54 protein-coding genes and 2 rRNA genes (2 of these 56 only partly in view) are annotated in these 57671 nt (G+C 69.4%); 50 read left to right on the top strand and 6 right to left on the bottom strand.

Going from position 1 to position 57671, the window contains the following annotated elements:
* The 4 genes from rpsO to MKD51_RS11880 form a co-directional block, all read left to right on the top strand.
* Positions 1-164: the 3' portion of a 30S ribosomal protein S15 gene (rpsO, locus tag MKD51_RS11895; RefSeq protein WP_240240513.1), read on the top strand. It extends 106 nt beyond the left edge of the window; 164 of the gene's 270 nt are visible here — the last part of the coding sequence; its start codon lies off the left edge, out of view; it ends in the stop codon at positions 162-164.
* Positions 165-422: 258 nt separating this feature from the next.
* Positions 423-2693, top strand: coding sequence for a polyribonucleotide nucleotidyltransferase (locus MKD51_RS11890; RefSeq protein WP_240240512.1), 2271 nt, complete (start codon positions 423-425; stop codon positions 2691-2693).
* 136 nt (positions 2694-2829) lie between these two features.
* Positions 2830-4206 carry a pitrilysin family protein gene (locus tag MKD51_RS11885; protein ID WP_240240511.1) on the top strand — a complete coding sequence of 459 codons (1377 nt, stop codon included), beginning with the start codon at positions 2830-2832 and terminating at the stop codon, positions 4204-4206.
* 67 nt (positions 4207-4273) lie between these two features.
* A complete protein-coding gene (locus tag MKD51_RS11880) occupies positions 4274-4876 on the top strand; it encodes a histidine phosphatase family protein (RefSeq protein ID WP_240240510.1) in 603 nt (200 codons plus the stop codon).
* A gap of 56 nt (positions 4877-4932) precedes the next feature.
* On the opposite strand, the gene MKD51_RS11875 is transcribed toward MKD51_RS11880, so the two are convergent.
* On the bottom strand, positions 4933-5388 hold the full coding sequence (locus MKD51_RS11875) for a GNAT family N-acetyltransferase (protein WP_240240509.1): 456 nt from the start codon (positions 5386-5388) through the stop codon (positions 4933-4935).
* Between the two features lie 67 nt (positions 5389-5455).
* Between MKD51_RS11875 and dapB the strand changes: the two genes are divergently transcribed.
* Genes dapB through MKD51_RS11855 form a run of 4 tightly spaced genes read left to right on the top strand, consistent with a single transcriptional unit; the run spans position 5456 to position 8074 of the window.
* Positions 5456-6160, top strand: coding sequence for a 4-hydroxy-tetrahydrodipicolinate reductase (gene dapB, locus MKD51_RS11870; protein WP_240240508.1), 705 nt, complete (start codon positions 5456-5458; stop codon positions 6158-6160).
* Positions 6157-6642 (top strand): hypothetical protein, encoded by a 486-nt coding sequence (locus tag MKD51_RS11865; RefSeq protein ID WP_240240507.1) that lies wholly within the window; start codon positions 6157-6159, stop codon positions 6640-6642. The genes dapB and MKD51_RS11865 overlap by 4 nt, the downstream gene beginning before the upstream one ends.
* Positions 6642-7460 carry a thymidylate synthase gene (locus MKD51_RS11860; protein WP_240240506.1) on the top strand — a complete coding sequence of 273 codons (819 nt, stop codon included), beginning with the start codon at positions 6642-6644 and terminating at the stop codon, positions 7458-7460. Before MKD51_RS11865 ends, MKD51_RS11860 begins: the two co-directional genes overlap by 1 nt.
* A gap of 29 nt (positions 7461-7489) precedes the next feature.
* The gene (locus MKD51_RS11855; RefSeq protein ID WP_346986712.1) at positions 7490-8074 is read left to right on the top strand and encodes a dihydrofolate reductase; all 585 of its coding nucleotides are present in this window, start codon (positions 7490-7492) and stop codon (positions 8072-8074) included.
* Here MKD51_RS11855 and MKD51_RS11850 read toward each other — a convergent pair.
* A complete protein-coding gene (locus MKD51_RS11850; protein WP_240240504.1) occupies positions 8053-8586 on the bottom strand; it encodes a GNAT family N-acetyltransferase in 534 nt (177 codons plus the stop codon). The genes MKD51_RS11855 and MKD51_RS11850 overlap by 22 nt on opposite strands.
* A gap of 69 nt (positions 8587-8655) precedes the next feature.
* On the opposite strand from MKD51_RS11850, the gene dapA reads away from it, so the two are divergent.
* The 5 genes from dapA (at position 8656) to MKD51_RS11825 (ending at position 14683) form a co-directional block, all read left to right on the top strand.
* Entirely contained in the window at positions 8656-9627 is a 972-nt protein-coding gene (dapA, locus tag MKD51_RS11845; protein WP_240240503.1) for a 4-hydroxy-tetrahydrodipicolinate synthase, read from the top strand.
* Positions 9628-9718: 91 nt separating this feature from the next.
* Positions 9719-11392, top strand: coding sequence for a ribonuclease J (locus MKD51_RS11840; protein WP_277603941.1), 1674 nt, complete (start codon positions 9719-9721; stop codon positions 11390-11392).
* Positions 11393-11571: 179 nt separating this feature from the next.
* The gene (locus tag MKD51_RS11835; RefSeq protein ID WP_240240502.1) at positions 11572-12759 is read left to right on the top strand and encodes an efflux RND transporter periplasmic adaptor subunit; all 1188 of its coding nucleotides are present in this window, start codon (positions 11572-11574) and stop codon (positions 12757-12759) included.
* Entirely contained in the window at positions 12756-13451 is a 696-nt protein-coding gene (locus MKD51_RS11830) for an ABC transporter ATP-binding protein (RefSeq protein WP_240240501.1), read from the top strand. The genes MKD51_RS11835 and MKD51_RS11830 overlap by 4 nt, the downstream gene beginning before the upstream one ends.
* A complete protein-coding gene (locus MKD51_RS11825; protein ID WP_240240500.1) occupies positions 13448-14683 on the top strand; it encodes an ABC transporter permease in 1236 nt (411 codons plus the stop codon). The genes MKD51_RS11830 and MKD51_RS11825 overlap by 4 nt, the downstream gene beginning before the upstream one ends.
* A gap of 48 nt (positions 14684-14731) precedes the next feature.
* Here the strand turns inward: MKD51_RS11825 and MKD51_RS11820 are convergent, their stop codons facing one another.
* Complete coding sequence (locus tag MKD51_RS11820) at positions 14732-16396, bottom strand: hypothetical protein (protein WP_240240499.1); 1665 nt, start codon at positions 16394-16396, stop codon at positions 14732-14734.
* A 165-nt stretch (positions 16397-16561) separates the two neighbouring features.
* Between MKD51_RS11820 and MKD51_RS11815 the strand changes: the two genes are divergently transcribed.
* The 11 genes from MKD51_RS11815 (at position 16562) to dapF (ending at position 27209) form a co-directional block, all read left to right on the top strand.
* Positions 16562-19492 carry a DNA translocase FtsK gene (locus MKD51_RS11815; RefSeq protein ID WP_240240498.1) on the top strand — a complete coding sequence of 977 codons (2931 nt, stop codon included), beginning with the start codon at positions 16562-16564 and terminating at the stop codon, positions 19490-19492.
* A gap of 71 nt (positions 19493-19563) precedes the next feature.
* A complete protein-coding gene (gene pgsA, locus MKD51_RS11810) occupies positions 19564-20163 on the top strand; it encodes a CDP-diacylglycerol--glycerol-3-phosphate 3-phosphatidyltransferase (protein WP_240240497.1) in 600 nt (199 codons plus the stop codon).
* The gene (locus MKD51_RS11805) at positions 20160-20762 is read left to right on the top strand and encodes a nicotinamide-nucleotide amidohydrolase family protein (RefSeq protein WP_240240496.1); all 603 of its coding nucleotides are present in this window, start codon (positions 20160-20162) and stop codon (positions 20760-20762) included. The genes pgsA and MKD51_RS11805 overlap by 4 nt, the downstream gene beginning before the upstream one ends.
* Positions 20763-20883: 121 nt before the next feature.
* Positions 20884-21213, top strand: a complete 330-nt coding sequence (locus MKD51_RS11800) for a helix-turn-helix transcriptional regulator (protein ID WP_240240943.1) — start codon at positions 20884-20886, stop codon at positions 21211-21213.
* A 9-nt stretch (positions 21214-21222) separates the two neighbouring features.
* Positions 21223-21444 (top strand): DUF3046 domain-containing protein, encoded by a 222-nt coding sequence (locus MKD51_RS11795; RefSeq protein WP_240240495.1) that lies wholly within the window; start codon positions 21223-21225, stop codon positions 21442-21444.
* A gap of 165 nt (positions 21445-21609) precedes the next feature.
* Positions 21610-22683, top strand: coding sequence for a recombinase RecA (gene recA / locus MKD51_RS11790; protein WP_240240494.1), 1074 nt, complete (start codon positions 21610-21612; stop codon positions 22681-22683).
* Entirely contained in the window at positions 22680-23294 is a 615-nt protein-coding gene (locus MKD51_RS11785; RefSeq protein WP_240240493.1) for a regulatory protein RecX, read from the top strand. Before recA ends, MKD51_RS11785 begins: the two co-directional genes overlap by 4 nt.
* Positions 23295-23355: 61 nt before the next feature.
* Complete coding sequence (locus MKD51_RS11780) at positions 23356-23844, top strand: hypothetical protein (protein ID WP_240240492.1); 489 nt, start codon at positions 23356-23358, stop codon at positions 23842-23844.
* A 73-nt stretch (positions 23845-23917) separates the two neighbouring features.
* Entirely contained in the window at positions 23918-25429 is a 1512-nt protein-coding gene (miaB, locus tag MKD51_RS11775; RefSeq protein ID WP_240240491.1) for a tRNA (N6-isopentenyl adenosine(37)-C2)-methylthiotransferase MiaB, read from the top strand.
* Positions 25426-26334 carry a tRNA (adenosine(37)-N6)-dimethylallyltransferase MiaA gene (gene miaA, locus MKD51_RS11770; RefSeq protein WP_240240490.1) on the top strand — a complete coding sequence of 303 codons (909 nt, stop codon included), beginning with the start codon at positions 25426-25428 and terminating at the stop codon, positions 26332-26334. Before miaB ends, miaA begins: the two co-directional genes overlap by 4 nt.
* A 5-nt stretch (positions 26335-26339) precedes the next feature.
* Complete coding sequence (gene dapF / locus MKD51_RS11765) at positions 26340-27209, top strand: diaminopimelate epimerase (protein ID WP_240240941.1); 870 nt, start codon at positions 26340-26342, stop codon at positions 27207-27209.
* Here dapF and MKD51_RS11760 read toward each other — a convergent pair.
* Entirely contained in the window at positions 27193-27798 is a 606-nt protein-coding gene (locus MKD51_RS11760; RefSeq protein ID WP_240240489.1) for a methyltransferase, read from the bottom strand. The genes dapF and MKD51_RS11760 overlap by 17 nt on opposite strands.
* 27 nt (positions 27799-27825) lie before the next feature.
* Here MKD51_RS11760 and hflX point away from each other — a divergent pair, with 27 nt between their 5' ends.
* Positions 27826-29355: a GTPase HflX gene (gene hflX, locus MKD51_RS11755; protein WP_240240488.1), complete on the top strand. Its 1530-nt coding sequence runs from the start codon at positions 27826-27828 to the stop codon at positions 29353-29355.
* Positions 29356-29450: 95 nt separating this feature from the next.
* On the opposite strand, the gene lexA is transcribed toward hflX, so the two are convergent.
* Positions 29451-30074, bottom strand: a complete 624-nt coding sequence (gene lexA, locus MKD51_RS11750; protein ID WP_240240487.1) for a transcriptional repressor LexA — start codon at positions 30072-30074, stop codon at positions 29451-29453.
* 257 nt (positions 30075-30331) lie between these two features.
* Here lexA and MKD51_RS11745 point away from each other — a divergent pair, with 257 nt between their 5' ends.
* The 6 genes from MKD51_RS11745 (at position 30332) to MKD51_RS11720 (ending at position 34764) form a co-directional block, all read left to right on the top strand.
* A complete protein-coding gene (locus MKD51_RS11745; protein WP_240240486.1) occupies positions 30332-30682 on the top strand; it encodes a hypothetical protein in 351 nt (116 codons plus the stop codon).
* Positions 30683-30743: 61 nt separating this feature from the next.
* Positions 30744-31823, top strand: a complete 1080-nt coding sequence (locus tag MKD51_RS11740; protein ID WP_240240485.1) for a histidinol-phosphate transaminase — start codon at positions 30744-30746, stop codon at positions 31821-31823.
* Between the two features lie 9 nt (positions 31824-31832).
* Positions 31833-32432, top strand: a complete 600-nt coding sequence (hisB, locus tag MKD51_RS11735; RefSeq protein WP_240240484.1) for an imidazoleglycerol-phosphate dehydratase HisB — start codon at positions 31833-31835, stop codon at positions 32430-32432.
* Positions 32429-33067, top strand: coding sequence for an imidazole glycerol phosphate synthase subunit HisH (gene hisH, locus MKD51_RS11730; protein WP_240240483.1), 639 nt, complete (start codon positions 32429-32431; stop codon positions 33065-33067). The genes hisB and hisH overlap by 4 nt, the downstream gene beginning before the upstream one ends.
* Before the next feature lie 85 nt (positions 33068-33152).
* Positions 33153-33902 (top strand): bifunctional 1-(5-phosphoribosyl)-5-((5-phosphoribosylamino)methylideneamino)imidazole-4-carboxamide isomerase/phosphoribosylanthranilate isomerase PriA, encoded by a 750-nt coding sequence (priA, locus tag MKD51_RS11725; protein WP_240240482.1) that lies wholly within the window; start codon positions 33153-33155, stop codon positions 33900-33902.
* 10 nt (positions 33903-33912) lie between these two features.
* Positions 33913-34764, top strand: a complete 852-nt coding sequence (locus MKD51_RS11720) for an SseB family protein (protein WP_240240481.1) — start codon at positions 33913-33915, stop codon at positions 34762-34764.
* Positions 34765-34782: 18 nt separating this feature from the next.
* Here MKD51_RS11720 and MKD51_RS11715 read toward each other — a convergent pair whose 3' ends face one another.
* On the bottom strand, positions 34783-35142 hold the full coding sequence (locus MKD51_RS11715) for a DUF1844 domain-containing protein (RefSeq protein ID WP_240240480.1): 360 nt from the start codon (positions 35140-35142) through the stop codon (positions 34783-34785).
* A 139-nt stretch (positions 35143-35281) separates the two neighbouring features.
* On the opposite strand from MKD51_RS11715, the gene infC reads away from it, so the two are divergent.
* The 19 genes from infC to MKD51_RS11620 form a co-directional block, all read left to right on the top strand.
* Positions 35282-36469, top strand: a complete 1188-nt coding sequence (gene infC / locus MKD51_RS11710; protein WP_240240479.1) for a translation initiation factor IF-3 — start codon at positions 35282-35284, stop codon at positions 36467-36469.
* 9 nt (positions 36470-36478) lie between these two features.
* Entirely contained in the window at positions 36479-36673 is a 195-nt protein-coding gene (gene rpmI, locus MKD51_RS11705) for a 50S ribosomal protein L35 (protein ID WP_240240478.1), read from the top strand.
* 33 nt (positions 36674-36706) lie between these two features.
* Positions 36707-37093 (top strand): 50S ribosomal protein L20, encoded by a 387-nt coding sequence (gene rplT, locus MKD51_RS11700; RefSeq protein ID WP_240240477.1) that lies wholly within the window; start codon positions 36707-36709, stop codon positions 37091-37093.
* Position 37094: 1 nt separating this feature from the next.
* The gene (locus MKD51_RS11695; RefSeq protein WP_240240476.1) at positions 37095-37907 is read left to right on the top strand and encodes an RNA methyltransferase; all 813 of its coding nucleotides are present in this window, start codon (positions 37095-37097) and stop codon (positions 37905-37907) included.
* A 64-nt stretch (positions 37908-37971) separates the two neighbouring features.
* Positions 37972-38709 (top strand): amino acid ABC transporter ATP-binding protein, encoded by a 738-nt coding sequence (locus tag MKD51_RS11690; protein ID WP_240240475.1) that lies wholly within the window; start codon positions 37972-37974, stop codon positions 38707-38709.
* 33 nt (positions 38710-38742) lie between these two features.
* A complete protein-coding gene (locus MKD51_RS11685; RefSeq protein WP_240240474.1) occupies positions 38743-39627 on the top strand; it encodes a glutamate ABC transporter substrate-binding protein in 885 nt (294 codons plus the stop codon).
* A 71-nt stretch (positions 39628-39698) separates the two neighbouring features.
* Positions 39699-40349, top strand: coding sequence for an amino acid ABC transporter permease (locus MKD51_RS11680; RefSeq protein ID WP_240240473.1), 651 nt, complete (start codon positions 39699-39701; stop codon positions 40347-40349).
* A complete protein-coding gene (locus tag MKD51_RS11675) occupies positions 40346-41266 on the top strand; it encodes an amino acid ABC transporter permease (RefSeq protein WP_240240472.1) in 921 nt (306 codons plus the stop codon). The genes MKD51_RS11680 and MKD51_RS11675 overlap by 4 nt, the downstream gene beginning before the upstream one ends.
* Before the next feature lie 29 nt (positions 41267-41295).
* On the top strand, positions 41296-42342 hold the full coding sequence (gene pheS / locus MKD51_RS11670; RefSeq protein ID WP_240240471.1) for a phenylalanine--tRNA ligase subunit alpha: 1047 nt from the start codon (positions 41296-41298) through the stop codon (positions 42340-42342).
* Complete coding sequence (gene pheT, locus MKD51_RS11665) at positions 42342-44831, top strand: phenylalanine--tRNA ligase subunit beta (RefSeq protein WP_240240470.1); 2490 nt, start codon at positions 42342-42344, stop codon at positions 44829-44831. Before pheS ends, pheT begins: the two co-directional genes overlap by 1 nt.
* 38 nt (positions 44832-44869) lie before the next feature.
* Positions 44870-45538, top strand: coding sequence for an SIMPL domain-containing protein (locus MKD51_RS11660; RefSeq protein WP_240240469.1), 669 nt, complete (start codon positions 44870-44872; stop codon positions 45536-45538).
* A 41-nt stretch (positions 45539-45579) separates the two neighbouring features.
* Complete coding sequence (argC, locus tag MKD51_RS11655) at positions 45580-46626, top strand: N-acetyl-gamma-glutamyl-phosphate reductase (RefSeq protein ID WP_240240468.1); 1047 nt, start codon at positions 45580-45582, stop codon at positions 46624-46626.
* On the top strand, positions 46623-47798 hold the full coding sequence (gene argJ, locus MKD51_RS11650) for a bifunctional glutamate N-acetyltransferase/amino-acid acetyltransferase ArgJ (protein ID WP_240240467.1): 1176 nt from the start codon (positions 46623-46625) through the stop codon (positions 47796-47798). Before argC ends, argJ begins: the two co-directional genes overlap by 4 nt.
* The gene (gene argB / locus MKD51_RS11645) at positions 47788-48711 is read left to right on the top strand and encodes an acetylglutamate kinase (protein WP_240240466.1); all 924 of its coding nucleotides are present in this window, start codon (positions 47788-47790) and stop codon (positions 48709-48711) included. The genes argJ and argB overlap by 11 nt, the downstream gene beginning before the upstream one ends.
* Positions 48708-49637 (top strand): ornithine carbamoyltransferase, encoded by a 930-nt coding sequence (gene argF, locus MKD51_RS11640; RefSeq protein WP_240240465.1) that lies wholly within the window; start codon positions 48708-48710, stop codon positions 49635-49637. The genes argB and argF overlap by 4 nt, the downstream gene beginning before the upstream one ends.
* Positions 49634-51076: an argininosuccinate lyase gene (gene argH, locus MKD51_RS11635; protein ID WP_240240464.1), complete on the top strand. Its 1443-nt coding sequence runs from the start codon at positions 49634-49636 to the stop codon at positions 51074-51076. Before argF ends, argH begins: the two co-directional genes overlap by 4 nt.
* A gap of 10 nt (positions 51077-51086) precedes the next feature.
* Positions 51087-52400, top strand: a complete 1314-nt coding sequence (gene tyrS, locus MKD51_RS11630) for a tyrosine--tRNA ligase (protein WP_240240463.1) — start codon at positions 51087-51089, stop codon at positions 52398-52400.
* A gap of 620 nt (positions 52401-53020) precedes the next feature.
* A 16S ribosomal RNA gene (locus MKD51_RS11625) occupies positions 53021-54543 on the top strand.
* 401 nt (positions 54544-54944) lie between these two features.
* Positions 54945-57671: ribosomal RNA gene (locus MKD51_RS11620) — 23S ribosomal RNA — on the top strand (it continues 385 nt past the right edge of the window).
* Together the 16S and 23S rRNA genes form the textbook arrangement of a ribosomal RNA operon.

Below are 57671 nucleotides of genomic sequence, written 5' to 3'. Positions count from 1 at the left end.
TCAAGGACCTCACGGAGCACCTGAAGGAGCACAAGCACGACCACCACTCGCGTCGTGGTCTGCTGCTGCTCGTCGGTCAGCGTCGCCGTCTGCTCGGCTACCTGTCGGACGTCGACATCGAGCGCTACCGCTCGCTGATCGAGCGCGTCGGCCTCCGCCGCTGACGCCTTCCCACGCGTTCCGGAAGGCCCGCCCCTGCAGGGGGCGGGCCTTCCTGCGTTTTCGGGGCGGCTGCTGGTAGCCTTTCCGAGGCCGCGTCTGCGGCCGTCGTGCGCCCCATTCGCGTTCCGCTCAGAGCTGGTCGTTGGTGGAGGGTGCCGAAGTCGCCTTCGACGCTCCCCACTGATGACCACTCCGCGCCGCGACTGGCGCACGACTGCACTGTCGTGCCCCCCGCTGGGCACAGGAGAGGAGTGACCTTCATGGAAGGTCCAGAGATCACATTCGCCGAAGCCGTCATCGACAACGGCCGCTTCGGCACCCGCACCGTCCGCTTCGAGACCGGCCGCCTCGCGCAGCAGGCTCAGGGCGCAGCGGTCGCCTACATCGACGAAGAGACCATGCTGCTGAGCGCCACGAGCGTCTCGAAGCACCCGAAGGACCACTTCGACTTCTTCCCGCTGACGGTCGACGTCGAGGAGCGCATGTACGCCGCGGGTCGCATCCCCGGCTCGTTCTTCCGCCGCGAGGGCCGCCCCTCGACCGACGCCATCCTCACCTGCCGCCTGATCGACCGGCCGCTGCGCCCGTCGTTCGTCGAGGGCATCCGCAACGAGGTCCAGGTCGTCATCACGGTGCTCGCCATCGAGCCCGACGAGATCTACGACGCGCTCGCGATCAACGCCGCGTCCATGTCGACGCAGCTCTCGGGCCTGCCGTTCGACGGCCCGATCGGCGGCGTGCGCGTCGCGCTCATCGACGGCCAGTGGGTCGCGTTCCCGAAGCACTCGCAGCTCGAGCAGGCCGTGTTCAACATGGTCGTCGCGGGCCGTGTCGTCACCGACGCCGCTGGCGTCGAGGATGTCGCGATCATGATGGTCGAGGCCGAGGCCACCGACAACTCGTGGCTGCTCATCGAGGCCGGCGCAGTGAAGCCGACCGAGGAGGTCGTCGCGCAGGGCCTCGAGGCATCGAAGCCGTTCATCAAGCAGCTCGTCGCCGCCCAGGCAGAGGTCGCCAAGACCGCCGCCAAGGAGACGCAGGAGTACCCGCTCTTCCCGCCGTACTCGGATGAGGCGCTGGATGCCGTCCGCGGCATCGCCAAGGACCGCCTGGCCGAGGTCTACAAGATCGCCGGCAAGATCGAGCGCCAGGATGCCGACGACACGCTCAAGGAGCAGGTCAAGCAGGAGATCAACGAGCGCGTCGAGCGCGGCGAGCTCTCCGCGAGCATCGCGGGCGACGTGTCGGGCGCCTACAAGGCGGTGACGAAGGAGGTCGTTCGCGGCCGCATCCTCTCGGACGGCGTGCGCATGGACGGCCGCGGCCTCGCCGACATCCGTCCGCTCGACGCCGAGGTCGCAGTCGTGCCGCGCGTGCACGGCTCCGCGATCTTCCAGCGCGGCGAGACGCAGATCATGGGCATCACGACGCTCAACATGCTCAAGCTCGAGCAGCAGATCGACTCGCTGAGCCCTGTCACGACGAAGCGCTACATGCACAACTACAACTTCCCGCCGTACTCGACTGGTGAGACGGGCCGCGTCGGCAGCCCGAAGCGCCGCGAGATCGGTCACGGCGCCCTGGCTGAGCGTGCGCTCATGCCGGTGCTGCCCAGCCGGGAGGACTTCCCCTACGCGATCCGTCAGGTCTCGGAGGCGCTCGGCTCGAACGGCTCGACGTCGATGGGCTCGGTCTGCGCCTCGACGCTCGCGCTGCTGAACGCTGGCGTGCCGCTCAAGGCTCCGGTCGCGGGCATCGCGATGGGTCTCGTCAGCGACACGGTCAACGGTGAGACCCGCTACGCGGCGCTCACCGACATCCTGGGCGCCGAGGACGCGCTCGGCGACATGGACTTCAAGGTCGCGGGCACGCCGGAGTACATCACGGCGATCCAGCTCGACACGAAGCTCTCTGGCCTGCCGGCCTCGGTGCTGACGGGTGCGCTGACGCAGGCGAAGGAGGCGCGCACGAAGATCCTCGAGGTCCTCAACGCCGCCATCGACGCCCCCGACGAGATGGCGCCCACCGCGCCTCGCGTCATCAGCGTGCAGATCCCGGTCGACAAGATCGGCGAGCTGATCGGCCCGAAGGGCAAGACGATCAACCAGATCCAGGACGACACGGGCGCCCAGATCTCGATCGAGGACTCGGGCGTCGTCTACATCGGTGCCGTCGACGGTCCTTCGGCGGAGGCCGCGCGCGCCGCGGTCAACGCGATCGCCAACCCCTCGAACCCGGAGCCTGGCGAGCGCTTCCTCGGCACGGTCGTGAAGATCGCGTCGTTCGGCGCGTTCATCTCGCTGATGCCGGGCCGCGATGGCCTGCTGCACGTGACGGCCATGCGCGCCCTCAACGGCGGCAAGCGCATCGAGGCCGTCGAGGATGTCGTCTCGGTCGGCCAGAAGATCCAGGTCGAGATCACCAAGATCGATGACCGTGGCAAGCTCTCGCTCGACGTCGTCGACGACAGCCAGCCGGCTCCAGCCGCCGCCGCTGCCGACGACGCGGAGTCGGCCGACTCGGCCGAGTAGCGCTTCGACGACGGATGCCCTCACCCTTCTGGGTGGGGGCATCCGTCGTCTGTGCCGGCTCGTCGGTCGAGGAGCGCTCGGCCGCGGGCCGAACGCGTCTCGAGACCACCGCCGCTGAGCGGCGTAGGATCGACGGATGCCCTCCGTCGCCCTGCCGCTCGAGACCCCTGAGATCGTCATCAACGCCGCCGGTGGCTCGGTGGTCCGCCGGAGCGTGCTGCCCAGCGGCGTGCGCGTGCTCACCGAGCGCGTGCCCGGTGCCGCGAGCGCCTCCGTCGGCTTCTGGGTGCCGGTCGGCTCGCGCGACGAGCGCGACGACGCCCGGGGGGCGACCCACTTCCTCGAGCACCTGCTCTTCAAGGGCACGCGCACACGCACGGCCTTCGACATCGCGGTTGCCTTCGACGAGGTCGGGGGCGAGCACAACGCGCTCACCGCGAAGGAGCACACCTGCTACTACGCGAAGGTTCGCGACCGCGATCTCGGCATGGCCGTCGACGTGCTCGCCGACATGGTGACCTCCTCATTGCTCGATGCGGCCGAGTTCGACCACGAGCGCGAGGTCATCCTCGAAGAGCTGGCGATGGCCGACGACGATCCCGGCGACGTCGCGGGGGAGCGCCTGAGCGAGCTGCTGCACGGGCTCGAGACGCCGCTCGGCAGGCCGATCGGCGGCACCAACGAGTCGATCCGCGCCGTGACGCGCGACCGTGTCGCCGAGCACTATCGCGAGCACTACGACGCGAGCGAGCTCGTCGTGACGGTCGCTGGTGCTGTCGACCACGACACGGTCGTCGAGCAGCTGCAGGAGGCGCTCAGCCGCTACGGCTGGGCGCTCGGCGACGCCGGCCCCAAGGATCGTCGCGAGCGCACGCTCCAGCCCTACACCGATGGCGGTCTGACGCTCGTGCGCCGCCCGCTCGAGCAGGTGAGCCTGATGATCGGCACGCCGGGGCTGACGGCCAACGACCCGCGCCGCAGCACGATGGCGGTGCTCAACGCGGTGCTGGGCGCCGGCATGTCCTCGCGGTTGTTCCAAGAGATCCGCGAGCGGCGCGGCCTGGCCTACTCGGTCTACTCCTTCGCCTCCGGGTACGCGGATGCCGGGCTGATGGGCATGGCGGCTGCATGCCAGCCGCACAAGACCCTCGAGGTCGCCGGCCTCATGCTCTCCGAGCTCGAGCGGCTCGCCGACGGCGCCTCCGAGGAGGAGCTCGCCCGCGCGAAGGGCCAGCTCGCCGGCGGCTCGGCCCTCGCGCTCGAGGAGAGCGACACGCGCATGTCGCGGCTCGGTCGGGCAGAGCTGACGCTCGGCGAGTTCCTCGACATCGACGCCACGCTCGAGCGCATCGACCGCGTCACCGACGCCGATGTGCGCGAGCTCGCGGCCCAGCTCGCCGGCGGTCCGCGCTCGATCTCGGCGGTCGGCCAGGTGCCCGACGGGCTCGAGCAGCTGGTGTCCACAGGTGAGCGGGCTACGGTGGAGGCCGCGGCCCCAGCCGCTTCCCAGTGAGAAGGGCGCCGATGCGCGCCCACAGGAATCGAGACCGGGCGCATCGTCGCGTCCACGCGGAGGAATGATGGCGCACCTGCTCTACCTGGTCCGACATGGAGAGCAGCTCGATGCAGAGCACGGCGTCGACGACGGCAAGCTCTCCGCTCGCGGCGTGCGTCAGGCCCAGGCGATCGCCCAGCGGCTCTCCGGCGTGCAGTTCGACCACGCCTGGACCTCTCCGCTGCTGCGCGCCACCGAGACGTCAGCGATCATGCAGGAGCAGCTCACGGCCGTCGAGTTCGAGAAGTCGTCGCTGCTGCTCGACTGCATCCCCTCCGGCAAGACCGAGAGCACCCCGGTCGGCTTCCATCGCTTCCTCGCCAGCGTGCGTCCGGAGGAGGCCGAGGCTGGCGCCGCCCAGATGCAGGATGCCGGCGACCAGTGGCTGCGACCCTCGCGCGGTGACGTCAATGAGCTGCTCGTGACCCACAACTTCGTCATCGGCTGGTTCGTGCGCGAGGTCATGCAGTCGCCTGACTGGCAGTGGATGAGCCTGAACCAGGCCAACTGCGGCCTCACGATCATCCGCCGTCGCACCGGCAAGCCCGCACAGCTCGTCGTGCACAACGATCTCGGCCACCTGCCGGTCGAGGACCGCACGGGCCTGCCCATGCCGCAGCCCTACTGAGCCTTCATCCGCTCGCTGCGCCGGTGCCCGCCGCAGGCGCACACCGGGTCGAAGGGTCACACCCGCTTCAAGAACCAGCTCGTCGCGTTCGGGTTGTCGTTGTAGGGCTCGACGGATGCGTAGCCGCGGCTCGTGTAGAGACCGTTGGCCGCTGCGAGCGCGCTGTTCGTGTCGAGCACGATCTCCGTCGCGCCCAGCTCGACCGCGCGTTGCTCGAGCGCGGCCAGCAGCGCGGCTCCCGTGCCCTGCCCGCGCCCAGCCGGCGCGACGTAGAGGTGCTTCACCTCGAAGCGGTGCTGCTCGAGCCTGCGCAGGGCGCCGCAGCCGACCGGCTCGTCGCCGCCCCACGCGACGAGGAACGCGCCCTGGGGCGCGCGCAGCGTCGCGGGATCGGCGGGCTTCGGCGTGTAGACACCGCCGATGAAGGTGATGGCGCGGTCGGAGAAGTAGGCGTGCAGCAGTGACTGCGCGACGTCGGTCGCCGGGTCCTCTGGAGCGATCGTGATGGTCACCCGTTCACTCTAGGACCGCATCCGGCACCACCCGATGCGCGCTGCTGCAGGCCGTAGGCTGGAGGGCATGGCAGGCACCAGGCGCGTCGGGATCGCAGGCTCCACCGGACGGCTCGGCTCGCTGGCGCTGCGGCTGGTGCAGGAGGCTGACGACCTCGAGCCCGTCGAGCTCGACGTGCGCGAGGGCCTCGACCTCGACGGCCTCGACGTCATCTTCGACGCGACGGTGCTGGGCGCGAGCGCGAGGCTCGTGGAGGCCGCCTCCGAGGCGGGCGTGCCGCTCGTCGTCGGCACCAGCGGCTGGACCGACGAGCGCATCGGTGCGCTGCGCGACCGAGGCGCCGAGCGCATCCGCATCGTGCCCAACTTCTCGCTCGGCAGCGTGCTCGAGACGCACCTCGCGACGATCGCCGCTCGGCACTTCGACGCCGTCGAGGTCGTCGAGGCGCACCACGACCGCAAGCGCGACGCCCCCAGCGGCACCGCCACCCGCACGGCGGAGGCGATCGGCGCCGTCCGCGGCTTCCAGCCCGCGACGCCCGACGAGCCCGGCCGCGGCACGATCATCTCCGGCGTGCCCGTGCACGCCATCCGCCTGCCCGGCGTCGTCGCTCGGCAGGAGATCGTCTTCGGCGGCATCGGCGAGACGCTCACGATCCGCCACGACACGACCTCCGACGAGTCCTACGCGGCCGGGCTGCTGCTCTCGCTGCGCGCCGAGCCTCTGCCCGGCGTCACCGTCGGCATCGGCGACCTGCTGGGCCTCGCGTGAGCGAGCGCCGGGCCGCGCCCGCCGGCATCGGCATGGCGCTCGCGCTCGTGATGGCGGGCGCGCTCGCGCTCTACCTCGTGCTGGCGGGCGACCGGGCGGTGCGGCTCATCGCCTCCGGCGAGGTCGTCGGCATCATCGCGGGGCTCGCGCTCATCGTCTTCTTCCTCGTCGGCGTCTGGGCGCTCGCGCGCGAGCTCGTCTTCGGCGTGCAGCTGAACAGGGCGATCCGCGCGCTCGACGCGCAGGGCGGCATGCCGGAGCCGCTGCCGGCGACACCGTCCGGTCGCGCCGACAAGGAATCGGCCGAGGGCGCCTTCCCGGTCGCGAAGGCCGACGTCGAGGCGAACCCCGAGTCGTGGCAGTCCTGGCTGCGGCTCTCGATGGCCTATGACGCGGCCCGCGACCGCAAGCGCGCGCGAATGGCCGCGCGCAAGGCGCTCAGCCTGCGTCGTCTGCGAGACACTGGAGAGCAGGAGGCATGATGACCGAGAACACGCCCGGGTCCGCGCACCCCTACGAGGAGCTCCTCGCCGACGTCTTCGCCCACGGCGAGCACAAGGGCGACCGCACCGGCACCGGCACGCGGTCGGTCTTCGGCCGCCAGCTGCGCTACGACCTCTCGCAGGGCTTCCCGCTCATCACCACCAAGCGCGTGCACTTCAAGTCGATCGCGCTCGAGCTGCTCTGGTTCCTGCGCGGCGAGTCGAATGTGCGCTGGCTGCAGGAGCAGGGCGTCACCATCTGGGACGAGTGGGCGGATGCCGACGGCGAGCTCGGCCCCGTCTACGGCGTGCAGTGGCGATCCTGGCCCGACCCCGACGGCGGCTCGATCGACCAGATCGCGCAGGTCGTCGAGTCGATCAAGACCAACCCGTCCTCGCGCCGCCACATCGTCTCTGCGTGGAACCCGGCAGACATCCCCGACATGGCGCTCGCGCCCTGCCACGCGTTCTTCCAGTTCGACGTCACCGACGGCCGGCTGTCCTGCCAGCTCTACCAGCGCTCGGCCGACATGTTCCTCGGCGTGCCCTTCAACATCGCCAGCTACGCCCTGCTGACCCACATGGTGGCGCAGCAGACGGGCCTCGAGGTGGGTGACTTCGTCTGGACGGGCGGCGACTGCCACATCTACGACAACCACGTCGAGCAGGTCGAGCGGCAGCTCGCGCGCGAGCCCTTCGCGCTCCCGACGCTGCGCATCGCCCGCACGCCCGACAGCATCCTCGACTACAGCCTCGACGACTTCGAGGTCGTCGGCTACGAGCACCACCCCGGCATCAAGGCGCCGGTCGCGGTCTGACGGACGACGGCGGCAGACGGATGCTCGGCATGATCTGGGCGCAGGCGCGCGGCGGCGTCATCGGCGAGGCCGGCGACATGCCGTGGCGGCTGCCCGAGGACATGGCGCGCTTCAAGGCGGTCACCATGGGACACCCCGTCGTGATGGGTCGCCGCACGTGGGAGTCATTCCCGCAGCGATTCCGGCCGCTGCCCGGCCGCGACAACATCGTCATCACCTCCGATCCTGACTACGTCGCGGCGGGCGCCCGCACGGTCGGCAGCCTGCAAGAGGCGCTCGCCGCAGCCCGCGCGCAGCTCGCAGACCCTGCGGACGAGATCTGGGTGATCGGCGGCGGCCGGGTCTACCGCGACGCGATGCCGTTCGCCGACCGGCTCGAGATCACCGACATCGACCTCGACGCATCCGGCGACACGACCGCCCCCGACACCGGCGCGCACGACGCAAGCCCGGCGGATGCGCCGTGGCGCGAGATCGCGCGCGACCCGGCAACGGGGTGGCATGTCAGCGCCGCGGGCTTGCGATATGCCTATCGCACCCTCGCCCGGGTGGGCGGCGACGGCGGCGCCAGCGACGGCGTGGCCGACGCCGCTCAGCCCAGCGCGATCCAGTAGCGCTCGTAGCGGCCGTGCTCGGCGCTCTCGCGCACATCCTCGAGCACGCCGCCCGCGGCCACGATCGTCGCTCGCGAGGCGGGGTTGTCGCTCTCGCAGCACAGCAGCACGCGCTCGATGCCCATCGCGCGCGCCCGCTCCAGCACCAGCAGCAGCGCCGCAGTGGCGACGCCCCGTCCGCGGGCGGAGGGCCGCACGCCATAGCCGATGTGCCCGCCCTCGGCCAGCAGCCACTCGTTGAGCTCGTGCCGCAGGTGGATCGAGCCGAGCACGGTGCCGGGCGCGGCGTCGTCCACGATCCACCAGGCCGTCGCGGGCACGAAGCCGTCGATGCCACGCTCGTTCTGCAGCCGTTCGCGCTCCAGCCAGCGCTCGAAGCCTGCCGCCACGGCGAGCTCTTCGACCTCGAACCGGAAGGTCGAGTAGCCGTGCAGCACCGCGCCGCCGAACTCCTGCATCGACGCCAGCCACGAGGCATGCAGCGCGGGGGAGGGCTCGACCAGTCGGATCATCCATCGAGGCTAGCGGGAGCGAGGCGACGCCCCGGTGGCGGGACACGCACGGCGCGATAGCCTGGTGGCGTGACAGACAACCCCTTCGGCCAGGTCCTCGTCGCGCTCGTGACCCCGTTCCGCGCGGACGGCGAGGTCGACTGGGATGACGTCGAGCGGCTCATCGACGACGTCGTGACGAACGGTGCAGACGGCATCGTGGTCTCCGGCACCACCGGCGAGACCTCCACGCTCACCGACCCGGAGAAGATCCGGCTGGTCGAGGTGGCCAAGGCCGTCGCGGGCGACCGCGCCAAGGTGATCCAGGGCGGTGGCTCCAACGAGACCGCGCACGCGATGGACCTCTACAAGCACGCGGAGGATGCGGGCGCCGACGGCGTCATGATCGTCACGCCGTACTACAACAAGCCGACGCAGTCGGGCATCCTGACGCACTTCCGCATGATCGCCGACGCGACCGACCTGCCCGTGATCCTCTACGACATCCCGGGACGCTCGGGAATCCCGATCCAGTTCGAGACCATCCTGCGCGCTGCGAAGCACCCCAACATCCTCGCCGTGAAGGATGCCAAGGGCGACTTCGCCGAGGTCAGCCGGGTGCTCAACCAGACCGACCTGCTCTACTTCTCGGGCGACGACGCGAACGTGCTGCCGCACCTGGCGATCGGCGCCTCCGGCCTCATCGGCGTGACCGCCAACGTGGCCCCCAGGCCCTACCGCACCATCATCGACGCGGTGAACGCCGGCGACCTCCACACGGCGCAGGAGCAGCACAAGGCGCTCGAGCCGCTGGTTCGCGCTACGATGACTCATGTACCCGGCACCGTCGCCACCAAGTACATCCTCCACGGCCTCGGCCGCATCGGCAGCCCGCGTGTGCGTCTGCCGCTCGTCGGCCCGGAGGACACCGAGGCCGCACTGATCGAAGACGAGCTCGCGCTCGTCACCGGCGTCGACGGTCTCGACCTCAGCCGCTTCCGCCCCGACCGCAACGCGGCCGCCGGCGGTGCGCTGCCCAAGGTGCACGGCACCACCAGGTAGACGGCACCACCCCACAGACATCCATGCGCGCGAGGCGCGCACCACCCACATCCGCTCGCCAGACGGCGAGCCGCATATGTAAGGAGGGCCCTTGACGGCCATCACCAAGCCTGCCCAGCTCGAGGCAGGCACACTCCGCATCTTCCCGCTCGGCGGCCTCGGCGAGGTCGGCCGCAACATGACGGTCTACGAGCTCGACGGCAAGCTGCTCATCGTCGACTGCGGCGTGCTCTTCCCCGAGGAGCACCAGCCGGGCGTCGACCTGATCCTGCCCGACTTCGGGCCGATCCGCGACCGCCTCGACGACGTCGTCGGCGTCGTGCTCACGCACGGCCACGAAGACCACATCGGCGCCGTGCCCTACCTGTTGCGCCTCAAGGCCGACATCCCTCTGCTCGGCTCGAAGCTGACGCTCGCGCTCATCGAGGCGAAGCTCAAGGAGCACCGCATCAAGCCCTACACGCACACCGTGCGCGAGGGCGAGAAGGAGCAGCTCGGCCCGTTCGAGACCGAGTTCATCGCCGTGAACCACTCCATCCCCGACGCGCTCGCCGTCGCGATCCGCACCAAGGCAGGCCTCGTGCTGCACACGGGCGACTTCAAGATGGATCAGCTGCCTCTCGACAACCGCATCACCGACCTGCGCGCCTTCGCGCGCCTCGGTGAGGAGGGTGTGGATGCGTTCCTGGTCGACTCGACGAACGCCGAAGTTCCGGGGTTCACGGCCCCCGAGCGCGAGATCGGCCCCGTGCTCTCGCAGGTGATCGCGAAGTCCACCGGCCTCGTCGTCGTCGCATCGTTCTCGAGCCACGTGCACCGTGTGCAGCAGGTGCTCGACGCCGCGGTCGAGAACGGCCGCAAGGTCGCATTCGTGGGCCGCTCGATGGTGCGCAACATGGGCATCGCGGCAGAGCTCGGCTACCTGAAGGTGCCGGATGGCGTCGTCATCGAGCAGAAGAAGGCCGAGAACCTGCCGCGCGAGCAGGTCGTCTTCATGTCGACGGGGTCGCAGGGCGAGCCGATGGCCGTGCTGAGCCGCATCGTCAACCGCGAGCACCGCATCGAGGTGGGGGAGGACGACACCGTCATCCTCGCCTCCAGCCTCATCCCCGGCAACGAGAACGCGGTCTTCCGCATCATCAACGGCCTCATGCAGCTGGGCGCGAAGGTCGTCCACAAGGGTTCGGCCAAGGTGCACGTCTCCGGTCACGCCTCTGCCGGTGAGCTGATCTATTGCTACAACATCCTCGGCCCGGCCAACGTCATCCCCGTGCACGGCGAGTACCGCCACCTGCACGCTGCCGCGCAGCTCGCCATCGACACGGGTGTGCCGCGCAGCAACGCCTTCGTGGGCGAGAACGGCACGGTCTGGGATCTCAAGGATCACAAGATCACCGTCGCCGGGCAGCTCGAGATCGGCTTCGTGTACGTCGACGGCTCGTCGGTCGGCCGCATCGACGAGGCCGATCTGAAGGATCGCCGCATCCTCGCCGAGGAGGGCTTCATCTCGATCTTCATCGCGCTCGAGTCCCAGACCGGCAAGGTCATCGTCGGACCGGAGATCCACGCGCGCGGCTTCGCCGAGGACGACTCGATCTTCGACGACATCCGCCCCAAGATCATCAAGGCGCTCGCCGAGGCAGGCGAGCAGGGCGTGCGCGACCAGCACCAGTACCAGCAGGTCGTGCGGCGCACGGTCGGCCGCTGGATGGGCACGCGCATCCGTCGCCGCCCGATGATCGTGCCGGTCGTCATCGAGGCGTAGAACCGCTGATCGGCGCACGCTCACTCCGCTGGTCGAGGAGCGCGCGCCGCAGGCGCTCGCGTCGCGAGACCCCGCATCTCATCCGACAGGATGAGGCTGGCACGCATCGTCGCCGCATAGGTTGGAGCCCTGGGCGCCGACGCACGACGCACGGCCCCTCAGCCTGAGAGGACGCCGCCGTGCCGCCGATGGATGAGAACGCTCCCGAACGGGATGTCGACGCCCTGTTCAGCACACCCGCCGAGGGACCTTCGCCTGCCTCGCACGCCGCGCGCTCGTCGCGCGAGGAGCGTCGGCAGGAGCAGCAGCAGCGCAAGCTCGAGGCACTCGAGCGCCGCCAGCTGCACAAGGCCGAGAAGGCCGCGCGCGGGCCGGGCGCCTGGCGCACCTGGGTGCTGCCCGTGCTGAAGCTTGCCGTCATCGCCGCGATCGCGATCGCGCTCGTCAAGCTGGCATTCTTCCCCGACACGACCGAGGCGGTCGCCGAGGATCCCATGGCGGGCGCCATGTTCGAGGAGCCGATGGTCGCCGTCGAGCGCGGCTCGATCGAGAACGCGGTCGAGATCGACGGCACCATCGTGCCCGTCGAGGCCGTGCCCATCCGGTCGACGCAGACGGGCACGGTCTCGCGCGTCTACTACGACGACGGGCTGGAGGTCGCCGAGGGCGACGTGCTCTTCACGGTGCGGGTGGAGTCTGAGCCGGAGCCCGCCGAGGACGGCACCATCGGCGAGCCGAGCGCCGCCATCTGGAACATGCGCGCGCCCGCTGCAGGCACGCTGACCGGCTTCGACCTGCTCGCAGGCCAGATGATCGAGCTGGGCGGCGAGGCGGGCGCCGTGCAGCCGCCGCAGCACCTCGTGCGCGCTGCCGTCGGCGCCGCGGACCAGTATCGCCTGACGTCGCAGCCGACGGCGGCGACCGTCACCATCGACTCCGGGCCCGCGCCCTTCTCATGCACCGACGTCACGATCACGCAGCCGGTGGGCGAGGAGATCGCGAGCGGCTCCGGCGCCACGCTCACCTGCGCCGTGCCCGACGACGTGCGCGTCTTCGTCGGCCTGTCCGCGAAGGTCGAGCTGGCCGCGGGTTCCGCCGCCGACGTGCTGGTCGTGCCGACGACCGCGGTGCTCGGCAGCGCCGACGTGGGCATCGCCTACCGCCCCACCACCGGTGCCGACGGCGCGCCCGGCGAGCCCGAGGAGGTGCGCGTCGAGCTCGGCATCAGCGACGGCTCGATGGTCGAGGTGCGCTCCGGCCTCGCCGAGGGAGACCAGGTGCTGCAGTTCGTGCCCGGCGCCGTCGACCCGTGCTCCGACCCGATGTCCGCCGACCCCGCGCTCTGTGGCGGCGAGGTCTTCCCGTGACGCTCCTGCACCTGCGCGGCGTGACGCGGCAGTTCGCGACCATCGATGGGCCTGCGCTGCAGATCCTCAAGGGCATCGACCTCGACGTCGGCGCGGGTGATCGGGTCTCGATCGTCGGCAGGAGCGGCTCCGGCAAGTCGACGCTGCTCAACATCCTGGGCCTCATCGATCAGCCCACCACCGGCGTCGTCGAGCTCGACGGCGAGCCGGTGGCGCTGATGAGCGCCAAGCGGCGCGATCGGCTGCGCGGCGCGAGCGTCGGCTTCGTCTTCCAGCAGTTCAATCTCATCGAGGGGCTCACGGCTGCTGAGAACGTCGCCGTGCCGCTGCACTACGGTGCGGGCAGGCGCTACTGGCAGCGCCACCGGCTGGCGCGCGAGATGCTCGACCGTGTCGGCCTCGGCCACCGTGTCGACACCAGGGCGACCCACCTCTCGGGCGGCGAGCAGCAGCGCGTCGCGATCGCCCGTGCGCTCGTGCGCGGCCCTCGGCTGATCCTCGCCGACGAGCCCACCGGCGCGCTCGACATCGAGACGGGCGGGCGCATCATGGATCTGCTCGACGAGGTCGCCGCCGACGTCGATGCGGCGCTGGTCACCATCACGCACGACGTCGCGGTGGCGGCGAGGGCGCGCCGCATGCTGCGGATCGTCGACGGTCGCCTCGGGGCGACCGAGGCGGTGGCGGCGTGACCGACGTCGTCGCCGCCATCCAGGACGCCTGGACCGAGCTTCGCATCCACCGCGGCCGCGTGCTGATGAGCCTCATCGGCGTCATGCTCGCCATCGCCGCGCTCACCGCATCCGTCGCCATCGGCGAGCTCGCTCGCTCGACGCTGCTCGTGTCGTTCGAGTCGGGCAGCGGTCGCGCCGCGACGCTCACGGCGAGCATGTGGCAGGACCAGAGCGGCACGGACCCCGTCGCGAGCGCGCCCTCGAGCGCCGACGCGCTCGCGATCCTCGATGCCATGGACGACGCGGTCGATCGCTACGAGATCGACTACTCGAGCACGATCACCGATGCACAGGTCTCGTTCCAGGGCATCGCCGGCACGCAGTCCGTCTCGGTGCAGGGGGTTGAGCCCGACTACGCGCTCATGCGTCACCTCAGCGCCGCCGATGGCCGCTTCCTGGTCGAGAGCGACCGCGCGCGACTCGCACCCGCCGTCGTCGTCAGCCGCGGCATGCTCGGTGCGCTCGGCGACAGCCTGCAGACCACCCGCACCGTCGAGATCGGCGGCACGACGGCGGTCATCGTCGGAGTGATCGACCGCGGCATGCAGGACGAGTGGCCGAACGCGTGGATGCTGCCGCGCGACCTGCTGCGCATGCCAGAGGCCGGCGCGCCGATGTCGTACATGAACCCGCCGCGCCTCGAGGCCTGGGTGCCGGCCGAGCTGTCCGACGTCGGCACCCGGATGCTGACGCAGGACCTGACCGGGGCGCTGCCGGGGTGGACCGTCGACACGCAGCGCACCGACTGGCAGGCGTGGGGCGACGACTACGACCCGCTCATGCCGCTGCAGCTCACGCTCGTCGGCACCGCGGGGGTGATCCTGCTGCTCGGTGCGCTCGGGCTGATCACCGTCGCGGTCGTGTCGATTCGACAGCGCGTGCGCGAGTTCGGCATCCGCCGTGCCTTCGGCGCCTCGCGGGGGCGCATCTTCGTCGCCGTCATGCTCGAGTCGGTCGTCGGCACGGTCGTCGCCGGTGCCATCGGCATCGCGATCTGCATCTTCGTGTACCGGTTGCCAGCCGTGCAGGATCTGCTCACACAGGGGCTCGCAGGCGTCGCGCTGCCGGGATTCCCGATGGGGGCCGCGATCACGGGGCTGCTGGTCTCTGCTGCGGTCGGCGCCATCGCCGGCAGCATCCCGGCCACGATCGCCGTCCGCTCGAAGGTGATCGAGGCCATCCGCTTCTGAGCTGATCGCGCGCAGTGCGTCAGCAAGCGCTGCCGGAGCGGCTGCGCATCACGGCGCCTGGAGCCGCAGCAGCGTCGTCGAGCCCGGCTCGCTCGTGATCGTGAGCGGTCGATCTGCCGCAAGCACCGCACCCGAGAACTCGCCCTCGACGGCGGCGGGTGCGCCGAGCGCGCTCTGCGTCGCGTCGAAGGACGGCGCCGTCAGCCGCGACCCGTCTGCGAGCGTCCACGCATCCGGCGCACCGTCGGGCAGCCCTGTCGGCGCTGAGACCTGCACCGGGACGGCGCCGGCTCCTTGGGCCTCGGGGTCCCGCTGATCGACGACCATGAGCGCGAGGGAGCCGTCGTCGCCGGCGACGGCGTGCACGAAGACCCGCCCGTCACCGCTGACGGCGGGCGTCAGCACCTGACCGTCGGGCAGCCAGCCGAGCTGCATGAGCGCGAGGAAGCTCGAGCGCCCGCTGAAGAGCGCTCCCGGATCGTGATGCAGGCCGCTCGCGCAGACCGCGCTCATGGGCGCGCCCCCATCGCATGCCTGCAGCGTCGAATGGAAGGCGATGCGGGATGCGCCGACCTCCTGCAGCGTGAGCGCGAAGTCGACGGTCCAGAGCGCCTGCGCGTGGGTGCGCGAGGTCTCGTTCCCGCCCGAGCACGACGTGGGCCCGGTCTCCTCCACCCACAGCGGCAGCCCGAGCTCGGCAGCGGTCTCCGCGCCCCGTCCGGCGAAGCTCTGGGCCCGCTCCCGCATCTCGGGTGAGGTGAGGTTCTCGATGGTCGGGTTCGCGTGCGGATTGGCCTCCCCGCAGCTGTAGAGCGGGTACCAGTGCATCGACAGCGCGTGCGCATTCTGCAGCTCGGCCCCGGCGAACGCGCGCCACCACACGGCGTCGAAGGCGCCCGGGCCGGCGATGGGGACGCCGGGCACCGCCGCCTCGATCGCGGCGGCATAGGTGCGCAGCGACGCCTGATAGGCGGCGGGCGTCCAGTCCGCGCCGCGGATCGATCGCTCGGGCTGGTCCGGAAGGTGGTAGCCGTTGGGCTCGTTGCCGATCGAGATCGCGAGCAGCCGCTCGCCGAACGCGTCGGCGGCATGCGACGCCATGTCTGCGGCGCGCTCCGGATCCTCGTGGCCGAGGTCGAGCGCGAGCGTCACCCGGGCGTCGACCGCTTCGGCGGTCGCGGCGACCCGCTCGAGATCGGCGGGCGTGACGGTGGCCCTGGCCCAGTCGGGAGCAGGTTCGGCGGCAGAGGACCACCAGGTGCGCCGGTCGACGGCGAGGCCGCCGAAGCGCAGCACCGGCCGGTCGAGCGCTCCGAGCATCGCCTCGATGTTGGAGTCGGGGGATCCCCAGGCGGGGGAGGCGAGCTCGGTCGCCTCGAAGCTGAAGCCGACCACGCCGTCCGTGCGGGTGGCCGCCGGATCGAGCGTGAGCGCTGCGGTGATCGCCTCGCCGTCGGCCTCGGCCAGCGGCGTGAGCGCGAACGGACCCGGGTGCGGATCGTAGCCAGGCGCATCGATCTGCGCGGCGGGCGCAGGACTCGGGGCCGGGTCGGCAGGCGGTCCGGACTCCGCCGGCGCCGCGCTGGGCTCCGGCTCCTCACCACCCCTGAGCTGAGCGATCCCGACCACGAGAGCGATCACCAGCACCAGCGCGGCAGCGAGCAGCGCGATGCGCGGGCGGAGGGACGTGCGCTCTGGGGGCGTGACGCTCATGCGACTGCGGGCCTCTCGGCGGTGCTGGGTGGGGCGGCTGGCGGCGGCGGCACGCCGCTTCCATCCTTCCACGGCCGCGGCCGGCCGCGCCGCTCCGAACGCGCAATCGAGCGCCTCCCGGAGTGCCTCCGCTGGCGTGTCGTCGCCTCGATCTAGGGTGTTCGCATGTCCACCACCAAGCCGACGCGCCCCGTGACGCCGAAGGGCCCTGCCTCCTCGAAGGGCACGACCTCGTCGAAGGGCGCCGCGCCGAAGGGCACGTCGACCGCGACCACCAAGGTGCAGCGGCAGACGCGCGCCGCCAAGGCGCAGCCCGTGTTCGAGGATGACGGGCCCGGCATCGGCCAGCGCGCCTGGATGGGCCTCGCGCATGCCACCGGCGGTGCCGCGCGCGTCTTCGGCCGCGAGCAGCTCGCGAAGGACGAGCGCCGCGACGGCGTGCCGTTCTTCCTCTCGATCCTCGCCGTCTTCGGCGCGGTGGTGGAGTGGATCCTGCCCGCGAACGCCGTCGCGCAGGCGATCTCGGCCTACACCTTCGGAGGCCTCTTCGGTCAGGTCGCCATCGCGCTGCCGGTGGTCTTCGTGCTGCTCGCCCTCTGGATGTTCCGCCACCCCGCCTCCGTGAGCGACAACGGCCGCGTCGGCGTGGGCCTCGCGCTGCTGCTGATCTCGGTCGCAGGCCTGTGCCACGTGATCACGGGCATGCCGGATGCGTCCCAAGGCATGCCTGCCCTGGCCGACGCCGGCGGCATCCTGGGCTGGGTCGCGTCTGCGCCGCTCGCCGCGCTGCTCACCCCGATCGGCGCGGGCATCGTGCTGGGGCTCATCGCGCTGCTGTCCGTGCTGGTCGTCACCCGCACGGCGCCGAACCGCATCCCCGAGCGTCTCACCGACCTCTACGGCTACCTCTTCGGCGTCGACACCGCGACGCCGGAGGAGCGCGACGACGCACGCCGCGCTCGCCGTGAGGCGAAGGAGCTCGCGAAGGCCGAGCTGGCAGAGGAAGAGCCCCTGGAGGGCGCGGAGTCGCTGCCCTTCTGGCGCCGCAACTCCACCGGCCGCGAGGTCGACCCGCCGTACGAGGGCGTCGATGGCCTCGACCTGGGCGACGCTCACGAGCAGGCGTACGACAGCCCCGTCGTGATCGACCGCGAGCAGCCCACGACGCGCGTCGACCGGGTGCCGGCGGCGCCGGTGGAGCCGCTGCCGCCGGCCGACGCCTCAGACGCTGAGCACGACGACTACGCGACATCCGTGCTCGCCTCGCTCGAGCAGGCAGAGGAGGCGATGCGCAAGCACACCGGCGAGATCCCCGACAGCCCGCTGCTGGCAGCGGCACCCGCGCCCGTGCGCGAGCGGCCCTACCGACTGCCCTCGGTCGCCTCGCTCGGCCAGGGCGAGCCGCCGAAGGCCCGCTCGCAGGCCAACGACGACATCGTCGCGTCCATCACGCAGGTGCTCTCGTCGTTCAACGTCGACGCGAAGGTCACCGGCTTCTCCCGAGGCCCGACGGTCACCCGCTACGAGATCGCGGTCGCGCCCGGCGTGAAGGTCGAGCGCGTCACGGCGCTCTCCAAGAACCTCTCGTACGCCGTGGCGTCGAACGAGGTGCGCATCCTCTCGCCCATCCCCGGCAAGAGCGCGATCGGCATCGAGATCCCGAACCCCGACCGCGAGACGGTGAAGCTCGGCGATGTGCTGCGCTCGCGCGCGGCTGCCGACTCGAAGCACCCCATGACGATCGGCATCGGCAAGGATGTCGAGGGCGGCTACGTGGTCGCGAACCTCGCCAAGATGCCCCACCTGCTGGTCGCAGGCTCCACGGGCTCGGGCAAGTCGTCGTTCGTCAACTCGATGATCACGAGCCTGCTCATGCGCGCGACGCCCAGCGAGGTGCGCATGGTGCTCGTCGACCCGAAGCGCGTCGAGCTCACCGCCTACCAGGGTGTGCCGCACCTGATCACGCCCATCATCACGAACCCCAAGAAGGCAGCGGAGGCGCTGCAGTGGGTCGTGAAGGAGATGGACATGCGGTACGACGACCTCGCGTCGTTCGGCTACAAGCACATCGACGACTTCAACGCCGCGGTGCGTGCCGACGAGATCGTGCTGCCGGCAGGCAGCCAGCGCACGCTGAAGCCCTATCCCTACCTGCTGGTCGTCGTCGACGAGCTCGCCGACCTCATGATGGTCGCCCCGCGCGACGTCGAGGACTCGATCGTGCGCATCACGCAGCTCGCGCGCGCCGCCGGCATCCACCTGGTGCTCGCGACGCAGCGGCCCTCCGTCGACGTCGTCACGGGCCTCATCAAGGCCAACGTGCCGAGCCGCTTCGCGTTCGCCGTCTCGAGCGTCACCGACTCGCGCGTCATCCTCGACCAGCCCGGCGCCGACAAGCTCATCGGCCAGGGCGACGGCCTGTTCCTGCCCATGGGCGCCAACAAGGCCATGCGCGTGCAGGGCGCCTGGGTCGAGGAGGCCGAGATCCAGCGGGTGGTGCAGCACGTCACCGGCCAGGCCAAGCCCGACTACCGCGACGACGTCGCCGAGGTGGCGGAGCGGCGTGAGATCGACGCCGACATCGGCGACGACCTCGAAGACCTGTGCGCTGCGGCAGAGCTCGTCATCTCGACGCAGTTCGGATCCACCTCGATGCTCCAGCGCAAGCTGCGCGTGGGCTTCGCGAAGGCCGGCAGGCTCATGGACCTCATGGAGTCGCGCGAGATCGTCGGCCCGTCCGAGGGCTCGAAGGCACGCGATGTGCTCGTGCCGCCGGACGGCCTCGCGGCCGTGCTCGCCGAGCTGCGCGGCGGCGCCTCGTCGTCGGCAGCGACCTCGGCGCCTGCGACCGCACCCGCACCCGCGCAGGCGGTGCAGGCTGCACAGCCGGCGCCGTCGTCCGTGCCTGCATCGGCACCCGCGGTGCCCGACTCGCTCGATGCAGCCGACGCATCCGACGACGAGGGCAGCGCCTGGGTCGACACCGACGACCGCTACGCGGACCCCTTCGACGAGGCGAACAGCGCAGGGCTTGAGGTCGTGGAGGCCGACGGCGACGACGACCAGGACGCCTGGTCGCTGACCGGTCGCGACTGACGGCAGCGCCCTCGACCCGGTTCACAGCCCGCGCAGACGGCCAACGCCGCGGCGCGCGGTAGCCTCCTGGCATGGGGATCCTGAGACCGTTGCGGGGCCGCGTCTGGCGTCGTGGCGATGAGCCTGCAAGCGTCGCGAGCGTGCCGAACCTCATCTCGGTCACGCGCATCCTGCTGACGCCTGTCTTCATCGCGGTCGCGCTCATGAACCCCGAGCCGGGGCTCGCCCGCACGCTCGGGGCCCTGCTGTTCGCGGTGCTCATCGCGACCGACTTCATCGACGGCCAGATCGCCCGCGGCCGCGGCCTCGTGACCGACTTCGGCAAGCTCATCGACCCGATCGCCGACAAGGCGATCACCGGCAGCGCCTTCGTGGTGCTCTCGATCCTGGGTGAGCTGCCATGGTGGATCACGGTCGTCGTGCTGCTGCGCGAGTGGGGCATCACCGTCTACCGGCTGCTGGTCTCCAACCGCACGGTGATCGCCGCCGACTGGGCGGGCAAGGCGAAGACCATGGCACAGGCGATCGCCCTCCCGATCGCGCTCGTGCCGCTGCAGGCGTGGCTGGGCGAGCCGGGCGTCTGGATCTGCGTCGTCTCGATGACGATCGCGGTCGCGCTCACCGTCTACTCCGGCATCGAGTTCGTCGTGCAGGCTGTGAGGTCGCGGTGACGGATGCGTCGGCAGGGCCGCGCGGGCAGCAGCGGGTGGTGCCCGGTGCCGTCGCCGCCGTCAGGGCGATCGCCGAGCTCTCCGGCTCGATCGTCGCGCGCGCGGCCGCGCGAGGTGTGACGATCGCGATCGCCGAGTCGCTCACCGGCGGGCTCGTCGCTGCGACGCTCGTGCGCACACCCGGCGCCTCCGGGGTGCTGCGGCTGGGGGTGGTGGCGTACGCCACCGAGATGAAGCACGAGGTGCTGCGGGTGCCCGCGTCGCTGCTCGCGGAGCGCGGTCCCGTGGATGCGGACGTCGCGATCGCGATGGCGCGCGGCGTGCGCGAGCTCGCGGCGACCGACCGCGCGACCTGCACGATCGGCGTCGCGACCACCGGGGTCGCCGGCCCCGGACCTCAGGACGGCCATCCGCCGGGCGAGTTCCACATCGGCATCGAGGTCGAGACCGTGGCCGGCAGGGTCGTCGGCTCGTCCTCCCACCAGGCCACCGGCGACCGCGAGGCGGTGCGCGGTGCGGCGCTGCTGGCCGCGCTGCGCCACCTCGACGAGGCCCTCCGGCGCAGCGATCTGCAGACCCACAGCGAATCCACACCCTGACCTGGGCGCCCTGCGGAATGCATGATGTGACATGGGTGTTATCAACTTCGTGAGCAACCCGGCGGATCGCAGGAGAGCTGCGACTAGGCTGATGCATCCGACCACGGTGAAGGGGGAGACCATGGTGCTGGTTCGACAGGAGATCGGTGACGTGCTGCGGGATACGCGGCTGCGACAGGGCAGGACGCTGCGGCAGGTCGCCTCGCGCGCCTCGGTGGCGCTCGGCTACCTGAGTGAGGTGGAGCGCGGCCAGAAGGAAGCCTCCAGCGAGATCCTCGCGTCCGTCGCGGACGCGCTGGACGTGCCGCTGTCGATGGTGCTGCGAGAGGTGGGGGACCGTCTCGCCGTGCTCGAGGGCCTGAGCTTCGGCGAGCTCGACCCGCTGACGACGACCGTGCCCGACACGCTGCCGGCCGACATGGTCGCGGAGTTCGACTCCGCCATCCACTAGAGGCGAGGGATGCGCACCAGCGAGCTGCAGATCGCGCTCACCGAAGAGTTCGGCGCGCTTGGCGCCGTGCTCATGGCCGACCTCACGCTCGGCAGCCTCGGTGGCCGCACGGGCGCGGAGGCTCTGGCCTCCGGGATGCCTGCGCGGCAGGTCTGGCAGGCGCTGTGCGACGCGAAGGACGTGCCGGCCGACCGGCGTCACGGTCGTGGTCTGCGGGACCCTCGCCGCTGAGCCCGACTGCGGCACGACACGCCGCATCCGCATTCGAAGATGCGTTCGATTGGAGCGTAGGCTGGCACCACACGATCAGCCCGTCATCCACAGGCCGACTCGTGGGCCGCACGCATGTCAGCGGCCCGACGTACCGTGAGCGCATCCACCAACGGAAGGCCAGCAATGCCCACACCCGCAGACCGCGAGAAGTCGCTCGAGGCGGCGCTCGCACAGATCGATCGTCAGTTCGGCAAGGGATCGGTGATGCGCCTCGGCAGCGAGGATCGCGCACCGGTCGAAGTCATCCCCACCGGCTCCATCGCACTTGACGTGGCGCTCGGCGTCGGCGGCCTGCCGCGCGGCCGCATCATCGAGATCTACGGCCCGGAGTCCTCGGGCAAGACCACGCTGACGCTCCACGCGATCGCGAACGCGCAGCGCAACGGCGGCATCGCCGCGTTCATCGACGCCGAGCACGCGCTCGACCCGGAGTACGCGAAGAAGCTCGGCGTCGACATCGACGCACTGCTCGTGTCGCAGCCCGACACCGGTGAGCAGGCGCTCGAGATCGCCGACATGCTGGTCCGCTCGGGCTCGATCGACCTCGTCGTCATCGACTCCGTCGCGGCGCTCGTGCCTCGCGCCGAGATCGAGGGCGAGATGGGCGACACCCACGTCGGCCTCCAGGCTCGCCTCATGTCGCAGGCGCTGCGCAAGCTCACCGGCGGGCTCAGCCAGACGCAGACGACGATGATCTTCATCAACCAGCTGCGCGAGAAGATCGGTGTCTTCTTCGGCAGCCCCGAGACCACCGCGGGCGGCAAGGCGCTCAAGTTCTACGCCTCGGTGCGCCTCGACATCCGTCGCATCGAGACGCTCAAGGACGGCACCGACGCCGTCGGCAACCGCACGCGCGTCAAGGTCGTCAAGAACAAGATGGCGCCGCCGTTCAAGCAGGCCGAGTTCGACATCCTCTACGGCACCGGCATCTCCCGCGAGGGCAGCCTGATCGACTTCGGTGTCGAGCACAGCATCGTCCGCAAGTCGGGTGCCTGGTACACCTACGACGGCGACCAGCTCGGCCAGGGCAAGGAGAAGGCCCGGCAGTTCCTGCTCGACAACCCCGACCTTGCCGCGCAGATCGAGCGGCAGATCCTGACGAAGCTCGGCGTCGGTGCGGGCAAGGCAGCTGCCGCAGAGCAGCAGGCCGCCGTCGAGTCGCTCGATGCCCGCAGGCAGGAGCGCCAGGGCGCGTGAGCGACCGCGACCGTCTGGCCGGCGTCACCGAGCTCTCCACCTGGATCGCCTCGCGCGAGGACGACCAGGTGGGAGCCTGGGCTGCGCCAGGCGGCGCTGTGCGCCTCCCTGAGGGGGTGGCAGACGCTGACGCAGGAGCTGTCGAGGCCGTCGACGAGGAGTCGGCGCGCTCCATGGCGCTGCGTGCGCTCGGTCGGCGCGCGGCCAGCAGGCAGGAGCTCGACCGCACGCTCGAGCGCCGCGACGTCGAGCCCGAGGTGCGCGAGGCCGTGCTCGACCGCCTCGCTGCGGAAGGCCTCGTCGACGACGCACAGCTCGCGCAGGATCTCGCCGAGCGGCTGCGCGAGCGCAAGCACATGGGAGAGCGCGGCATCGCCGCGGAGCTGCGCAAGCGAGGCCTCGATCCGAGCGACATCGAGCGCGGCGACGATGACGACGAGCTGCAGCGGGCGATCGACGCGGCTGCCGAGCGCCGCCGGCGCATGGGCAGCCTCGACGACGAGACGGCAGAGCGCCGACTGGTCGGCTGGCTGCAGCGCAGGGGCTTCGGCGGCTCCACCGTGCGCACCGCGATCGAGCGCACGCGCTCACGCGGCCCGCGGTTCCGCTGAGCCCCACGCTCATCCAGGATTCGCACAGTTTCGCGACGTGTGATCGGGCTAGGTTCGAGCTATGAAGAAGACCAGGATCCTCGCACTGCCTGCGATCGCAGCCGTCTCGCTGCTCGCCCTCACCGGCTGCTTCCAGCTCCCTCCTGTTGGCGGCACCCCCGGTGGCAACACCGGTGGCACCGGCACCACCGAGGAGCCGGGTGGCGGCACCACCGAAGAGCCAGGCGGCGGCACGGCCGCTGAAGACCTTGCCGACTCGACGTGGACGGGCGGCGACCTCGGCCCCGGCTTCGCCACGATGGACTTCACGCTGAATGGCGACGGCACGATCGACATCAGCAGCTGGAACGACGGCTCCGGCTTCGACGCTCCCCAGGATGTCTGGTCGGGCGACAGCTCGAACCTCACGATGACCATCACCGCGCTGAGCGATCAGGACGGCGGTGAGCAGTTCGACGTCACGTTCACCGGCACCGCCGAGGATGGCCAGATGAACCTCTCCGGCGACAGCCCCGAGGGCACCTGGACGCTGACGGCCACGCAGGGCTGATCCGCGACCGAACCTCACGCCGCCCCGTGCTCAGGCACGGGGCGGCGTTCTCATGCGCGGGTACGCTGGATCTATGTCGATGACGCTCGCGCCGCGCACCTACGAGGTGAGGACCTTCGGCTGCCAGATGAACGTCCACGACTCCGAGCGGCTGCGCGGATCGCTGGAGGAAGCGGGCTACGTCGAGGATGACGCAGGAACGCCCGATGTCATCGTGATCAACACCTGCGCCGTGCGTGAGAACGCCGACGACAAGCTCTACGGGCACCTCGGTCAGCTGGCGAAGACCAAGCGCGAGCGCGACGGGTTCCAGATCGCCGTGGGCGGCTGCCTGGCGCAGAAGGATCGCTCCACGATCGTCGACCGTGCGCCGTGGGTGGATGTGGTCTTCGGCACCCACAACATCGGCTCGCTGCCGACGCTGCTCGAGCGCAGTCGGCACAACGGCGAGGCCGAGATCGAGATCCTCGAGTCGCTCGAGGTCTTCCCGTCGACCCTGCCGACGAAGCGCGACTCGACCTACGCGGGCTGGGTCTCCATCTCGGTCGGCTGCAACAACACCTGCACCTTCTGCATCGTGCCGTCGCTGCGTGGCAAGGAGCGTGACCGCCGCCCGGGCGAGATCCTCGCCGAGGTGCAGGCGCTCGTCGACGACGGCGCGATCGAGGTCACGCTGCTGGGCCAGAACGTCAACTCCTACGGTGTCGAGTTCGGCGACAGGCTGGCCTTCGGCAAGCTGCTGCGCGCCGCGGGCGAGATCGAGGGACTCGAGCGCATCCGCTTCACGAGCCCGCACCCGGCAGCCTTCACCGACGACGTGATCGAGGCGATGGCAGAGACGCCTGCCGTGATGCCGCAGCTGCACATGCCGCTGCAGTCGGGCTCCGACCGAATCCTCAGGGCGATGCGGCGCTCCTACCGCTCCACGCGCTTCCTGGGGATCCTCGACCGCGTCAGGGAGCGCATCCCGAATGCCGCCATCACGACCGACATCATCGTCGGCTTCCCGGGCGAGACCGAGGAGGACTTCGCCGAGACCATGCGCGTCGTCGAGGCGTCCCGCTTCGCCTCGGCGTTCACGTTCCAGTACTCCATCCGCCCCGGCACGCCGGCCGCCACGATGCCCGATCAGGTGCCGAAGGCGGTCGTGCAGGAGCGCTTCGAGCGGCTCGTCGCGCTGCAGGACCGCATCTCCTTCGAGGAGAACCAGCGCCAGGTCGGCCGCACCGTCGACGTGCTCGTCTCGGTGGGTGAGGGCAGGAAGAACGCCGAGACCCACCGCCTGAGCGGTCGCGCGGAGGACAACCGCCTCGTGCACTTCGCACCGGGCGAGCACGCGCCACGCCCCGGCGACGTCGTCACCGTCGAGCTCACGCAGGCGGCGACGTTCCACCTGGTCGCCGATCACGGCCCGCTGGCGCTGCGACGCACGCGCGCCGGCGACGCCTGGGATCGCGCGCAGTCAGACTCCTGCGCGGTGCCGTCGCCCGGCGACGGCGCTCCTGCTGGCGGCCCCGTCTCGCTCGGGCTGCCCACGCTGCGCACTGCGACGGCCCCGACGGTGCCGGTCGCGCTCGGCACGTGACGCTGATCGCCGTCGTCGGCGCGACCGGCACTGGCAAGACGGGGCTCTCGCTCGACATCGCCGATGAGATCGTGCGGCTCGGCAGCACCGCCGAAATCGTGAACTGCGACGCTATGCAGCTCTACCGCGGCATGGACATCGGCACCGCGAAGGCGAGCCTCGCAGAGCGCCGCGGGCACCCGCACCACCTGCTCGACGTGCTCGAGCCCCGGGAGGACGCCGCCGTCGCCGCCTATCGGGACGCGGCGCTGGCAGCGCTGCGCGCCATCGAGGGCAGGGGCGCGGTGCCGATCCTGGTCGGGGGCAGCGGGCTCTACGCGTCCAGCGTGCTCTACGACTTCGCCTTCCCCGCCACCGACGAGGCACTGCGAGCGCGGCTGGAAGCCGAGCTCGAGCGCGACGGGGCCGCGGCGATGCACGCTCGGCTGCTCGCGGTGGATGCGGCCGCGTCCGAGGCGATCGGCCCGCACAACGGCCGCAGGCTCGTGCGCGCGCTCGAGGCCGTGACGCTCACCGGCGAGCCCTTCCGCGTCGGCCTGCCGCCCGAGGATTCATTGCTTCGGCCCACGATCATCCAGCACGTGCGCATCGAACGAGCCGCGCTCGTGCCCCGGCTCGACGCCCGCGTGCTGCGGATGTGGCAGCTCGGCCTCGTCGAGGAGGCACGTGCGCTGCGCGCGGCCGGCATCGAGCGCGGCACCACCGCGCAGCAGGCGATCGGCTACCGGCAGGCGCTCGACCAGCTCGACGGCACGCTCGACGAGGCCGCCGCCATCGAGTGCACGCAGGCCCTCACACGCCGCTACGCGCGCAGGCAGGTCTCGTGGTTCCAGCGCTACCCGGCTGCGCCCGCAGCGGACGCGGCTGCCCTCGCACACCAGGCGCTCGGTAGCCTGGAGGCATGACAGAGCTGGGCAGCGGCGCGTTCGCCAAGGGGCACGGGACCGGCAACGACTTCGTGCTGATCGCCGACCCCGATGGCGCTGCGCCGCTCACGCCCGAGCGTGTCCGCGCGCTCGCCGACCGCCGCTTCGGCATCGGCGGCGACGGCGTCATCCGCGCCGTGCGGGCGGGATCCACCGGCGACGCGGTGCTCGACGAGGCATCGCCCGGCACCTGGGCGATGGACTATTGGAACGCCGACGGCTCGGTGAGCGAGATGTGCGGCAACGGCGTGCGCGTGTTCGTGCGCTTCCTGCTCGAGTCGCAGCTGGCGGCCCTCGCCGATGGCGAGGGCATCGACATCGCGACGCGCGCGGGCGTCAAGCGCGTGGTCCGTCGCGGCGAGCTGCTCTCGGCAGATCTCGGCCCCTTCGAGCTCGGCGGCGACAGGCTCGTCGCGGCGCACGGGCTCGAAGTCGATCGCCCGGGCCTCGACGTCTCCACGGGCAACCCGCACGTGGTCGTCGCGCTGGCGAGCACGGAAGAGCTCGAGGCGCTCGAGCTGCACGCGGCTCCGGTGCTCGACCCTGCTGCCGAGTCCGGTGCCAACGTCGAGTTCGTCGTGCCGGGGGCGATCGCCGACGGGGTCGGCGCGATCCGCATGCGCGTGCACGAGCGGGGCTCCGGCGAGACGCTCTCGTGCGGCACGGGCGCCGTGGCAGCCGCCATGGCCACCAGGCACTGGTCGGGGGATGCGGCAGACCGGTGGATCGTCGACGTCCCCGGCGGCAGGCTCGAGGTCGAGGTCGACGAGCGCGGCCACGCCTGGCTGACGGGGCCCGCAGCGCTGGTGTTCCGCGGCGAGGGGATCGGCGGAGGAGTCAGTCAGGCGCCGTGACAGCGAAGATCCGGTACGTCCGCTTGGAGTCGGCGCGCTCGACGTCGAAGCCCTCGAATCGCTCGACCAGCCAGCGCAGCAGCGAGTCGGCGCCGAGGTGCTTCTGCACCACGAGCCAGGCCGTGGCGCCGGGTGCGAGCCGCGGGATCCACGTCTCGAGCAGCGCGTGCAGCTGCGGCTTGCCGATGCGGATCGGAGGATTCGACCAGATCGTCGCGAATCGGAGCCCCTCCGGCACCAGCTCTGGCGTCGCGGGCGTGATGTTCGATAGACTGAGCAGCTCGGCATTCCGCTCCACGAGCGAGAGCGCGCGAGTGTTGACATCGACCGCCCAGACACGCGCGTCGGGGGAGCGGGTCGCGAGCGTCGCGGCGATGGGCCCCCAGCCGCAGCCGAGATCGAGCAGCTCCCCGGTCTCGGGAGGCGAGGGGACGGCGTCCAGCAGCACCTCGGTGCCGACATCGAGTCGGTCGCCCGAGAACACCCCGGTCGACGTGACCATCTCGCGCTCGACACCGTTGATCGGCACCCGGATCGTGCGGATCGACCTGGGAGCCTCGGGATCTGGGGAGAAATAGTGGTCCGGCACGGACTCGACAGTAGCGAAGGACAGACCATGGCAGAACCGCAGCACGCGGCAGACGGCGCAGAGCACGTCCCCGACGGAGGGCGCGCGACGGAGCGGATCCTTGCGTGGGCGCAGCCGGGGGACGGCGAGGTGCTCTCGGCGCGCGCGCAGGCGCTGCAGGCAGATGACGCCTTCAGCGACACCGACGGCGACCAGCTCGACCGCGACGAGCGTGCGGCGCTCCGCCGGGTCGATGGGCTGCGCACCGAGCTCGAGGACATCACCGAGGTCGAGTACCGCGAGGTGCGCCTCGAGAACGTCGTGCTCGTCGGGGTCTACGCGGGCTCCGCCGGAGACGCCGAGAACTCGCTGCGCGAGCTCTCGGCCCTCGCCGAGACGGCCGGCGCGCAGGTGCTCGACGGCCTGCTGCAGCGCAGGCCGAATCCCGACCCCGCGACCTACGTCGGCAGCGGCAAGGCCGACGAGCTCGCCGCGCTGGTCAAGGAGCTCGGGGCCGACACCGTCGTCGCCGACAGCGAGCTCTCACCCAGCCAGCGACGAGCGCTCGAGGACCGCGTGAAGGTGAAGGTCATCGACCGCACCGCCGTCATCCTCGACATCTTCAGCCAGCATGCCAAGAGCCGCGAGGGCAAGGCACAGGTCGAGCTCGCGCAGCTCGAGTACCTGCTGCCGCGCCTGCGTGGCTGGGGCGATTCGATGTCGCGCCAGGCCGGTGGCCAGGTCGGTGGCCAGGGCGCAGGCATGGGTTCGCGCGGCCCCGGTGAGACGAAGATCGAGCTCGACCGCCGTCGCATCCACACCCGCATGGCGCGACTGCGCAAGCAGATCAAGGGCTTCGCACCCGCACGACAGGCGAAGCGCGCCAACCGCGACCGCTTCGAGGTGCCGGGGGTCGCGATCGCCGGGTACACGAACGCCGGCAAGTCATCGCTGCTCAACCGCATCACGGGCGCGGGCGTGCTCGTCGAGAACTCGCTCTTCGCCACCCTTGACGCCACGGTGCGCCAGGCCAAGACGGCGGATGGCCGCGAGTTCACGATCGCCGACACCGTCGGCTTCGTGCGCAACCTGCCGCATCAGCTGGTGGAGGCGTTCCGCTCGACGCTCGAGGAGGTCGCAGAGTCGGAGCTCATCGTGCACGTCGTCGACGGCAGTCACCCGGACCCCGCGTCGCAGATCGCCACGGTCCGCGACGTGCTGGGGGAGACGGGCGCACGCTCGATCCCCGAGATCGTGGTGTTCAACAAGGCCGATCTCATCGACGCCGACGAGCAGCTGGTGCTGCGGGGGCTGCAGCCGGACGCGATCTTCGCATCCGCACGCACCGGCGACGGCGTCGACGAGATCCTCGCGCGCATCGCCGAGATGCTGCCGCGGCCGGAGGTGCCGGTGTCGCTGCTGGTGCCCTTCGAGCGCGGTGACGTGATCGCGATGCTGCACGACCGCTTCGACGTGCTGCGCGAGGTCTATGAGGAGGGCGGCACGCGCATCGACGCCAAGGTCTCGGCGGCGGTGCTGAGCCAGCTCGCCGAGTTCCGCGTCGAGCCCGCGCGCTGACGAGTGAGATCTCGGTACGGCGGCCTTGCGGCCGCCTACTCGATCTAGCGCTCTCCGGACTCAACGCCGCTCTGCGGCATTGAGTCCTCCGAACGCTACACCGAGCGCAGCACCGCGACGACCTTGCCCAGCACCTCGGACTCATCGCCGAGGATGGGCTCGAAGGCGGAGTTGCGGGGCAGCAGCCAGGTGTGGCCGTCGCGCTGCTTGAAGACCTTCACGGTCGCCTCGCCGTCGAGCATCGCGGCCACGATGTCGCCATTGGTCGCGTCGCGCTGCTGCCGCACGACGACCCAGTCGCCGTCGCAGATCGCGGCGTCGATCATGGACTCGCCGACGACCTTGAGTATGAAGAGGTCGCCACCGCCCACGAGCGCCTTCGGCAGCGGGTAGGTGTCCTCCACCTGCTCCTCCGCGGTGATCGGGATGCCTGCGGCGATGCGACCGACCATCGGCACGAACGTGGCCTGCTCCATGGTGGCGAGCGACTCGACCGACTCGTCGGGGACGAGCACCTCGATGGCGCGCGGCCGAGCGGGGTCGCGCCGGATCATGCCGGCGAGCTCGAGCTGCCCCAGCTGGTGGGTGACGCTCGAGAGCGAAGAGAGGCCGACGGCGTCGCCGATCTCTCGGTAGCTCGGCGGGTACCCGCGCTGGCGCACGGCCTTCTGGATGACCTGCAGGATCGCCTGCTGCTTCTCGGTCAGCTGCCTCGTCATGCCCGCTCCGCTCTGTCGCCGCGATGCCCGCCGGGCGCCCGGGACGGGCGTGTGGGTGGCCTGCGATTGACTGCTCCTGGTTCGAAAGCGTATCCGACAGGACGCCCGAATCAAACGGATGTTCGAGCGTGTCGTGGAGAAACTCCGCGGCAGGGCTTGACTCGTCCAGGGAATCGAAGATAGGTTCGAAACAGAGATTCGCAGGCGGTGCTCCCGGCCGAGCACCGCCTGCGGATCCCAGACTGGAAGGAGCACCGATGACTGCCATCGCCACCGCCACGCCGACTGTCCGCCTGCGGATGACCTCGCGCGGTCGCCGCGCCCTGGCCCTGCTCGTCGCCACCCCCGTCCTCGCCGCCGCCGCGCTCGCCGGAGCTGGTGTGCTGGGCGACGCCCTTGCCGGCGCTGTCGCCTCCTCGTCGACGCAGACTGCCGACTTCTCGTACGTCACCGTGCTGCCCGGTCAGTCGCTCTGGCAGATCGCGCAGTCGCTCGCACCCGATGCCGACCCCCGAGACGTGATCGCCGAGATCGAGATGCTCAACGGCATCGCCGGCTCCATCCAGCCCGGCGAGCAGCTCGCGATCCCGGCGCACTACGCCGGCTGATCCGGCTGCGGCCCGCAGGCTGCGCCGCGCGAGGCATCTGACATCGTCCTAGGCTGGTCGGGTGACAAGCCTCGATGATCTGCCCATCCGCGACGACCTTCGTGGCCTGACGCCTTACGGAGCGCCGCAGCTCGAGGTCCCTGTTCGCCTCAACGTCAACGAGAACGCGTACCGCGTGCCCGAGGCCGTCGCACTCGACATCGTGCAGGAGATCGCCCGCGCGCTGCCCGACGCCAACCGCTATCCAGACCGCGAGTTCGACACGCTCCGCCGCTCGTTCGCCGACTACCTGGGTCACGGGATCGAGCCCGCGCAGATCTGGGCGGGGAACGGCTCCAACGAAGTGCTGCAGCACGTGCTGCAGGCCTTCGGCGGCCCCGGCCGCTCGCTGCTCTCGTTCACCCCGACCTACTCGATGTACCCGCTGCTCGCGCAGGGCGTCGGCATGGAGTGGATCCCGGTGCCGCGCGCCGACGACTTCACGCTCACGCCCGAGGCGGTGCGGGCGGCCATCGCCGAGCACGATCCCGACATCGTCTTCCTGTGCTCGCCGAACAACCCCACGGGCACGGCGATCGGCCTCGACGTCATCGAGGCCGCAGCCGAGGCCGCGCGGGGCATCGTCCTCGTCGACGAGGCCTATGCCGAGTTCGCGCATGACCGCAGCCAGACGGCGCTGACGCTGCTCGAGCGCTTCCCGCGGCTGCTCGTGTCGCGCACCATGAGCAAGGCCTTCGCCTTCGCAGGCATCCGGGTCGGCTACCTCGCGGCCGACCCGGCGGTGATCGACGCGCTGCGGCTCGTTCGCCTGCCGTACCACCTCTCGGCCATCACGCAGGCCGCGGCGGTCGCGGCGCTGCGCCACAGCGACCAGATGCTGGCGCGCGTCGACGAGCTGCGTGCGCAGCGCGATCGACTCGTCGAAGCGCTCGCGCAGCTGGGCATGCAGCCCTATCCCTCTGACTCCAACTTCGTGCTCGTGGGCGGCATCGCCGATCCGAGCGCGACCTTCCAGGCACTGCTCGACCGCGGCATCCTGGTGCGCGATGTCGGGCTGCCGGGCACGCTCCGCATCACCGCCGGCACGCCGGGGGAGACGACCGCGCTGCTGGCCGCCTTGGCCGCGCTCACCGCAGAATAGGATCGAGCCATGGCACGCACCGCAACGATCGAGCGCACGACGAGCGAGTCGAGCATCCGACTCTCGCTCGACCTCGACGGCACCGGCACCTCGTCGATCTCGACCACGGTGCCCTTCTTCGACCACATGCTGACTGCCTTCTCGAAGCACTCGCTCATCGATCTCGACGTGCAGGCGAGCGGCGACACCGACATCGACGCGCACCACACGGTCGAGGACACCGCGATCGCGCTGGGCCTCGCGCTCAAGGATGCGCTGGGCGACAAGGCAGGCGTGCGCCGCTACGGCGACGCGACCGTGCCGCTCGACGAAGCGCTCGCGCGCGCCGTCGTCGACCTCTCCGGCAGGCCGTTCCTCGTGCACTCCGGCGAGCCGGCCGGCTTCGAGCTGCACCGCATCGGCGGCCACTTCACCGGCTCGCTCGTGCGCCACGTCTTCGAGGCGATCACGCTCAACGCGCGCATCACCGCGCACGTCGACCTGCTCTCCGGGCGCGACCCGCACCACATCGCTGAGGCGGAGTTCAAGGCCTTCGCCCGGGCGCTGCGCGTCGCGGTCGAGCAGGATCCTCGCGTGACGGGCGTCCCCTCCACCAAGGGAGCACTGTGACGGCTCCGCGTCCGACAGTCGCGCTGCTCGACTACGGCCTCGGCAACGTGCACTCTGCCGCCAAGGCCATCGAGGCCGCGGGCGCAGACGTGATCCTCACCGCCGATCGCGCCACCGTCATGGCGGCGGATGGCCTGGTGGTGCCGGGTGTCGGATCGATCGCCGCGTGCATGGCGGGCATCCAGGCGATCCACGGCGGCGAGCTCATCGGCCGCCGGCTCGCTGGCGGCCGGCCGGTGCTGGGCATCTGCGTCGGCATGCAGGTGCTGTTCTCCTCCGGGGAGGAGGGCGGCGTCCACACCGACGCGCTCGACGAGTGGCCGGGCACCGTCCGCCGGCTGCAGGCCGACATCCTGCCGCACATGGGCTGGGCGGAGGTCGAGGCGCCGGAGGGCTCTGCGCTCTTCGAGGGCGTGCGCGACGAGCGCTTCTACTTCGTGCACTCCTACGCCGCGACCGAGTGGCTGATCGATCCGCACCCTCGCGTCCGCCAACCGAAGGTCGCGTGGGCCACCCACGGCGAGCGGTTCATCGCCGCCGTCGAGAACGGCCCGCTGACCGCCACGCAGTTCCACCCGGAGAAGTCCGGCGAAGCCGGGATCCGCCTGCTGGCGAACTGGGTTCGCGGCCTCTGACCTGCACGAGTAGCATCGCACCGGCCCTCCGACCCGGGCCATCGCCTGGCTCACTCCGCTCGCTCCCCAAGAAGGCACCGTCACCATGACCGATTTCAACCAGTCGCCCAAGCTGCAGCTGCTGCCCGCGATCGACGTCGCCGGTGGCAAGGCGGTGCGGCTCACCCAGGGCAAGGCCGGTACAGAGACCTCCTTCGGCAGCCCGATCGACGCGGCTGAGGACTGGGTGCGCCAGGGCGCGGAGTGGATCCACCTCGTCGACCTCGACGCAGCGTTCGGCCGCGGCGACAACCGCGCCGTGATCAAGAAGGTCATCAAGGCCGTCAAGGGCCGCGTGCAGGTCGAGCTCTCCGGAGGCATCCGCGACGAGGCCACCCTCGAGGCGGCGCTCGCCACGGGCGTCAAGCGCATCAACCTCGGCACCGCGGCCCTCGAGAACCCCGAGTGGACCGCATCCGTGATCGCCGAGTACGGCGACCAGATCGCGGTCGGACTCGACGTCCGTGGCACGACGCTCGCCGCCCGCGGCTGGACGCAGGAGGGCGGCGACCTCTGGCAGGTGCTCGACCGCCTCGAGGCTGCGGGCTGCAGCCGCTACGTCGTCACCGACGTGACGAAGGACGGCACGCTCCAGGGCCCGAACCTCCAGCTGCTGGAGCAGGTCGCCGATCGCGTCGACAAGCCGGTCGTCGCCTCGGGCGGCATCTCGAGCCTCGACGACATCGCGGCCCTGCGCGAGCTCGTGCCGCACGGCGTCGAGGGCGCCATCGTCGGCAAGGCGCTCTACGCGGGCGCGTTCACGCTGGTCGCGGCGCTGGATGTCGCGGGCCAGTAGGGCCGTCGGCGTGAGCCGCGAGGCAGATTCGGCGGGCCGCTCCTGGGAGGGGCGCTCGTTCCAGCACCACGACACCGCGTACGCGGGCGACGACGGCTCGGCACCCGCGGACTACGTCGAGGCGGTCGCATCGCTGGCCGCAGACGCTGCCGGCCGGGGCTCGGTCGTCGAGGCGCTGCGCGGGCAGCGACTGCTGGTGCCGCTGCTCGCGGCCGCGGGTGACACCGCCGTCGACGAGCGCGGCCGCACGGTCGACAAGACGCAGGAGCTCTCGATCGTCACGGTGCAGGGGCCGGATGGCGGAGCGATCCTGCCGATGTTCTCGCACGTCGCGGCGATGCAGGCGTGGAACACCGCTGCGCGTCCCGTGCCCACGAGCGTCCAGCGCGCCGCTGCCGCCGCCCTCGACGGGCCGGCCCGCGTGGTCATCGACCCCGGCAGCGAGAGCGAGTTCGTGCTGACGCGCACGATGCTCGAGGCGCTGCTGACGGATGCGCCCTGGTCGTGGGGCGTGCAGGACGAGGCCGTGCAGGCGGCCGTCGCTGCCGCCGTGTTCGCGCAGCCCGCCGTGCGGGCACTCGTGCTGGCGACGGGCGATCCGCGCAGCCGACTGGCTGGCGCGGAGCTCGAGGTGCACGCGCTCGTGGATGCCGAGGGAGTCGCCGGTCACGACGCTGCAGCGCAGCTGCAGACGGCCGCCGGGGTGCTGGGCGAGACTCCCGTCGTGCAGGAGCGGATCACGAGCCTCGCGCTGCGCATGCATCGCTGGGACGGCGGGGCGGCGCGGCTGCCGCTCGTGGCACAGGCAGCGTTGGCGATCACGCGAGACGAGTGGCAGACCGCGAGCGGCGCGCTGCAGTGACGCTGCAGCGTCGGCTGCTCAGACCACCGAGCCGGTGAACTTCTCGCCGGGGCCCTTGCCGGGCGCGTCGGCGATGGTGCTCGCCTCGCGGAACGCGAGCTGCACGGAGCGCAGGCCGTCGCGCAGCGGCGCGGCGTGGATGCTGCCGATCTCGGGGGCGGCGGCGGTGACGAGACCGGCGAGCGCGTTGATGAGCTTGCGCGCCTCGTCGAGGTCGAGCTGCTGCTCCGGGTCGTCGGCGAGGCCGACCTTGACCGCGGCGGCGCTCAGCAGATGGATCGCGACCGTGTTGATGAGCTCGACCGCCGGCACGTCCGCGATGTCGCGCGCCTGATCGAGGGCGTCGTCTCCGTGGCTGTGCTCTGCGGTGTCGGTCATGGCAATCTTCTCCTGAAGCATCGTCTCTGGTAGGCTTGTGCAGGTTTCGGGCTCTCGCCCGGAGGTGAAAGAGGAGCAATCCCACCCGCAGCCGCTTCAAGGCTACCGGGTCAGCAGCACCAGACGTTCGCCGTCAGAGGTGCTGAGCCGCGCGGCAGCGATCGCGTTCTGGCTTCTCTTCTCGCCGTGCACCACAGCACACAGCACCATCGAGAAGGAGCCCGCGATCAGCGATCCCCGCACCAATGAGCGCATCCGCGTTCCCGAAGTCCGACTTGTCGGACCTGCCGGTGAGCAGGTCGGCGTCGTCCGGGTCGAGGATGCCCTTCGTCTTGCCCGTGAGGCAGAGCTCGACCTCGTCGAGGTCGCTCCTGACGCCCGCCCACCCGTCGTCAAGATCATGGACTACGGCAAGTTCAAGTACGAGCAGGCGCAGAAGGCCAAGGAAGCCCGTCGCAACCAGGCGAACACCGTCCTCAAGGAGGTCCGGTTCCGTCTGAAGATCGACGAGCACGACTACGAGACGAAGCGCAAGCGTGCAGAGGGGTTCCTGGAGGCTGGCGACAAGGTCAAGGCGATGATCCTCTTCCGCGGTCGCGAGCAGTCGCGCCCGGAGCTTGGCGTGAAGCTGCTGCAGCGCTTCGCCGAGGACATCCAGGAGCTGGGCTCGGTCGAGTCGAACCCGATGATCGACGGCCGCAACATGGTGATGGTCGTCGGCCCGCTGCGCTCCAAGTCGGACGCGAAGGCTGAGCAGAACGCCGTCCGCATCGCGCACAAGAAGGCCGAGCAGGAGAAGCGTCGCGCTGAGGCCGAGAAGCAGGCTGCACGCCAGGCGGCAATCGAGGCCGAGCGCCCTGAGCGCCCGACCCTGCCCGCGCAGAGCCGGACCCGCAACGACGGTGAGCTCATGCGCTCGAGCCGTCCCTCGTCCTCCTCTTCGCGTCCGACCTCGTCCTCGTCCTCGCGCCCGACGTCATCGTCGCGGCCGTCGTCCGAGGCTCGTTCGGAGCCCCGCTCGGAGCCTCGTTCGGAGCCGCGCGCCGACTCGCGCCCGAAGCAGACTGCTCGCACGGTCCAGCCCACCCCGGCTGGCGCACCGCGTCCGGCGTCTGCACCCAAGCCCGCTGCCGCATCCGCCGCAGCCACGCCCGCTGCGGCTCCTGCCGCGGCGAAGCCCGCTGCAGACGCAGCACCCAAGCCCGCCGTGAAGCCCGGCGCCCCGAAGCCTGCGGCGAAGCCCGCATCGCCTTCGGCGGCTGCCAAGCCCGCGACGCCCAAGGCCAAGCCGGCGGCCAAGCCCGCCGGCGAGCCAGCATCCGAGTAGGAGAGAAGAATGCCCAAGCAGAAGACGCACTCCGGTGCGAAGAAGCGGTTCAAGGTGACTGGCAGCGGCAAGATCCGCAAGCAGCAGGCCGGCCTGCGCCACCACATGGAGGTCAAGTCGTCGGTCCAGACGCGCCGCCTCAACAAGGACAAGGTCCTGGCTCCGGCCGACGCCAAGATGATCAAGAAGCTGCTCGCTCGCTGACGCGCGCGACGAAGAGATAGAGAGAACAGACTCATGGCACGTGTCAAGAGGGCGGTCAACGCCCACAAGAAGCGTCGCGTCATCCTCGAGCAGGCTTCGGGCTACCGCGGCCAGCGCTCACGCCTGTACCGCAAGGCCAAGGAGCAGCTGCTCCACTCGCACGTCTACGCCTTCCGTGACCGCAAGGCCAAGAAGGGCGACTTCCGCCGCCTGTGGATCCAGCGCATCAACGCCGCGTCGCGCCAGAACGGCCTGACCTACAACCGCCTCATCCAGGGTCTCGGCCTTGCAGGCATCGAGGTCGACCGTCGCATGCTCGCAGAGCTCGCGATCCACGAGCCCGCCACCTTCGCCACCCTCGTCGAGGCGGCCAAGGCAGCACTGCCCGCCGACACGTCGGCACCGCAGAACGCGGCCTGACATGCTCGACAGCCCCCGCGCGCCCCGCGTGCGTGAGGCTGCGAAGCTCCAGCAGCGAACAGCCCGGTCCCAGACCGGGCTGTTCCTGTTGGAGGGCCCGGCCGCGCTCGATGAGATCGTGCGCTGGCAGCCCGCGCTGCTCGTCGACGTCTTCGCGACCGATGCGGCGCAGGAGCGCCACGGCGAGCTGATCGCGGCCGCGCAGCAGCACGCGCCCGTCACCGCAGTCTCCGAGCGCGCCCTCGCGGCGATCGCCGACACCGTGCATCCGCAGGGCGTCGTCGCGGTCGCGAAGCAGGCACCGATGAGCCTCGAGGATGCGCTCGCGCGTGCCTCGAAGGCCGAGCACCCGCTGGTCGCGATCCTCCACGAGGTGCGCGACCCCGGCAACCTCGGCACGATCCTCCGCGCCGCCGACGCGGCTGGCGCATCCGCCGTCATCGTGACGGCCAACTCCGTCGACCCCTACAGCCCGAAGGTCGTGCGCTCGACCACGGGCTCGCTGTTCCACGTCGACGTCGCCGTCGGCGCGACGACGCAGGATGCCATCGAGGCAGCTGCTGCCGTCGGGCTCACCGTGCTCGCTGCCGATGTGTCGGGGGATGACCTGCTGGCGCTGGAGGCGGAGGGCGTGCTCGCGCGCCCCACGGCCTGGCTGTTCGGCAACGAGGCACGCGGCCTCGATGCGGCCACAGTGCGGCTGGCGGATCGGGCCGTGCGACTGCCCGTCTATGGCCGTGCGGAGTCGCTCAACCTCGCCACCGCGGCATCCGTCTGCCTCTATCAGAGCGCGATCGCCCAGCGCCGGATGTAACCGTTTGATTGCGATCCCCAATCCACGCCAAGGGTTGGCCGTCGCGGCATGGTTGTATGAGCGCATGCAGCCCCTCGTCGAGATCGCCGATGTCGAGAAGCACTATGGCGACTTCCATGCGCTGAAGAACATCAACCTCACGGTCGGCAAGGGCGAGGTGGTGGTCGTCATCGGCCCCTCCGGCTCCGGCAAGTCGACGCTGTGTCGCACGATCAATCGACTTGAGACGATCACGTCCGGCTCGATCTCGATCGACGGCAAGGAGCTGCCCAAGGAGGGCAAGGGCCTTGCCGCGCTGCGCGCTGACGTCGGCATGGTCTTCCAGTCGTTCAACCTGTTCGCACACAAGACGATCCTCGAGAACGTCACGCTCGGCCCCATGAAGGTGCGCGGCTTGAAGAAGGCTGAGGCGATCAAGGAGGCCCATGCGCTGCTGGAGCGCGTTGGCGTCGCGCAGCAGGAGGCGAAGCTCCCCGCTCAGCTCTCCGGCGGCCAGCAGCAGCGCGTCGCGATCGCCCGCGCGCTCGCCATGAAGCCAAAGGTCATGCTCTTCGACGAGCCCACCAGCGCCCTCGATCCCGAGATGATCAACGAGGTGCTCGACGTGATGGTCGGTCTCGCCAAGGACGGCATGACGATGATCGTCGTGACCCACGAGATGGGCTTCGCGCGCAAGGCCGCCGATCGCGTCGTCTTCATGGCCGATGGCGAGATCGTCGAAGAGGCGACGCCGGAGGAGTTCTTCACGAACCCCCGGAGCTCGCGCGCCAAGGACTTCCTCTCCAAGCTCATCACTCACTGACCCCGCACCACCCACACATTTCAAGGAGACACCATGCGTAGGACACGACGCAGCGCAGCCATCGCCCTCGGCGCGGCCGCAGCAGTCGCACTGGTCGGCTGTGCCAGCGGCACGCCCGGCGGCGGTGGAGACAGCGAGCAGCCCTTCGAGGTTGCGACCGATGTGCAGCTCGAGGGCTCGCCCACGTTCGACGCCGCGTCGTCGGACGGCACGATCCGGATCGGCGTCAAGGAAGACCAGCCGGGCCTCGGATACCTCGACCCGGTCACCGGCGAGCGCACGGGCTTCGACGTCGACATGGCGCGCTGGGTCGCGGCTTCGCTCGGCTTCTCGGAGGAGCAGATCGAGTTCCAGGCGATCCCCTCCGCGAACCGCGAGCAGGCGCTCGTCAACGGCGATGTCGACTTCTACGTCGGCACCTACTCGATCACCGACGCGCGCAAGGAGCAGATCGACTTCGCCGGCCCGTACTTCGTGACCGGCCAGGGCCTGCTCGTCGGTGTCGACTCCGAGATCGCGTCGGAGGACGACCTGACTGCCGACACCACCGTGTGCTCGGCGACCGGCTCGACGCCGATCCAGAACATCCGCGACAACTACCCCGACGTCCCGACGGAGGAGTTCGACACCTACTCGCAGTGTGTCGAGGCGCTCATCAACGACCAGCTCGACGCGGTCACGACCGACCAGGCGATCCTGATCGGCTACGCCGCACAGGACCCGGAGCAGCTGCAGGTGGTGGGCGAGCCCTTCACCGAGGAGCGCTACGGCATCGGCCTGCCCAAGGGCGACGACGCGCTGCGTGAGCACATCAACGCGCTGCTCGAGGCGAACCCTGACATCTGGCAGGCGATCTACGACAACACCCTTGGCGACTCGGGCGTCGAGGGCACCCAGCCCGAGGTCGACCGCTACTGATCGATTGACGATCTGACGCTGGGCGGCGGGCTGACGCTCGCCGCCCAGCGCCACGGAAGGAGACGACACCGGTGTTCGGCACCCTCTTCGACAACCTCGACCTCTGGGGCGAGGCGCTTGTCGGCACGCTCGTGTTGTTCTTCGGCGGCGGCCTGATCGCGCTGGTGCTCGGCTTCATCATCGGCGCCATGCGCGTCTCGCCGGTGCCGATCGCGCGGGCCGTCGGCACCGCCTACGTCAACCTGGTGCGCAACACGCCGCTGACGCTGCTCTTCTTCGTCTTCGCCCTCGGCGTCCCGGTGCTCGCCGGCACCCGCATGGACTTCCTGCTGCTGGCGGTGTGCGCGCTCGGCCTCTACACAGCGACCTACGTCGCGGAGACGCTGCGCTCCGGCATCAACACTGTGCCGGTCGGGCAGGCAGAGGCGGCCCGTGCGATCGGCCTGACCTTCGGCCAGGTCATGGGCTTGGTCGTGCTGCCGCAGGCAGGCCGAGCCGTGATCCCGCCCATGATGAGCGTGCTGATCGCGCTGCTCAAGAACACCACGGTCGCCGCAGGCTTCTCCGTGCTGAACCTCGGCTCGATCCGCAACTACCTCTCCGAGCGCGGCGAGAACGCCATGTTCGTGCTGCTGTGGGTCGCCATCATCTTCATCGCGCTGGTGCTGCTGCTCTCGTGGCTGCAACGCGTGCTCGAGAACAAGTGGAGAGTGGCGCGATGAGCCAGACCTCGGTCCTCTACGACCTGCCGGGCCCCCGCGCGATCGCGCGCAACCGACTGCTCGGCATGATCACCATCGTGGTGCTGCTCGCGCTCTTCGGGCTCCTGGTGTGGCGCATGCTCGACACCGGCCAGTTCGACGCCTCGAAATGGGAGGCGTTCGGCTATGCAGCGATCTGGCAGCGCATCCTGGGCGGACTGCTCAACACCTTGAGCGCCTTCGCGCTCGCGGCAGTGGGCGCGCTCGTGCTGGGCTTCGTGCTGGCCATCGGCCGGCTCTCCGACCACGCCTGGGTTCGCGTGCCGGTTGCCTGGATCACGGAGCTGCTGCGAGCGGTGCCCGTGCTCGTGTTCATGATGCTGCTGTACTACGCGATGCCCGTGATCGGCGTGCGGTTCTCGCCGTTCGAAGCCGTCGTGATCGCGCTGGTCGCCTACAACGGCTCCGTGCTCGCCGAGGTGATCCGGGCCGGCGTGGAATCGCTGCCGCGCGGTCAGCAGGAGGCGGGCTACGCGGTGGGTCTGCGCAAGGCGGGCGTCATGCGACTGATCCTGCTGCCGCAGGCGATCCGGGCGATGATGCCGGTCGTGATCTCGCAGCTGGTCGTCACGCTGAAGGACACCGCGCTGGGCTTCATCATCACGTACGAGGAGTTGCTCTACGTCGCCAAGCAGCTCGGCAGCACCGCCGGGCTCGACCGACCGATCATCCAGTCGACCATCGTGATCGGCGCGATCTACATCGTCATCTGCCTGCTGCTGTCGTGGTTCGCGAACTACCTGCAGCGCCGCACCGAGGCATCGCCGAAGGTGCAGGGCCCGCAGAAGCCGCTGGCCGACGACGGCGTCACCGACACGCAGCTGCTGCTGACGCAGCGCGGGGTCGACGGACTCCCCGGCAAGGCCGGCGGACAGTAGAGCTGCTGCGCGATCGGTAGGATCGTCGGGTGCCCAATCCCGACGAGAACGCCGACCTCGGCGCGCGCGTCGACGCCGCGGTGACCGCGGCGCTCGCCGCCATCGAAGCCGCCACCACGACCGCCGAGCTGCAGGCCGCGAAGGCCGCGCACAACGGGCAGGGGAGCGAGCTCGCCTCGCTCAACGGCAGCCTGCGCGACATCGCGCCCGAGGATCGCAAGGCCGCCGGCCAGGTCATCGGCGCCGGCCGCGGCCGCGTCGCCGAGGCCATCGCCGCCCGCCAGGGCGAGCTCGCCGCCGTCGAGGAGCAAGCGCAGCTCGAGGCTGAGCGCGTCGACGTCACCGCACTGCCGCGCATCCGCGCCACCGGTGGACGGCATCCGCTCACCATGCTCATGGATGAGATGAGCGACGTGTTCGTCGGCATGGGCTGGGAGATCGCCGAGGGGCCCGAGCTCGAGCACGAGTGGTACAACTTCGACGCCCTCAACGTCGACCCCGACCACCCCGCGCGTGGGGAGTCCGACACCTTCTACGTCGCGCCCGCCGACCGCCACATGGTGCTGCGCACGCAGACGAGTCCCGTGCAGATGCGCTCGATGCTGACGCGCGAGCTGCCCATCTACGTGGTCGCCCCCGGCCGCGTCTACCGCACCGACGACATCGACGCGACGCACCTGCCCGTCTTCACCCAGATCGAGGGCCTCGCCATCGACAAGGGCATCACGATGGCGAACCTGCGGGGCACGCTCGAGCACCTCGCCCGCATCATGTTCGGCGAGGAGGCGAAGATCCGCCTGCGCCCCAACTACTTCCCGTTCACCGAGCCCAGCGCCGAGATGGATGTCTGGCACCCCGGCATGCGCGGTGGTCCCCGCTGGGTCGAATGGGGCGGCTGCGGCATGGTCAACCCCAACGTGCTGCGCGCCGCGGGTCTCGACCCCGAGGTCTACTCGGGCTTCGCGTTCGGCATGGGCATCGAGCGCACCCTGCAGTTCCGGTACCAGCTCGACGACATGCGCGACATGATCGAGGGCGATGTGCGCTTCACCGAGCAGTTCGGGATGGTGATCTGATGCGGATTCCGCTGTCATGGCTCGCAGAGCACGTCGAGCTGCCGAAGGAGGGCGCCGCCGACTGGCTGCACGCCCAGCTCGTGCGCGTCGGCTTCGAGGAAGAGGCGGTGCACGGCGGTGAGCTGCGCGGGCCGATCGTCGTCGGCCGCGTGCTCGAGATCGTCGAGGAGCCGCAGAAGAACGGCAAGATCATCCGCTGGTGCCAGGTCGACGTCGGCGAGGCCAACGGCGGCGTGCGCGGCATCGTCTGCGGCGCGCTGAACTTCGTCGAGGGTGACCGCGTGGTGGTGACGCTGCCGGGCGCTGCGCTCGGCGACTTCGAGATCGCCGCCCGCAAGACCTACGGCCACGTCTCCGACGGCATGATCGCCTCCGAGCGCGAGCTGGGGCTCGGCGACGACCACGACGGCATCATGCGCCTCGACGAGCTCGGCATCCCAGGAGACGTGGGGGCGGATGCGCTGACGCTGTTGGGTCTGGACGATCAGGCGGTCGAGATCAACGTCACGCCCGACCGCGGGTACGCGCTCTCGATCCGCGGCATCGCCCGCGAGCTGGCCTCGGCGACCGGCCGGCCGTTCACCGACCCCGCCGAGACCGCGCGCAGCGCGATCGACGTCGGCACCCCATCCGGCTTCCCGCTGGCGATCGAGGACGACGCGCCCATCCGCGGCAGCGTCGGCTGCTCGCGCTTCGTGGCGCGCATCGTGCGCGGCATCGACCAGTCGCGCCAGACCCCATCGTGGATGGTCTCGCGGCTGCGGCTCGCGGGCATGCGCTCGGTCTCGCTCGGCGTCGACATCACGAACTACGTCATGCTCGAGCTCGGCCAGCCGACGCACGGCTACGACCTCGGCAAGCTGCAGGGCGGCATCGTCGTGCGCCGCGCGGCAGCCGGCGAGCGCATCACCACGCTCGACGATGTCGATCGCGCGCTGCACAGCGAGGATCTCCTCATCACCGACGACCGCGGCGCCATCGGCATCGCGGGCGTCATGGGAGGCGCAGAGACCGAGATGGATGCGTCGACCACCGACGTGCTCATCGAGGCAGCCACCTTCGACGCGGTGACGATCGGTCGCGCATCCCGCAGGCATCGGCTGATCTCTGAGGCGTCCAAGCGGTTCGAGCGGGGCGTCGATCCTGCCGTCGCCGACGCCGCCGCCGCGCGCGTCGCGCAGCTGCTCGTCGAGCTCGGTGGCGGCACGCTCGACACCGAGCTGGGTGCAGAGGTGGGCGGTGTGCCCGAGTTGCAGCCGATCACGATCCCGATCGGCTTCTGGAGCACCCTCACGGGCGCCGACTACACCGACGACGAGGCTCGCGCCGCGCTCGTCTCGGTCGGTGCCGTCATCGACGAGAGCGGAGCCGAAGGCAGCTGGTCGGTCACGCCGCCCACCTGGCGGCCCGACATCGTCGACCGCGAGAGCCTCGTCGAGGAGGTCGCGCGCATCGTCGGCTTCGACCGCATCCCCTCCGTGCTGCCGGTCGCGCCCCCGGGCCGCGGCTTCACTCGCGCGCAGCGGCTGCGGCGCGGCGTCGCCAACGGGCTCGCCGCGGCGGGTCTCACGGAGGTGCTGGTCGCCCCGTTCGTCACCGAGCGACAGGCGCGCCTCACCGGCGCGGAGCCCGTGCGCCTCGAGAACCCCCTCGACGGCGAGCGTCCCTGGATGCGCACCGCGCTGGTGCCGGGCATGCTCGACACCGCGCACCGCAATGTCGGCCGCGGGCTGACGGATCTGGCGCTGTTCGAGCTCGGACGCGTCTTCCTGGCCGTCGACGGGCACGGCACGGACGCGCTGCCGAGCGCCGCTGAGCGCCCTGCCGACACCGTGCTGGCCGAGCTCGATCGATTGCCGGAGCAGCCCGATCACGCGGCCGTCGTGCTGGTCGGCGAGCGGGTGCGCAAGCAGCCGGGTCGTGCGGCGGAGCGCTTCGGCATCGCCGACGCCATCGAGGCATCGGTCCGGGTCGCCCTGGCCGTCGGGCTCGAGCTCGACGTGCGCCAGGCGCAGCGCGACTGGCTGCACCCCGGAAGGGCTGCAGAGCTGCTCGTCGGCGACGAGGTCATCGGTGTCGCCGGCGAGCTGCTGCCGGCGCTGGCAGCCGAGGCCGACCTGCCGCGCGTCGTCGCGGTCGCGGAGCTCGACCTCAGCGCGCTCATCCGGCTCGCCAGGGTGGGCCTCGAGACGCAGCTGATCGCTCCGGTGCCCGCCGCGACACAGGATCTCTCGCTCGTGGTGCCGATCGACGTGCCCGCTGGCGAGGTGCGCCGCGCGGTGCGCGAGGGTGCTGGTGCGCTGCTCGAGCACATCGCGCTCGTCGACGACTACCGCGGCACGGGTCTGGGCGAGCAGGAGAAGTCGCTCACCTTCGCGCTCCGCTTCCGCGCCATCGACCGCACGCTGACCGCGGCCGAGGCGTCGGAAGCGAAGCTCGCGGGCCTCGCCGTCGCCGCCGAGCGGCATGGCGCGCACCTGCGCGAGTAGCGCCCGAGCGGCCAGGATGCGGGAGTAGCATCCGAGCCATGGTGGAGATCACGGTCTGCGGCACGGCGGTCGAGCGCGCGAGCGCCGAGCGGGCGACCGTCACGGTGCAGTCGCGCTGGAGCGCACCGCGCCCGGACGAGGCGATGCGGGCGGTGGCCGAGGCGCACGAGCGCCTGATCACCGACGCGAAGGGCCACGAGAGCGCCGGCGCCGCGGAGTCGTGGCATGCCGACCGCGTCTGGATCTCGCACCACGAGGAGTGGGTCGGCGAGGGCCAGCCGCGCCGCTCTGTCTACACCGCGGCAGCCTCGGTGACCGTGCGCTTCCGCGACTTCGAGGTGCTCGGCACCTGGATCGGCGTCGTCGGCCTGCACCAGACGCACGAGGTGGGCGGCATCGCCTGGTCGCTCTCGGAGGAGACCGAGCGCGAGCGCGCCAAGGCGGCACGCACCCGCGCGATCGCCGACGCCGTCGAGCGCGCGGGCGACTACGCGTCGGCCGCGGGCCTCGGCGCGCCGGTCGTCGACGCGATCCAAGAGCCGGGCACGACGCCGCCGGCGCCACCACGGGGCAAGGCTCGCATGGCGACGATGGCCATGGAGTCCGCCGACGCAGCGCCCGCCGTCTCGCTTGAGGCCGGCGAGCTCGAGGTGCGCGCCGCCGTCGAGGTGCGCTTCGTCGCGGATGCGCTGCGGCACGTTGTCTGATTCGGGCCGGTGAGGGATCCACGGCCGAGTAGCCTGGATGCATGAGCCTCTCCGTCGCCGTCGCAGGTGCGAGCGGATACGCAGGTGGCGAGCTGCTGCGGCTGCTCGCGCAGCACCCCGAGCTGGAGGTGCGCACGGTGACGGCGCACTCCAACGCCGGGCAGCCCCTGGTCTCCGTCCATCCGAACCTGCGCTCCCTCGCATCGCTGACCTTCCAGGAGACGACACCTGAGGTGCTCGCGGGTCACGACGTCGTCTTCCTGGCCTTGCCGCACGGCCACTCGGGCGGTCTCGCCGCGCAGCTGCCGGATTCCACTCTCGTCGTCGACGCGGGTGCTGACCATCGCCTCGAGCGTGCAGCGGAGTGGCAGGCCTTCTACGGCACTGAGCACGCCGGCACCTGGCCCTACGGCATGCCGGAGCTCATCCTCGCCGACGGCGGCAGGCAGCGCCGTGAGCTGCGCGCCGCCCGCCGCATCGCCGTGCCGGGCTGCAACGCCACGGCCGTCACGCTCGCCATCGCGCCGGGCGTCGCAGCCGGCCTGATCGACACCGCCGCGATCACCTCGGTGCTCGCTGTCGGCGCCTCCGGTGCGGGTCGGGCAGCGAAGACCCACCTGCTCGCCTCCGAGCTCATGGGCTCCGCGACGCCCTACGGTGTCGGCGGCACTCACCGCCACCTGCCGGAGATCGCGCAGAACCTGCGTGCCGTCGGCGCGGGCGAGATCCGTCACTCCTTCACGCCCGTGCTGGTGCCCATGTCGCGCGGCATCCTCGCGACCGTCACCGCCCCGCTGGTCGGGGACGCGACGGCCGACCAGGTGCGCTCCGCGTGGTTGAGCGCCTACGGCGATGAGTCCTTCATCCACATCACGCCGGCCGGGCAGTACCCGCGCACCGCGGATGTGCTGGGATCGAACGCGGTGCACCTCGGCATCGGCCTCGACGAGGCCGCGGGCCGCGTCGTCGTGATCGCCGCGATCGACAACCTCGGCAAGGGCACGGCAGGTGCTGCGATCCAGTCTGCCAACATCGCGCTCGGCTTCGACGAGCACCTCGGTCTCTCGGTCGACGGGGTCGCCCCGTGAGCGTCACCGCGGCCGCAGGCTTCCGCGCGGCCGGCGTCGCCGCTGGCCTGAAGTCCACCGGTGCCCGCGATGTCGCGCTCATCGTCAACGACGGGCCGCTCTCGACGGCAGCCGGCGTCTTCACCTCCAACCGCGCCAAGGCCAATCCCGTGCTGTGGAGCGAGCAGGCGCTCGCGGGCGGCAGCGCCCGCGCCGTCATCCTCAACTCCGGCGGCGCCAACTGCTTCACCGGCTCGTTCGGGTTCCAGACCACGCACCAGACGGCAGAGCGCGTCGCCGAACGGCTCGGGCTGGGCGCGATCGAGGTGCAGGTGTGCTCGACGGGCCTCATCGGCGTCGGCGACGAGAGCTTCCGCCAGGGGGTCCTGCGCGGTGTCGACGCGGCGGCGGATGCGCTGTCCCGCGAGGGCGGGGACGACGCGGCCGCGGCGATCATGACCACCGACTCGGTGCCGAAGCAGGCGGTCGTGACCGGCCCCGCCCCCGCAACCGGCACCGCCTGGACGGTCGGCGGCATGGCGAAGGGCGCCGGTATGCTGGCCCCGGGGCTCGCAACGATGCTCGTCGTGCTCACCACCGATGCGGTCGTCGACGCCGATGTGCTCGACCGCGCGCTGCGCGCTGCCACCCGCGTCACCTTCGACCGCCTCGACTCCGACGGCTGCATGTCGACGAACGACACCGTGCTGCTGCTCGCGAGCGGCGCCTCCGGCACGGCGGCCGACGAAGCCGAGCTGACGGCGGCCGTCACCGCCGTCTGCGACGACCTCGCCCAGCAGCTGCAGCTCGACGCCGAGGGTGCGAGCCACGACATCACCATCGAGGTGCGCTCCGCCGCCAGCGAGGACGACGCGGTCGTCGTCGCCCGCTCGGTGGCCCGCTCGAACCTGTTCAAGGCCGCGATCTTCGGCAACGACCCCAACTGGGGCCGCGTGCTCGCCGCGATCGGCACGACGGATGCGGCGTTCGATCCGTACGCGGTCGATGTCGGCTTCAACGGCGTGCGGGTCTGCCACGCGGGCACCCCGGATCGCCCGCGCGAGGAGGTCGACCTGACGCCGCGCGCGACCCACATCGTGATCGACCTGTTCGCGGGTGGAGCGAGCGCCAGCATCCGCACCAATGACCTCACCCACGACTACGTGCACGAGAACTCGGCATATGCGAGCTAGTGACGCCCGCGCGGCCGAGCTCGCGCTGAAGGCCGAGACGCTCATCGAGTCGCTGCCGTGGCTCGAGCGCTACCGCGGCGCGACGATGGTCGTGAAGTACGGCGGCAACGCGATGATCAGCGAAGCGCTGCAGCGCGCCTTCGCCGAGGACATGGTCTATCTGCGCCACGTGGGCATCTCGCCGGTGGTCGTGCACGGCGGTGGCCCGCAGATCAGCGAAGCCCTGCGCATCCACGGCATCGAGAGCGAGTTCCGCGGCGGCTACCGCGTCACGAGCCGCGCGGCGATGGATGTCGTGCGGATGGTGCTCACCGGCCAGGTGGCGCGCACGCTCGTGTCGCTCATCAACCAGCACGGACCGCTCGCGGCCACGCTCTCCGGCGAGGACGCCGGCCTGTTCACGGGCCGCAGGCGCGGCACCGTCGTCGACGGCGAGGATGTCGATCTCGGCCAGGTGGGCGATGTGGTGGCGGTCGACCCGGCCCCCGTGCAGCGGCTGCTCGACGCCGGGCTGATCCCGGTCGTCTCGTCGATCGCTCCGGATGGCGATGCGCCGGGGGAGTCGCTGAACGTGAACGCCGACGCGGCAGCAGCGGCGCTCGCGGCGGCGCTGGGCGCGGCGAAGCTCGTCATCCTCACCGACATCGAGGGTCTGTACCGCGACTGGCCGGATCGCTCGAGCCTCATCAGCGAGATCACCGACGTCGAGCTCGAGGCGCTGCTGCCGAGCCTCGAGTCGGGCATGATCCCCAAGATGCAGGCTTGCCTGACGGCTGTGCGCGCCGGCGTGCCCAAGGCAGCGATCATCGACGGCCGCTCGCCCCACTCCATCCTCACCGAGATCTTCACGACCGCGGGCTCCGGCACCGAGGTCGTGCCCGCATCCGACCCCTCCGACAAGGAGCACGCATGACGCGCCACTTCCTCCGCGACGACGACCTGAGCCCCGCCGAGCAGCGCGAGGTGCTCGAGCGAGCCGTGCGGATGAAGCAGGATCGCTGGGGGGAGCGCCCGCTCGCGGGCCCGAAGTCGGTGGCCGTCATCTTCGACAAGTCATCGACCCGCACGCGCGTGTCCTTCCACGTCGGCATCTCGGACATGGGTGGCTCGCCGCTCATCATCTCGACCGCGTCGAGCCAGCTCGGCGGCAAGGAGACCGCTGCCGACACCGCGCGCGTGCTCGAGCGACAGGTCGCCGCGATCGTCTGGCGCACGTATGCGCAGTCCGGTCTCGAGCAGATGGCGCAGGGCACGCGGGTGCCGGTGGTCAATGCGCTCTCCGACGACTTCCACCCCTGCCAGCTGCTCGCCGACCTGCTGACGATGCAGGAGCACAAGGGCGAGCTCGCGGGGCTCACGGTCGCCTTCGTCGGCGATGGCCGCTCGAACATGGGGCAGTCCTACCTGCTCGCCTGCGCGACGGCTGGCATGCACGTGCGCGTCGGCTCGCCAGCCGAGCACTCGCCCGAGCCCGATGTCGTCGCCGCGGCGCAGCGCATCGCGGCCGAGACCGGTGGCAGCGCGATCGTGGTGCACGACGCACCGGCGGCCGTCGCCGACGCCGACATCGTCGTCACCGACACCTGGGTCTCGATGGGCAAGGAGGCGGAGAAGGCTGAGCGCGTCGCCACCTTCGGCGACTTCAAGGTCGATCAGGCGCTCATGGCGCGGGCATCGCCCGGAGCGGTCTTCATGCACTGCCTGCCGGCCGACCGCGGCTTCGAGGTGGCGGCAGACGTCATCGATGGGCCGCAGTCGATCATCTGGGACGAGGCCGAGAACCGGCTGCACGCGCAGAAGGCGCTGCTGGCCTGGCTGCTCGAGCGGAACGCAGCATGAGCGCCGCCGACGACCGGTCCTCTGACGCCCAGGAGGCAGCGCACGGCACCAACCAGGGCTCCCTCTGGGGCGGCCGCTTCGCATCCGGCCCCAGCCCTGAGATGGCCCGGCTGTCGAAGTCGACCCAGTTCGACTGGCGGCTCGCGCAGCTCGACATCCGCGGCTCGAAGGCGCACGCCACGGCGCTGCACGCCGCCGGCCTGCTCGACGACGACCAGCTGGCCGCCATGCGCGCCGCGCTCGACGAGCTGAGCGAGCGGGTGCGCACCGGCGCCTTCGTCGCGGCGGAGTCGGACGAGGATGTCCACGGCGCGCTCGAGCGCGGCCTGATCGAGATCGCCGGCCCCGACCTGGGCGGCAGGCTGCGCGCCGGACGCTCGCGCAACGACCAGATCGCGACGCTCGTGCGGGTGTGGATGCTGGAGGAGACCGAGGAGGTCGCCCGCGGCATCCGCGCGGTGATCGAGGCCCTGCGCATGCAGGCCGATGCCCACCCGGATGCCCCGATGCCGGGGAGGACGCACCTGCAGCATGCACAGCCGGTGCTGCTCTCGCACCATCTGCTCGCGCACGCGTGGCCGCTGCTGCGCGACCTCGAGCGGCTCGCCGACTGGCGGGTGCGCGCGGGGGAGTCGCCCTACGGAGCCGGTGCTCTCGCCGGCTCGACGCTGGGCCTCGACCCGGCGCTCGTCGCGCGCGAGCTCGGCCTGGCGGCGCCGAGCCCGAACTCGATCGATGCCACCGCAGCGCGCGACGTCGTCGCCGAGCTGACCTTCGTGCTGGCGATGACGGCGATCGACCTCTCGCGGCTCGCGGAGGAGGTCATCTTCTGGTCGACGAGAGACGTCGGGTTCGCGAAGCTGCACGACGGCTTCTCCACCGGGTCGTCGATCATGCCGCAGAAGAAGAACCCCGACATCGCCGAGCTCGCGCGCGGCAAGGCAGGTCGTCTGATCGGCGACCACGTCGGCCTGCTCGCGACGCTGAAGGCGCTCCCGCTGGCCTACAACCGCGATCTGCAGGAGGACAAGGAGCCCGTCTTCGACGGGGTCGACCAGCTGCAGGTGCTGCTGCCGGCCTTCGCCGGCATGGTGGCGACCCTCGACTTCGACGAGGAGCGGATGCGTGCGGGTGCCGCAGCGGGGTACGCGCTCGCGACCGACGTGGCCGAGTGGCTCGTGCGGCGGCGCGTGCCGTTCCGGGACGCGCATGAGATCTCGGGCGCACTCGTGCGGCTGTGCGAGCAGCGCGGCATCGAGCTCGACGAGGCGAGTGACGAGGACTACCGCTCGGTCTCGGAGCACCTGACGCCCGAGGTGCGCGCGGTGCTCACCGTCGATGGCGCGATCGCGTCGCGCTCCGGCGTCGGCGGCACCGCGGGATCTGCGGTCGCCGAGCAGCGGCGTGCGCTCGACGAGCGACTCGGCCGCCTCGGGTAGATTTGTCGATGTGATCGAACTCGCTCCCATCCAGCTCGACCCTGCATTCGACAATGTCTGGGACGAGCTGCAGTATCGCGGCAGCGTGCACGTCTCGACCGACCCGGAGGCCCTCGCCGCCGCGCTCGGCGGCGACCCGATCACCTACTACTGCGGCTTCGATCCCACGGCGCCGAGCCTCCACCTGGGCAACCTCGCGCAGCTGATCATCATGCGTCGGCTCCAGCTCGCAGGTCACCGGCCGCTCGCGCTGGTCGGCGGCTCGACCGGTCTGATCGGCGACCCCAAGCCCACCTCGGAGCGCCAGCTCAATGAGCGGGAGACCGTCGCCGAGTGGGTCGACTACCTGGGGGCGCAGATGCTGCGCTTCCTCTCTGCCGATGGTGACAACGCCGTGCGGCTGGTGAACAACCTCGACTGGACGGCGCCGATGTCGACGGTCGACTTCCTGCGCGAGATCGGCAAGCACTTCCGCGTCGGCACGATGCTGCGCAAGGATGCCGTCGCATCCCGCATGGAGTCCGATGAGGGCATCTCCTACGCCGAGTTCAGCTACCAGGTGCTGCAGGGACTCGACTTCCGCGAGCTCTACCTGCGCCACGGCTGCACCATGCAGCTCGGCGGCAGCGACCAGTGGGGCAACCTCACCGCCGGCACCGAGCTGATCCGCAAGGCGGAGGGTGCGCACGCGCATGCCCTCGGCTCACCGCTCATCACCGACGCCGATGGCAAGAAGTTCGGCAAGAGCGAGGGCAATGCGGTCTGGCTCGACGCCAACCTGACGACGCCGTACGCGCTGTACCAGTTCTGGCTCAACCAGGACGACGCGATCGTGGTGCAGCTCCTGAAGTCGTTCACGTTCCTGCCCTCGGCGCGCATCGACGAGCTCGCACAGGCGGTGGCGGATGCGCCGTTCCGGCGGGAGGCGCAGCGCGAGCTCGCGGTGCAGGCCACGTCGTTCATCCACGGGGCGGAGGCGACGCGGCAGGCGATCGATGCGTCGCAGGCGCTGTTCGGCGCCGGTGATCTGACTGCGCTCGATGCGCTGACGCTCGCCGCAGCAGTGCGCTCGCTCGACAAGCAGGCGACAGCGACGACGGATGCACCTGTGCTGCAGCTGCTGCAGGAGACCGGATTGGTGGAGTCGCTCTCCGATGGCCGGCGCGCGATCGCGCAGGGCGGGGTCAGCGTGAACAACGAGCGCATCGAGGATCCTGCGGCGACCTTGGACGGCCGGCTGCTGCATGGCAGGTTCGCGGTGCTGCGTCGCGGGAAGAAGACGCTGGCAGGGATCGACACTGCACGGGAGACGACGGGGGCCTGAGGGCCCCCGTCGCCGTTTTCCCCGGAATTCCGGGGCGACACGCCCGGGATGCAGCCGTTTTGCGCCCATGGGTCACGCTCCGTGTAATGTTTCTACCTGTCACCCCATAGACGCAGAGCCGAGAGGCCAGCGGATCAAGAGGGACCACCTCCTCGCCGTCAGGCACCACGCAGTTTGCGTGCTGGGCCGAAACGCGAGTATGGTGACAATCCACTTCAATGGTGAAAGTGCGGAGCGCATGGACGGCAGCTACAGCAGCCGGCCAGCGCGACACGCCGACTTGACAGTCACTCCGGATCGTGTAACCTAGACAGGTTGCCACAACCCGGGACTGAGAGTCCGGTGGGAGCAGAGCTCCGCACGGCGTGTCGAATTGACACTCGCCAGGAAGTGGTTATGATTGAGAAGTTGCCTCGGCGCTAACCTGAAAGGGAAAGCACGAGAGCGTCCGATCCTTGAGAACTCAACAGCGTGCACAATGTCAAATGCCAAATTATTAACTCGTCCTGTCTTCGGACAGAACGATTCCTTTGGATAAGACAGATTGTCAGTAGACAGTCTATTTTGTCAGCATCAAACTCGCTGCCATCCGGTTTTCCCCGGTTGGTACGCAACTTTTCTATACGGAGAGTTTGATCCTGGCTCAGGACGAACGCTGGCGGCGTGCTTAACACATGCAAGTCGAACGATGAAAGAGGAGCTTGCTCCTCTGGATTAGTGGCGAACGGGTGAGTAACACGTGAGCAATGTGCCCTTGACTCTGGAATAAGCGCTGGAAACGGCGTCTAATACTAGATACGACCCTCGGAGGCATCTCCTGGGGGTGGAAAGAATTTCGGTCAAGGATCAGCTCACGGCCTATCAGTTAGTTGGTGAGGTAACGGCTCACCAAGACTACGACGGGTAGCCGGCCTGAGAGGGTGACCGGCCACACTGGGACTGAGACACGGCCCAGACTCCTACGGGAGGCAGCAGTGGGGAATATTGCACAATGGGCGCAAGCCTGATGCAGCAACGCCGCGTGAGGGACGACGGCCTTCGGGTTGTAAACCTCTTTTAGCAGGGAAGAAGCGAAAGTGACGGTACCTGCAGAAAAAGCACCGGCTAACTACGTGCCAGCAGCCGCGGTAATACGTAGGGTGCAAGCGTTGTCCGGAATTATTGGGCGTAAAGAGCTCGTAGGCGGTTTGTCACGTCTGCTGTGAAATCCCGAGGCTCAACCTCGGGCTTGCAGTGGGTACGGGCAGACTAGAGTGCGGTAGGGGAGATTGGAATTCCTGGTGTAGCGGTGGAATGCGCAGATATCAGGAGGAACACCGATGGCGAAGGCAGATCTCTGGGCCGTTACTGACGCTGAGGAGCGAAAGCATGGGGAGCAAACAGGCTTAGATACCCTGGTAGTCCATGCCGTAAACGTTGGGAACTAGATGTGGGGACCATTCCACGGTCTCCGTGTCGTAGCTAACGCATTAAGTTCCCCGCCTGGGGAGTACGGCCGCAAGGCTAAAACTCAAAGGAATTGACGGGGGCCCGCACAAGCGGCGGAGCATGCGGATTAATTCGATGCAACGCGAAGAACCTTACCAAGGCTTGACATATACGAGAACGCACTGGAGACAGTGAACTCTTTGGACACTCGTATACAGGTGGTGCATGGTTGTCGTCAGCTCGTGTCGTGAGATGTTGGGTTAAGTCCCGCAACGAGCGCAACCCTCGTCCTATGTTGCCAGCACGTAATGGTGGGAACTCATGGGATACTGCCGGGGTCAACTCGGAGGAAGGTGGGGATGAGGTCAAATCATCATGCCCCTTATGTCTTGGGCTTCACGCATGCTACAATGGCCGGTACAATGGGCTGCGATACCGTAAGGTGGAGCGAATCCCAAAAAGCCGGTCTCAGTTCGGATTGAGGTCTGCAACTCGACCTCATGAAGTCGGAGTCGCTAGTAATCGTAGATCAGCAACGCTACGGTGAATACGTTCCCGGGCCTTGTACACACCGCCCGTCAAGTCATGAAAGTCGGTAACACCCGAAGCCGGTGGCCTAACCTTTTGGAGGGAGCCGTCGAAGGTGGGATCGGTAATTAGGACTAAGTCGTAACAAGGTAGCCGTACCGGAAGGTGCGGCTGGATCACCTCCTTTCTAAGGAGCATCTCGCCGGCATAGCCGGCGCAGAGCCACTTCGGTCGCATACGTCGACCGGTGGTCAGCTCATGGGTGGAACTTTGACATTGGCACTCGAGAGATCGAGTCCAGCTCAGTACGGTTGCTTCGGCAGCCTGGAAACGCGGGACTCGGGACATCGGGTGCATGCACGCTGTTGGGTCCTGAGGGACCGGACGGCGCCTTTTGGCGTCTGAAGACCCTCGGACCGGCCGGCTGAAGCGCACATGCGTTGAAGTCGTCGGTACCGACCGTAAGTTGAGAACTACACAGTGGACGCGAGCATCTTAGATTCGAGCTTCGGCTCGGATCACAAGATCTTTAATTAGATCATTGGTCAGCAGCCTTCGGGCTGCCGATTAACCAATACTCATGTATGTGGTCAAGTTTCTAAGAGCAAACGGTGGATGCCTTGGCATCTGGAGCCGATGAAGGACGTAGTAATCTGCGATAAGCCTCGGGGAGCTGATAAACGAGCTTTGATCCGAGGATTTCCGAATGGGGAAACCCCGCTGGGCGGCTTGCCGACCCAGTGACTCCCGCCTGAATATATAGGGCGGGTAGAGGGAACGTGGGGAAGTGAAACATCTCAGTACCCACAGGAAGAGAAAACAACAGTGATTCCGTAAGTAGTGGCGAGCGAACGCGGAAGAGGCTAAACCGGTCGTGTGTGATAGCCAGCAGGCGTTGCACGATCGGGGTTGTGGGACATCTCAGTTGATCTGCTGATCAGCAAACGTTACAGACCGCGGTAGGCGAAGGACTTGGAAAGGTCCATCACAGAGGGTGACAATCCCGTAGCCGAAACCGCGCAATGGCGTGAGGTTCATCCCAAGTAGCACGGGGCCCGAGAAATCCCGTGTGAATCAGCCAGGACCACCTGGTAAGCCTAAATACTCCCAGATGACCGATAGCGGACAAGTACCGTGAGGGAAAGGTGAAAAGTACCCCGGGAGGGGAGTGAAATAGTACCTGAAACCGTTTGCTTACAAACCGTCGGAGCAGCCTTAGTAGCTGTGACGGCGTGCCTTTTGAAGAATGAGCCTGCGAGTTAGTGATATGTGGCGAGGTTAACCCGTGAGGGGCAGCCGTAGCGAAAGCGAGTCTGAATAGGGCGATTCAGTCGCATGTCCTAGACCCGAAGCGAAGTGATCTATCCATGGCCAGGTTGAAGCGAGGGTAAGACCTCGTGGAGGACCGAACCCACTTAGGTTGAAAACTGAGGGGATGAGCTGTGGATAGGGGTGAAAGGCCAATCAAACTTCGTGATAGCTGGTTCTCTCCGAAATGCATTTAGGTGCAGCGTTGCGTGTTTCTTGCCGGAGGTAGAGCTACTGGATGGCCGATGGGCCCCAAAAGGTTACTGACGTCAGCCAAACTCCGAATGCCGGTAAGTGAGAGCGCAGCAGTGAGACGGTGGGGGATAAGCTTCATCGTCGAGAGGGAAACAACCCAGACCACCGACTAAGGTCCCTAAGCGCGTGCTAAGTGGAAAAGGATGTGAAGTTGCTTAGACAACCAGGAGGTTGGCTTAGAAGCAGCCACCCTTGAAAGAGTGCGTAATAGCTCACTGGTCAAGTGATTTTGCGCCGACAATGTAACGGGGCTCAAGCACGCCACCGAAGTCGTGGAATTCGTACAACAGCTCGGCAGCTTAGGCTGTCCAGGCGTACGGATTGGTAGGAGAGCGTCGTGTGGCGAGTGAAGCGGCGGAGTGATCCAGCCGTGGACGCCACACGAGTGAGAATGCAGGCATGAGTAGCGAAAGACTGGCGAGAAACCAGTCCTCCGAAAGACCAAGGGTTCCAGGGTCAAGCTAATCTTCCCTGGGTAAGTCGGGACCTAAGGCGAGGCCGACAGGCGTAGTCGATGGACATCAGGTTGATACTCCTGAACTGACGAAAAACCGCCCAAGCTAAACCAGTAATGCTAAGAGTCTGAATCCATGGACCGATCCCTTCGGGGTGACGTCCTTGGCCTAGCACTCGACCCTATGCTGGGGCGGCTAGCGTATTAACAGGTGTGACGCAGGAAGGTAACAGAACCGGGCCGATGGTTGAGTCCGGATAAGCCGTAGGGCGTGGGATAGGCAAATCCGTCCCACACGAAGCCTGAGAGCCTTGTCGAACCCTAGAGGGAAGTCTGTGATCCTATGCTGCCAAGAAAAGCATCGACGCGAGGTTTTAGTCACCCGTACCCCAAACCAACTCAGGTGGTCAGGTAGAGAATACCAAGGAGATCGAGAGAATCGTGGTTAAGGAACTCGGCAAAATGCCCCCGTAACTTCGGGAGAAGGGGGGCCTGAGGCGTGACGGCACTAGCTGCCCGAGCGTTTGAAGGCCGCAGAGACCAGTGGGAAGCGACTGTTTACTAAAAACACAGGTCCGTGCGAAGACGCAAGTCGATGTATACGGACTGACGCCTGCCCGGTGCTGGAAGGTTAAGAGGAAGGGTTAGCGTAAGCGAAGCTCAGAATTTAAGCCCCAGTAAACGGCGGTGGTAACTATAACCATCCTAAGGTAGCGAAATTCCTTGTCGGGTAAGTTCCGACCTGCACGAATGGCGTAACGACTTCCCAGCTGTCTCAACCGCGAACTCGGCGAAATTGCACTACGAGTAAAGATGCTCGTTACGCGCAGCAGGACGGAAAGACCCCGTGACCTTTACTATAGCTTGGTATTGGTGTTCGGTGTGGCTTGTGTAGGATAGGTGGGAGACTTTGAAGCTCGGACGCTAGTTCGGGTGGAGTCAATGTTGAAATACCACTCTGGTCACTCTGGATATCTAACTTCGAACCGTAATCCGGTTCAGGGACAGTGCCTGGTGGGTAGTTTAACTGGGGCGGTTGCCTCCCAAAAAGTAACGGAGGCGCCCAAAGGTTCCCTCAACCTGGTTGGCAATCAGGTGTCGAGTGTAAGTGCACAAGGGAGCTTGACTGTGACAGTGACAACTGGAGCAGGGACGAAAGTCGGGACTAGTGATCCGGCAGTGGCTTGTGGAAGCGCTGTCGCTCAACGGATAAAAGGTACCTCGGGGATAACAGGCTGATCTTGCCCAAGAGTCCATATCGACGGCATGGTTTGGCACCTCGATGTCGGCTCGTCGCA

The sequence above is a fragment of the Agrococcus sp. ARC_14 genome (assembly GCF_022436485.1).
In the GTDB taxonomy this organism is placed as follows: domain Bacteria; phylum Actinomycetota; class Actinomycetes; order Actinomycetales; family Microbacteriaceae; genus Agrococcus.
Note: the sequence above shows the minus strand (reverse complement) of the source record. Positions and strands in the feature narration are given on the sequence as shown.

Bases quoted from the DNA above. Each gene is read 5' to 3' on its own strand.
- MKD51_RS11890 (WP_240240512.1), top strand. From the start codon at position 423: ATGGAAGGTCCAGAGATCACATTCGCCGAAGCCGTCATCGACAACGGC.
- MKD51_RS11885 (WP_240240511.1), top strand. From the start codon at position 2,830: ATGCCCTCCGTCGCCCTGCCGCTCGAGACCCCTGAGATCGTCATCAAC.
- MKD51_RS11880 (WP_240240510.1), top strand. From the start codon at position 4,274: ATGGCGCACCTGCTCTACCTGGTCCGACATGGAGAGCAGCTCGATGCA.
- dapB (WP_240240508.1), top strand. From the start codon at position 5,456: ATGGCAGGCACCAGGCGCGTCGGGATCGCAGGCTCCACCGGACGGCTC.
- MKD51_RS11860 (WP_240240506.1), top strand. From the start codon at position 6,642: ATGACCGAGAACACGCCCGGGTCCGCGCACCCCTACGAGGAGCTCCTC.
- MKD51_RS11855 (WP_346986712.1), top strand. From the start codon at position 7,490: ATGATCTGGGCGCAGGCGCGCGGCGGCGTCATCGGCGAGGCCGGCGAC.
- MKD51_RS11850 (WP_240240504.1), bottom strand. From the start codon at position 8,586: ATGATCCGACTGGTCGAGCCCTCCCCCGCGCTGCATGCCTCGTGGCTG.
- MKD51_RS11820 (WP_240240499.1), bottom strand. From the start codon at position 16,396: ATGAGCGTCACGCCCCCAGAGCGCACGTCCCTCCGCCCGCGCATCGCG.
- MKD51_RS11815 (WP_240240498.1), top strand. From the start codon at position 16,562: ATGTCCACCACCAAGCCGACGCGCCCCGTGACGCCGAAGGGCCCTGCC.
- pgsA (WP_240240497.1), top strand. From the start codon at position 19,564: ATGGGGATCCTGAGACCGTTGCGGGGCCGCGTCTGGCGTCGTGGCGAT.
- MKD51_RS11800 (WP_240240943.1), top strand. From the start codon at position 20,884: ATGGTGCTGGTTCGACAGGAGATCGGTGACGTGCTGCGGGATACGCGG.
- MKD51_RS11795 (WP_240240495.1), top strand. From the start codon at position 21,223: ATGCGCACCAGCGAGCTGCAGATCGCGCTCACCGAAGAGTTCGGCGCG.
- recA (WP_240240494.1), top strand. From the start codon at position 21,610: ATGCCCACACCCGCAGACCGCGAGAAGTCGCTCGAGGCGGCGCTCGCA.
- MKD51_RS11780 (WP_240240492.1), top strand. From the start codon at position 23,356: ATGAAGAAGACCAGGATCCTCGCACTGCCTGCGATCGCAGCCGTCTCG.
- miaB (WP_240240491.1), top strand. From the start codon at position 23,918: ATGTCGATGACGCTCGCGCCGCGCACCTACGAGGTGAGGACCTTCGGC.
- hflX (WP_240240488.1), top strand. From the start codon at position 27,826: ATGGCAGAACCGCAGCACGCGGCAGACGGCGCAGAGCACGTCCCCGAC.
- lexA (WP_240240487.1), bottom strand. From the start codon at position 30,074: ATGACGAGGCAGCTGACCGAGAAGCAGCAGGCGATCCTGCAGGTCATC.
- MKD51_RS11745 (WP_240240486.1), top strand. From the start codon at position 30,332: ATGACTGCCATCGCCACCGCCACGCCGACTGTCCGCCTGCGGATGACC.
- hisB (WP_240240484.1), top strand. From the start codon at position 31,833: ATGGCACGCACCGCAACGATCGAGCGCACGACGAGCGAGTCGAGCATC.
- priA (WP_240240482.1), top strand. From the start codon at position 33,153: ATGACCGATTTCAACCAGTCGCCCAAGCTGCAGCTGCTGCCCGCGATC.
- MKD51_RS11715 (WP_240240480.1), bottom strand. From the start codon at position 35,142: ATGACCGACACCGCAGAGCACAGCCACGGAGACGACGCCCTCGATCAG.
- rpmI (WP_240240478.1), top strand. From the start codon at position 36,479: ATGCCCAAGCAGAAGACGCACTCCGGTGCGAAGAAGCGGTTCAAGGTG.
- rplT (WP_240240477.1), top strand. From the start codon at position 36,707: ATGGCACGTGTCAAGAGGGCGGTCAACGCCCACAAGAAGCGTCGCGTC.
- MKD51_RS11695 (WP_240240476.1), top strand. From the start codon at position 37,095: ATGCTCGACAGCCCCCGCGCGCCCCGCGTGCGTGAGGCTGCGAAGCTC.
- MKD51_RS11690 (WP_240240475.1), top strand. From the start codon at position 37,972: ATGCAGCCCCTCGTCGAGATCGCCGATGTCGAGAAGCACTATGGCGAC.
- MKD51_RS11685 (WP_240240474.1), top strand. From the start codon at position 38,743: ATGCGTAGGACACGACGCAGCGCAGCCATCGCCCTCGGCGCGGCCGCA.
- MKD51_RS11675 (WP_240240472.1), top strand. From the start codon at position 40,346: ATGAGCCAGACCTCGGTCCTCTACGACCTGCCGGGCCCCCGCGCGATC.
- pheT (WP_240240470.1), top strand. From the start codon at position 42,342: ATGCGGATTCCGCTGTCATGGCTCGCAGAGCACGTCGAGCTGCCGAAG.
- MKD51_RS11660 (WP_240240469.1), top strand. From the start codon at position 44,870: ATGGTGGAGATCACGGTCTGCGGCACGGCGGTCGAGCGCGCGAGCGCC.
- argC (WP_240240468.1), top strand. From the start codon at position 45,580: ATGAGCCTCTCCGTCGCCGTCGCAGGTGCGAGCGGATACGCAGGTGGC.
- argB (WP_240240466.1), top strand. From the start codon at position 47,788: ATGCGAGCTAGTGACGCCCGCGCGGCCGAGCTCGCGCTGAAGGCCGAG.
- argF (WP_240240465.1), top strand. From the start codon at position 48,708: ATGACGCGCCACTTCCTCCGCGACGACGACCTGAGCCCCGCCGAGCAG.
- argH (WP_240240464.1), top strand. From the start codon at position 49,634: ATGAGCGCCGCCGACGACCGGTCCTCTGACGCCCAGGAGGCAGCGCAC.